The organism is Hydrogenophaga sp. (assembly GCF_048549895.1).
In the GTDB taxonomy this organism is placed as follows: domain Bacteria; phylum Pseudomonadota; class Gammaproteobacteria; order Burkholderiales; family Burkholderiaceae_C; genus Hydrogenophaga.
Window position 1 is genome coordinate 1 of sequence record NZ_JBLYYB010000202.1, and the last position, 55982, is coordinate 55982.

Consider the following 55982-nt stretch of genomic DNA (forward strand, 5'->3'; position numbering starts at 1 on the left):
GGGTTGCTGCTTCAGTTTCTTGATTCCTGTGGTCTCCAGATTGACGGTCGGCGACGCATCAACCGGACCAGCCACAGAGCCGGTGACGGACACAGAAAGAGCGAGATGAGTTTGATCCCGAAAAAAGGCACTGTTTATGTCGTTGATGACGACGAGGCGGTGCGCGACTCACTTCAATGGCTGCTCGAAGGCAAAGACTTCCGGGTCCGCTGCTTCGAATCGGCCGAGGCCTTCCTCAGCCGCTACGACGCCCGCGAGGTGGCTTGTCTGATCGCCGACATCCGCATGGGCGGCATGACTGGCATGGAGCTGCAAGAGCGGCTGATCGAGCGCCAGTCTCCCCTGCCCATCGTCTTCATCACCGGCCACGGCGACGTGCCGATGGCAGTGGAATCGATGAAAAAAGGCGCGCTCGACTTCATCCAGAAGCCGTTCAAGGAAGATCAGCTCGTCACGCTCGTCGAGCGCATGCTCGAACATGCCCGCGGAGCCTTCACCACCCACCAGCAAGCGGTGAGCCGCGACGCCCTGCTCTCCAAGCTCACCAGCCGCGAAGCCCAGGTGCTGGAGCGCATCGTGGCAGGCCGGCTGAACAAACAGATCGCCGACGACCTGGGCATCAGCATCAAGACGGTGGAAGCGCACCGCGCCAACATCATGGAAAAACTCGGCGCCAACACCGTGGCCGACCTGCTCAAGATCGCGCTGGGACAGACCCCGGCCAAGGCCTGACACACCGACTCCACACACCCGATCAACGCCCGCCCTTACCGGCGGGCGTTTCCGTTTCAACCGCAGCCCGCTCACCCCATGACCGCACAACTCATCGACGGCAACGCCCTCTCCCGCCAACTTCGCGCCGACGTGACCGCGCGCGTCACCGCCCTCAAAGCCAAGAGCGTCACGCCGGGCTTGGCGGTGATTCTGGTGGGTGAGAACGCGGCGTCGCAGGTGTATGTGCGTAACAAGGTCAAGGCCTGCGAAGACACCGGCATGCACTCGGTGCTGGAGCGCTGGCCCGCCACCATGACCGAAGCCGAGCTGCTGGCGCGCGTGGACGCGCTCAATGCCGATGCCACCATCCACGGCATCCTGGTTCAGTTGCCGCTGCCCGCACACATTGACGCGCAAAAGGTGATCGAGGCGATCTCACCCGCCAAGGACGTGGATGGGTTCCACATCGCCAGCGCAGGCGCCCTCATGACTGGAATGCCCGGCTTCTGGCCTTGCACGCCCTACGGCTGCATGAAGATGCTGGAGAGCATCGGCTACGACCTCAAGGGCAAACACGCGGTGGTGATCGGGCGCAGCAACATCGTGGGCAAACCCATGGCGCTCATGCTGCTGCAGCAAAACGCCACCGTCACCATCTGCCACAGCGCGACGAAAGATCTGAAGGCGATGACGCTGCAGGCCGACGTGATCGTGGCCGCGGTGGGCAAGCGCAATGTGCTCACCGCCGACATGGTCAAACCCGGCGCGGTGGTGCTCGACGTGGGCATGAACCGCAACATTGAGGGCAAGTTGTGCGGGGATGTGGACTTTGCCGGCGTGAAAGAAGTGGCCAGCTACATCACCCCCGTGCCGGGCGGTGTCGGCCCCATGACCATCACCATGCTGATGGTCAACACCCTCGAATCGGCCGAGCGGCTCGCGGACTGACCGCCGCTACTGCGGCTTGATCTGCACGAAGGGCGTGGCCCCACCCGTGACCTGGGGCAGCTTGCCGTCCCATTTCCGGATAGCCTCGGATTCGTTCTCAAGCTGCTTGAGGCGCAGCAGGTCGGGCGTGATCTCCAGGCGCTTGGCCTTCAGGGCCTCGGCCTCGCCACGCGCCTTGGCGAAGGCCTGCTCGGCCTCGACCTTGATGCGCTCGAGATCGCGCTCGGCGGTCAGCTTCTTCTGCTCCGCTTCCACCTTGGCCTCGATGGCCTTGTCGAACACGCTGGAGAAGTCGTAGTTCACCGCGGCGAGGGTGTCGACAACCACGCCGTGGCGCTTGAGCCGTTGGTCGAGGGCGTCGCGGATCTTGAAACTCACGTCGATGCGCTTGGTGACCAGCTCTTCGGCGGTGTATTGGGCGGCCACCGCTTTGGTAGCCTCCTGTGCGGCGGGCTCGATGACCCGGGCCGCCACGGCCTGCTCATTGCCGATCTTCTGAAACGTGTCCGCCACCAGGGCTGGATCCAGGCGCCAGTTCAGGGCTGCGGAGATCTGCACCTGCTGCAGGTCGCGTGAGGCCGCCACGCCCTTGCCTTCGTTCTTCTGCAGGCGCACGTCGATTACGTGCACCCGGCTCACAAAGGGCATCACGAAGTGAATGCCTTCACCCAGCGGCGTGGGATCGACCTTGCCAAAGATGGTCAACACACCCCGGGTACCCGCCTGCACGATGCGAATGGGATTGACCGCGATCAGGAAAACCACCAGCGCCACAAGGCCCAGACCCACCTTGACCAGCCACGAAGCCACGCCATTGCCCGTACCGTCCTCCCTCCTCGTTTGAGCCCGGATTATCGGGCCTGATTCTTGACCCCCGAGGCGCCCGACACTCGCCAAAGCACCGCCCCCGCGCACAGCCACTGCCCCAGCACCATCGCGCTGCCCACGCCATGCCACAGCCGGAGATTGCCGCCGCTGGCGCGTGCGGTCACGATGTTCTGGGCCACACCGAACTCCTGCACGAGGGCGAGCAACATGGCGAACAACACGATGCCCACTGTGGTGAGTGCGGCGGGCGCGATGCTGGCGCCTTCAACGCGCCAGCGGCGCAGGATCAGCAGCAGCGCCATACCCAGCACCAGGCCGGCCCAGCACTGCAGCGAGAAGATTTTTGCAGCCACCGGTCCGGCAATTGCCGGGCTGCCCAGCGTGGCAAAGAGCAGCGGTACCGCCAGAAAGCTCAGTGCCGAGAGACCGCCCCACCACAAGGCGGCCACAAAAACAGCGACCCGTTGCAGCGGCATCAGGCGTAGCGCACAGCCACGATCTCGAAGCGTTTGGTGCCACCTGGCGCCTGCACTTCGGCCACATCGCCTTCTTCCTTGCCGATGAGCGCGCGTGCAATCGGGCTGCCGATATTGACCAGCCCCTGCTTGAGATCGGCTTCGTCTTCGCCCACGATCTGGTAGGTCACGGCCGCGCCGCTGGCTTCGTCTTCCAGTTCAACCGTCGCGCCAAACACCACCTTGCCACCCGCGTCCACCGCAGTCGGATCAATGATCTGTGCGGCCGAGAGCTTGCCTTCGATCTCGGCGATGCGGCCTTCGATGAAACCCTGGCGGTCCTTGGCGGCGTCGTACTCGGCGTTCTCGCTCAGGTCGCCCTGCGCACGCGCTTCGGCAATCGCGTTGATCACCCAGGGGCGGTCCACGGTCTTGAGGCGGTGCAGCTCTTCCTTGAGTTTTTCAGCGCCGCGCTTGGTGATGGGCAGGGTGGCCATGGGGTCCTCCGGAAATCGGGATGCAGCCGTCTTTGCGACTGCGTCGGTGCAAAAGGAAACCGCCGAGCGTTGCCGGTCGGCGGTGTATAGGAGTCGATTATGCCCCCGTCGAGCCTGTGCTCAACCGGGATGAACCCGGATCAAGCTGTGAGCTGCGCGTGCATCTCCTGCACCGAAATCACGCCCAGGCTGTCCATGTACTTCATGCCTTCCACCGCCGCTTCTGCGCCGGCGATGGTGGTGAAGGTGGTCACCCGGGCCAGCAGGGCCGAGGTGCGGATGGCACGCGAGTCGGTGATGGCGTTGCGGCGCTCTTCCACCGTGTTGATCACCAGCACGATGTCGCCGTTCTTGATCGCATCGACGATGTGCGGGCGGCCTTCGGTGACCTTGTTCACCATCTGCACCGCCACACCAGCCGCGCTGATGGCCGCAGCCGTGCCACGCGTGGCCACCAGCTCGAAGCCCATGTCCACCAGTTGGCGTGCAATCTCCACCGCGCGCGGTTTGTCGCTGTTCTTCACGGTCAGGAACACCTTGCCGGTTGAACCGTTGGCGGCCTTGCCGGGTCGGGGCAGCTTGGTGCCGGCGCCCAGCTGGCTCTTGACGAACGCCTCACCAAAGGTCTTGCCCACGCCCATCACCTCGCCGGTGGACTTCATCTCGGGGCCGAGGATGGTGTCCACACCGGGGAACTTGACGAACGGGAACACGGCCTCCTTGACGCTGAAGTACGGCGGCGTGACCTCAGTGCCGATACCCTGCGCGTCCAGCGACTGGCCGGCCATGCAGCGCGCCGCCACCTTGGCCAGCTGGATGCCGGTGGCCTTGGAGACGAAGGGCACGGTGCGCGAGGCGCGCGGGTTGACTTCCAGCACGTAGATCACGTCCTGGCCGTCCACCTCTTGAATGGCGAACTGCACGTTCATCAGGCCGATCACGTTCAGGCCCTCGGCCATGGCGGCGGTCTGGCGCTTGAGCTCGTCCACCGTGGCCTTGGCCAAGTAGTACGGTGGCAGCGAGCAGGCGGAGTCGCCGCTGTGCACGCCGGCCTGCTCGATGTGCTCCATCACGCCGCCGATGAAAACACGACCGGTGTGGTCGCGGATCGCATCCACGTCGCACTCGATCGCGTCGTTCAGGAAACGGTCGAGCAGCACCGGCGAGTCGTGGCTCACCTTGACCGCTTCGCGCATGTAGCGCTCGAGGTCGCGCTGCTCGTGCACGATCTCCATCGCACGGCCGCCCAACACATAGCTCGGACGCACCACCAACGGGTAACCCAGTGCAGCCGCCTTCTCCAGCGCCTCGGGCTCGGCACGCGCGGTGGCGTTGGGTGGCTGACGCAGACCCAGGGTGTGCAGCAGTTGCTGGAAACGCTCGCGGTCTTCAGCAGCGTCAATCATGTCGGGGCTCGTGCCGATGATGGGCACGCCAGCGGCCTCCAGACCGAGCGCGAGCTTCAACGGCGTCTGGCCGCCGTACTGAACGATCACGCCCAGCGGCTTTTCCTTGTCCACGATCTCCAGCACGTCTTCGAGCGTGAGCGGCTCGAAATACAGGCGGTCGCTGGTGTCGTAGTCGGTCGACACGGTCTCGGGATTGCAGTTGACCATGATGGTCTCGTAACCGTCTTCGCGCATGGCGAGTGCCGCGTGCACGCAGCAGTAGTCGAACTCGATACCTTGGCCGATGCGGTTGGGCCCGCCGCCGAGCACCATGATCTTCTTGTTGGTGGTCGGCTCGGCTTCGCACTCACCGTCTCCGTGGCCTTCGTACGTGGAGTACAGGTAAGCGGTGTCGGTGGCGAACTCGGCCGCGCAGGTGTCCACGCGTTTGTAGACCGGGCGGATGTTCTCGGCGATGCGGCGTTCGCGCACGGCCTGCTCGTTGGTCTTGAGCAGCTTGGCCAGGCGGCGGTCGGAGAAACCCTTTTTCTTCAGGCCGCGCAGCGTTTCGGCGTCGATCGCTTCCAGGCTGGTTTTCTCCAGCGCGAGTTCGATCTTCACGATCTCTTCGATCTGCACCAGGAACCACGGGTCGATCTTGGTGAACTGGTGCACCTCGTCCATGGTCCAGCCGGCGGCAAACGCGTCGCCCACGTACCAGATGCGGTCCGGGCCGGGTTCGCCGAGTTCGCGTTCCAGCGTCTCGCGGTCCTGCGTCTTCTCATTCATGCCGTCCACACCGACCTCCAGGCCACGCAGGGCTTTCTGGAACGACTCCTGGAAGGTGCGGCCCATGGCCATGACCTCGCCCACGCTCTTCATCTGCGTGGTCAGGCGGCTGTCGGCGGTGGGGAATTTCTCGAACGCAAAGCGCGGGATCTTGGTGACCACGTAATCGATCGACGGCTCGAACGACGCCGGCGTGGCGCCGCCGGTGATCTCGTTGCGCAGCTCGTCCAGCGTGTAGCCAATGGCCAGCTTGGCCGCGACTTTGGCGATGGGGAAGCCCGTGGCCTTGGAGGCGAGTGCTGACGAGCGCGACACGCGCGGATTCATCTCGATCACCACCATGCGACCGTCGGCCGGGTTGATGGAGAACTGCACGTTGGAGCCACCGGTGTCCACGCCGATCTCGCGCAACACGGCCAGGCTGGCGTTGCGCAGGATCTGGTATTCCTTGTCGGTCAGCGTCTGGGCCGGGGCCACGGTGATCGAGTCACCGGTGTGCACGCCCATCGGGTCCAGGTTTTCGATCGAGCACACGATGATGCAGTTGTCCGCCTTGTCGCGCACCACTTCCATCTCGTACTCTTTCCAGCCGAGCAGCGACTCTTCGATCAGCAGTTCGCTGGTGGGCGAAGCTTCCAGACCGCGCTTGCAGATGGTCTCGAACTCTTCCGGGTTGTAGGCAATGCCGCCGCCGGTGCCGCCGAGCGTGAAGCTGGGGCGGATCACCACGGGGAAGCCCACCGTCTTCTGCACGCCCCAGGCCTCTTCCAGGCTGTGGGCAATGCCCGAGCGCGCCGAACCCAGACCGATCTTGGTCATGGCGTCCTTGAATTTCAGACGGTCCTCGGCCTTGTCGATGGCCTCGGGCGTGGCGCCGATGAGCTCCACGTCGTACTTTGCCAGCACACCGTGACGCCAGAGGTCGAGCGCGCAGTTGAGCGCCGTCTGCCCACCCATGGTCGGCAGGATGGCGAAGCCTCCCGCGGCGAGCGGACGCTCCTTGGCGATGATCTTCTCCACCGTCTGCCAGGTGATGGGCTCGATGTAGGTGACGTCGGCCGTGGCCGGGTCGGTCATGATGGTCGCGGGGTTGCTGTTGATCAGCACGACCTTGTAGCCCTCTTCGCGCAAGGCCTTGCAGGCCTGCACGCCGGAGTAGTCGAACTCACAGGCCTGGCCAATGATGATCGGGCCGGCGCCGATGATGAGGACGGTTTGGATGTCGGTTCTTTTGGGCATGGGGTTCGCGGTGGGTTGCGCAGGCTCAGGCCTGACGCTGGGTGTCCAGTGTGTTCAGCAAGGCCTGCAGTCGCTCGGCCGGCACGTTTTTCTGCATCAACTGCAGCAGGCCGTCGCCTTCGATCAGGGGGCGCAGCACCTCGACTTCAGCGTCGTAAAAACGCGCCTCCCAGGCCGCCAGTTCGGTGTTGAAGGTCTCGTCGTCCCAGGTCTTGCCTTTGGCCAGCAGCGTCACCAGCGGCATGGCCTTGTTTTCCAGGAACGCCTTGCGGTAGGGCTTCTGCGCCCAGCGTTGGGCGAACCAGTCCTTGTGCGGCGCCTCCAGCGTCAACATGCGCTTGCCGATGGCTTTCTCGATGGCGAACACAGGAAAACTGAAGAGCTTCATGGCGGCGGCCTCAGGCGGTTGCGCTCACGCGGGCTTGCATGAGGTCGATGAACCGGTCGAACAAATAACCGATGTCGTGCGGGCCGGGCGAGGCTTCCGGGTGGCCCTGGAAACAGAACGCCGGCTTATCGGTGCGGGCCAGGCCCTGCAGCGTGCCGTCGAACAGGCTCACGTGGGTGGCACGCAGCGTGGCGGGCAACGTCTTCTCGTCCACCGCGAAGCCGTGGTTCTGGCTGGTGATGGAGACGCGGCCGCCGTATTTGTCGTCGTTGGTGAGGTCTTTCACCGGGTGGTTGGCCCCGTGGTGGCCAAACTTCATCTTGAAGGTCTTGGCGCCGCTGGCCAGCGCCAGAATCTGGTGGCCCAGGCAGATGCCGAAGGTGGGCACGCCGGCTTCAACAATCTCGCGCGTGGCGGCGATCGCGTAGTCGCAAGGCTCCGGGTCGCCCGGGCCGTTGGAGAGAAACACGCCGTTGGGCTTGAGCTTGAACACGTCGGAGGCGGGCGTTTGTGCCGGCACCACGGTGATCTTGCAACCGCGCTGCGCCAACATGCGCAAGATGTTGTTCTTCACGCCGAAGTCGTACGCCACCACGTGGAAACGCGGCACGATCTGCTCGCCGTAGCCAAAGCCGAGTTGCCACTCGGTCTGTGTCCAGGCGTAAGGCTCGGTGGCCGAGACCACCTTGGCCAGGTCTTGGCCAGCCATGTTGGGCGCGGCTTTGGCGGCAGCCACGGCAGCCGCGCGATGCGCGTCGGTGATGGCCTCGCCCGCGGGCAGTGCAACGATGCAGCCGTTCTGCGCGCCGTGGGTGCGCAGGCGGCGGGTGAGCGCGCGGGTGTCGAGGTCGGCAATGGCCACGGTGCCTTCGCGCTGCAGGTAGTGCGAGAGCGTTTCGGTGCTGCGGAAGTTGGAGGCCAGCAGGGGCAGGTCTTTGATGATCAGGCCAGCGGCGTGGATGCGGCTGGCTTCGACGTCTTCGGCGTTGATGCCGGTGTTGCCGATGTGCGGATACGTGAGGGTCACGATCTGCTGGCAGTAACTCGGATCGGTGAGGATTTCCTGGTAGCCGGTGAGTGAGGTGTTGAACACCACCTCACCCGTGGTCTGACCGGTGGCGCCGATGGAGACGCCTGTAAAGACCGTGCCGTCGGCGAGCGCGAGAAGGGCTTTCGGGTGGACGGGAAGCACGGATGGGACTCCAGAAGTGGGGCGAAACGCAGGCCACCGGCGGTTGGTGCCGCGCAGGCTTCGCACCCGCCCTGCCCCTGACTTTCGGGGGACTCGAACGGAAAGAAACCTGGGGTGAGGAACCGGGGTGAGCGCGCGTTGCGCTGATTGCGGGTAAACCCCGGAATTATATGCTGCCCCCACGCTCCACCGCTGCGCGGGTCGCTGCCCCCCGAGGGGGCTGGGCCTGCCTTGGGGGCGGCCCGGCGGCTGGCCCGCTGTCCCCGGGCTTCCCCGTTGATTAACTGGACGTCGCCGCGCTCGCGTGCAGGCAGATCGCTGCTGCAGCTGCGACGTTGAGCGACTCTTCACCACCGGGCTGCGCAATGCGCACCGACTGCGCAGCCATGGCTTCCAGCACAGAACTCACGCCCTGCCCTTCGTGCCCCAGCACCCAGGCGCACGGCCAGGGCAACGACGCCTGGTGCAGCAGATCGCCCTGGTGCGAACTGGTCACCAGCAAGGGCACTTCCAACGCGGCCAGATCGGCGCCCGACAGGCCTTCAACGAGTCGCAGGGCGAAGTGCGCACCCATGCCGGCGCGCAGCACCTTGGGCGACCAGAGGGCGGCCGTTCCTTTGAGCGCGAGCACCTGGCCAAAACCGAAGGCCGCCGCGCTGCGCAGGATCGAACCCACGTTGCCGGCGTCTTGCAGACAGTCCAGCACCACGGCGGCCTGGCCTGCGTCCAGCGCGGTGACTTTGGGCAGGTCCCACACAAAGCCCACGCCGGCAGGCGATTCGAGCCCGCTGATGGACGCCATGAGCGCGCGCGGCACGGTCACGGTGTGGTCGGACGCATCGCGCAGGTCGTGCGGCGCCTGCACCCAGAAATCGTCGGTGAACACGGCCATGGCGGGCCGGTGGCCGCGGGCCAGCAAGGCGCGGCAAAGGTGATCACCTTCCAGCCAGACCTGTCCCTGCTTGCGGTAGGCGGTGTTGTCCTGCGCCAGCACGCGCAGGCGCTTGAGCAGCGGGTTGTCGCGCGAGGTGATGACGGTGGGTTCGCTCATGCGGGTGCGTTCTGTTGTTGGCCGACGAGGGCCAGCGCCCGCGCCACCGGTGCAAACGAGCGCCGGTGCACGGGCAAGGCCCCATGCGCCTGCAGCGCTCGCAAATGTTCGGCCGTGCCGTAGCCCTTGTGCCGGTCAAAGCCGTACTCGGGGTGCTGCAGGTGCAGTTCGCACAACATGCGGTCGCGCGTGACCTTGGCCAGGATGGACGCTGCCGAGATGCAGGGCACCAGCGCGTCGCCCGAGACGATGGCCTCGGCCAGCACGTCCAGCGCAGGCAGGCGGTTGCCGTCCACCAGCACCTTGGTTGGCTTCAGCCGCAGGCCCAGCACCGCGCGGCGCATGGCGAGCATCGTGGCCTGCAGGATGTTGAGCTGGTCGATCTCTTCCACCGAAGCCTGCGCGATGCTGCAGCACAGCGCCTTGGCGCGGATTTCGTCGTACAGGCGCTCGCGGCGCAGCGCGGTGAGTTGTTTTGAATCGGCCAGGCCCTTGATGGGCTTGAGATCGTCCAGGATCACGGCCGCGGCCACCACGGGGCCGGCCAGCGGTCCGCGTCCGGCCTCGTCCACGCCGGCCACCAGCCCCGGAACGTCCCAGACCAGATTGGCCTGCTCAGCCTTCAAGAACTTTTTCGATCGCATCGGTGGCCAGTTGGGCGGTGTCGCGCCGCAGGGTGTCGTGCAGCGCAGAGAAGCGCTGCTGCAAGGCCCCGATTCTCTCAGGCGCGTCGAGCCAGCCGAGCACGCTCTGAGCCAGGGCTTGCGGCGTGGCGGCGTCCTGCAAAAACTCCGGCACCACAAAGTCATTGCACAGGATGTTGGGCAAGCCCACCCAGGGCTGCAATTGCTTGCGCCGCATGATCTGCCACGACAACCAGTTCATGTTGTAGGCAATCACCATGGGCCGCTTGAACAGCGCCGCCTCCAGCGTGGCCGTGCCGCTGGCAATCAAAGTCACATCGCAGGCGGCCAGCGCGGTGTGGGACTGGCCTGCGATCACCTGCAACTCGGCGCCCAGCCCAGCGCTTCGGACCGCAGCCTCGATGCGCTCGCGCAGCGCGGGCACGGCCGGCACGACGAAGCGAATGCCGGGGCGTGCACTGCGCAAACGCACAGCGGCTTCAAAAAACACCTGGGCAAGGTACTGCACCTCGGAGGCCCGGCTGCCCGGCAGGATGGCGACCACGGTGTCTTCTTCGCGCAGACCCAGGGCAGCTCTGGCGGCAGCACGGTCGGGCTCCAGCGGAATCACATTGGCCAGTGGATGGCCCACGTAAGTGGCGGCGATGTCGTGTCGGGCGAGCAGCTCGGGCTCGAAAGGAAAGATGCACAACACATGGTCAACACTGCGCCGAATCTTCTCGACACGTTCGGCGCGCCAGGCCCAAACAGACGGGCAAACAAAATGCACGGTGCGCACGCCGCCCGCCTTCAGGTTGGCTTCCAGGTCGAGGTTGAAATCGGGTGCATCGACGCCGATGAACACATCGGGCCGGTCGGCGGACAGCAGGCGCTGCTGCAGTTGCGCGCGGATGCCGACGATCTCGCGGTAGTGGCGCAGCACCTCCACATAGCCGCGCACCGCCAGCTTCTCGCTGGGCCACCAGGCCTCGAAGCCTCGCGCCGCCATTTGCGGGCCGCCGATGCCGAAAGACTGCAGATCGGGCCATCGCTGCCGCACCCCTCCGAGCAACAGGCCAGCGAGCAGATCACCCGACGTTTCGCCCGCCACCAGGGCAAAACGTTTTGAAGAATTCATGTCGGGATCAGCGCACGATGCCGCGCTGGGGCGACACCTGCCCGAGGAAGTCCAGCATCATGGCCACGTCGGGAGCGGCTTCAGGCGTCTTCTCGGTCAGCGCACGAATGCGCTCCACCGACTGATCGAGCTTCAGGTCTTCGCGGTAAAGCGCCTTGTGCATGGCCTTCACGGCCGCGATGCGCTCGGGCGAAAAGCCGCGGCGGCGCAGGCCTTCGAAGTTCATCGAACGCGCCTGGGCCGGCTGGCCCTGGCACATCACAAACGGTGGCAGATCGGCAAACAGCAGCGAGCACATGGCCGTCATGGCGTGAGCGCCGACGCGCACGAACTGGTGCACCACGGTGAAGCCGCCCAGGATCACCCAGTCGTCCACCACCACGTGGCCGGCGAGCTGCGAGTTGTTGGCAAAGATGGTGTGGTTGCCCACCACGCAGTCGTGCGCCAGGTGCACGTAGGCCATGATCCAGTTGTCGTTGCCGATCTGGGTCACCGCGCGATCACCAGGCGAGCCGATGTTGAAGGTACAGAACTCGCGCACCGTGTTGCGGTCGCCGATGACCAGCTCACACGGCTCGCCCGCGTACTTCTTGTCCTGCGGCACGGCACCCAGCGAGTTGAACTGGAAGATGCGGTTGTCGCGACCGATGGTGGTGTGACCCTCGATCACGCAATGCGCGCCGATGGTGGTGCCCGCGCCGACCTTCACATTCGGGCCGATCACGGTGTAGGGGCCGACCGCCACCGAGCTGTCGAGCTCGGCGGCTGGGTCCACCAGCGCGGTGGGATGGATCAGAGACACAGAGCGCCCTCCCCCACCGTCAGGCGATGGTGCGCATGGTGCACATCAGCTCGGCTTCACACGCCACCTGCTCGCCGACGCGGGTGATGCCCTTGAACTTGAAGATGCCCGCTTTCATGCGGTCCAGCGTCACGTCCATCACGAGTTGGTCACCCGGCTCCACGGGGCGCTTGAAACGCGCACCGTCGATACCGGCGAAGTAGTACACCGTCTTGTCGTCGGGCGTCACACCCAGCGTGTCAAACGCCAGCAGGGCCGCAACTTGCGCCATGGCCTCCAACATGAGCACACCCGGCATCACCGGGCGGTGGGGAAAGTGGCCCACGAAAAACGGCTCGTTGATGGTCACGTTTTTCAGCGCCTTGATGCGCTTGCCCTTGTCGAGCTCAAGCACCCTGTCCACCAGCAGGAACGGATAACGGTGGGGCAGCTGCTTGAGAATCTGGTGAATGTCCATCATGGCTTTGTGTTGTTCTGGAGGGCTTGTTCGATCGCATGCTCTGCGGCCTTGAGACGTTCGCGAATGCGGTTGAGCTGCTTGAGGGATGCAGCATTTTTTTCCCAGTTCGCATTGTCGTCGATGGGGAACATGCCGGTGTAGTGGCCAGGCTTGAGCAGCGACCGGGTGACCACCGAGGCCGCCGACACGTGAACGCCATCGGCCAGCTTCAGGTGCCCCAGCACCACGGCACCGCCCCCGATGGTGCAGCCCGCGCCGATGGTGGCACTGCCCGCCACGCCGACGCAGCCGGCCATGGCCGTGTTCGTACCCACGCGCACGTTGTGGCCGATCTGGATCAGGTTGTCGAGCTTCACGCCGTCCTCAATCACGGTGTCGTCCAGCGCGCCGCGGTCGATGCAGGTGTTGGCACCAATCTCCACGTCGTTGCCGATGCGCACGGCGCCGAGCTGCTCGATCTTGATCCATTGCCCCTGGTGCGGCGCAAAGCCAAATCCGTCCGCGCCGATGACCACGCCCGAATGGAGCACGCAGCGGTCGCCCAGACTGCAGCGCTCGCCCACCGTCACGCGGGGGTGCAGCAGGGTCAGTGCGCCCACCTGCACATGGTCGCCGAGCACGCAGTGCGCGCCCACGCGAGCACCAGCACCCACGCGCACGTGGGCACCAATGACGGCAAACGCACCCACGTCCGCGTCCGAGGCCAGTTCCGCTGTCGGGTGCACCGACGCGGTCGGATGAACGGCGGCTGGAGCGGCGACAGCGTGCTCGCGCCGCCACCACTGGGTGAGGCGGGCGAAGTACAGGTAAGGGTCGTCGGTGACGATGCACGCACCGCGCGCGCTGGCCGCACCACGCAGCGAGAGCGGAACGATCAGGCAGGCTGCGCGGGTGGTGGCGATCTGGGACGCGTAGCGGGCGTTGGCAATGAAGGCCAGCGCATCGGGCCCGGCAGTGGCCAGCGGGGCCAGCCGGTGGATGGGGGTGTCGGGTGCGCCGACAAGCTCGCCACCAAGGGCTTCGACAATGGAGCCCAGTGGCCGCGACACACCCGGACCCTGCGGCTTACTTGCTGCCGTTCAAGCCGCTGAGCACCTTGTCGGTGATGTCGTGCTTGGGATTGATGTAGACGGCTTCCTGGATGACCAGGTCGAACTTCTCGGCCTCGGCCACTTGGCGGATCACGCGGTTGGCGCGCTCCAGCACGCTTTGCAGTTCTTCGTTCTTGCGCATGTTCAGGTCTTCCTGGAACTCACGCTGCTTGCGCTGGAAATCGCGGTCCTGCTCGACCAGTTGGCGCTGGCGCGTGGTGCGCTGGCCTTCGGGCAGGGTGGGCGCTTCGCGCTCGAACTTCTCCGACGCCGACTTCAGCTGGGCCGCGAGGCCCTGCACTTCTTTCTCGCGCCGGGAGAACTCCTGCTCAAGCTTGGTCTGGGCGGCTTTGGCCGAATTGGAGTCGCGCAGGATGCGCTCCAGATTCACAAAACCGATGCGCAGGTCTTGCGCTGCGACGCCAAGCGTTGCGAGCCCCAGGGCCACGGCAACGAGCGTCTTGCGGTTGAACAGGCTGGATAGTGTCTTCATCAAAAGGAGGTTCCGATCTGAAACTGGAATTTCTGGATTTTATCGCCGGTGAATTTCCGGATGGGATTGGCGATGGCGAATCTGAGTGGGCCGATGGGCGAGATCCAGCTTAGGCCCAAACCAACCGAGGCGCGCAGGTCGGTGGCATTCACACGGGTGTCGTTCTCACCAAACACGTTGCCAATGTCCACGAATCCGAACATGCGCAGGCTGCGGTCATTGCCAGCACCGGGGAAGGGTGTGATGAACTCGGCGTTCAGGGCAATGCTGCGGTTGCCGCCAATGTTGACGGTCTCCGGGGATCCCGTCACGGGGGACACCGGGCCAAGCGTGCCTTGTTCGAAACCACGCACGGAACCCAGGCCACCACCGAAGAAGTTCTTGAACACCGGATAGGGTCGACCACCCAGGCCTTTGCCGAAGCCCAGTTCGCTGTTCAGAGCCAGCGTGTACTGCTTGCTCAACGGGAAGTACTGCTGAAACTGGTAGTTCGCCTTGACATATCGGGCGTCACCTGCCACACCGAGTTCGGTGTTGAAACGCTGCAGACGGCCGCGGGTAGGGACCAGTGCACTGTCGCGGGTATCGCGCGACCAGCCCACCGTCAGAGGCACGGTGTTGCTGGTTTCGCCAAACTGGTTTCTGTAATCCTGGTAAGCCACTGGCAGGAAAATGCCCGGCTCGATCGTTGTCTGCTCAACGCCCACGCCGAAGAACACCGTGTCCGCTTCGGTGAAGGGCACACCAAAGCGAATTGAAGTGCCTTTGGTGATCAGACGGTAGTCGCCCGTCTCGGACTGGCTGTCATAAGGGCGCGTCGTGCGGTAGTAAGCGTCGATGCTGCGCGAAATGCCATCGGGCGTGAAGTAAGGGTCGACCGTGCTGAGCACCAGCTGCCGGTTGAACTTGCTGGTGTTGATGTCAATGCCGAGGTAATTGCCCGAGCCGAACACGTTTTCCTGCCGGATGCCGGCGATGATGGAGAGCTGTTCGGCCTGCGAATAGCCCGCGCCGAGCGATAGGTTGCCGGTGGGCTTTTCCGCCACCGAGATCGTCAGGTCGACCTGGTCTGGCGAACCGGGCACTTGCTGGGTGTCGACACCGACTTCGGTGAAGAAACCCAGCCGGTCAACCCGGTCGCGCGACAAACGGATGCGATCACTGTCGTACCACGCCGATTCAAGCTGGCGGAATTCGCGGCGCACGACTTCATCGCGCGTGCGGTTGTTGCCTTCCACGTTGATGCGGCGCACGTACACACGCCGTGCAGGCTGACCACGCACCACGAAGGCAACACGTTTGTTCACGCGGTCGATCTCGGGCGTGGCCTCGACCTGAGCGAAGGCGTAGCCGAAGGCACCGAAGTAATCGGTGAACGCCTTGACCGTGCTAGTCACGTCTTCGGAGTTGTAGGCCTCGCCAGCACGCAAGGTCACAAGCGACTTGAACTCTTCTTCCTTGCCCAGGTACTCGCCTTCTAGCGTCACCGACGACACCACGTAGCGGTTGCCTTCGGTGATGTTGAGCGTGATCGACATGTCCTGCTTGTCGGGCGAGATGGCGACCTGCGTGGAGTCGATGCGGAACTCGAGGTAGCCGCGCGTGAGGTAGTACGAGCGCAGGGTTTCGATATCGGCGTTGAGCTTGGCGCGTGAATACCGGTCGGATTTGGTGTACCAGCTGAGCCAGCCGCCTGTGTCCAGATCGAACAAGTTGCGCAAGGTGGATTCGGAGAAGGCCTGGTTGCCCACGATCCGGATGTCCTTGATCTTGGCGATGTCACCTTCGACCACGCTGAAGTTGAGATTGACCCGGTTGCGTTCGCCGGGTGTGACGGTGGTGACCACCTGCGCGGCGTACATGCTCCTGCTGATGTACTGACGCTTGAGCTCCTGCTCGGCCCGGTCGGCCAGCGCCTTGTCGAAGGGCCGACCTTCGGTCAGACCGATATCGCGCAGCGCTTTGGTCAGCACCTCGTTGTCGAATTCCTTGATGCCGGAAAAGCTCACATCGGCCACTGTGGGGCGTTCTTCCACGATCACGACCAGCACGTCGCCGTTGATCTGCAGCCGGATGTCGCTGAACAAGCCGAGGCCAAACAAGGAGCGGATCGCCGTGGATCCCTTGTCGTCGTTGTACTGGTCGCCGATGCGAAAGGGCAACGAGGCAAACACGGTGCCAGGCTCAACCCGCTGCAGGCCTTCCACGCGGATGTCGCGCAAAGTGAAAGGGTCAACGGCCCATGCAGGCAACGCGCTCAGCAAGGCGGTCGCGAGCACTGAAAGGGTCAGGCCACGCAGACCGTTTTTGTTTTTTGTCATGAGGAAAAGTGTTCAGCCAGCCAAGCGGGCCACATCATTGAACAAGGCAACGGACATGAGCGCCATGAGGACCACGACACCACCGCGCTGCAGGCGCTCCATCCAGACGTCAGATACGCTGCGACCGGTCACACCCTCCCAAAGATAATACATCAGGTGCCCCCCGTCCAAGACGGGCAGAGGCAGCAGGTTCAGCACGCCCAGACTCACGCTGATGAGGGCCAGAAACAGGATGTAAGAGGTGATGCCCAGGCTGGCGGATTTACCCGCGTAATCGGCGATCGTCAGCGGACCGCTGAGGTTTTTGACCGAGGCTTCCCCGATCAGCATGCGCCCCATCATCTTGAGCGTGAGCCAAGACACTTCCCATGTGCGTGCTACCCCCTTGAGCAGGCCGTCGACCGGGCCATGGCGCACCGTCATCATTTCGGGCGCCGCACCAATGTAGGCTCCCACGCGCCCCACCCACGCATCACCTTGTTTCTCGGGCACCGGCTTGACTGACAACTCAAGGCGTTGGCCGTTGCGATCGACCGACCATCGCTGCTCGCGCGCCTCGCCTGCCGGGCCGGTGGAGGCCCGTATGAGCGCACGCAGCCGCTGCCCGTCGGGTACGGCAGCGCCATCAACACTGCGCACCTTGTCACCGGCAAGCAGGCCCGCAGCCGCAGCCGCACCACCTGCCATCACCTCGCCCACCACGGGTTGGGTCCATGGACCGGTGATGCCGATCTTCTGGAACAGCGAGGCGTCGGCTTCGCGCACATCAAGCCCAGCCAACGGCAACACGACCACGCGTGGTGCGCCGCCCTCCTCGTTGCTCACCCGCAGCGTCATGTCTTCGTTGGACAGCGCCGCCTGGGTCAGGCGCCAGCGCAGGTCTTCGAAGGATCCGACATCGGCCAGGTTTTCTTCATCGGCTCCAGCCTGCGACACCCATTCCCCGCCGCGCAGGCCAGCTGCCTCGGCGAGTGAGCCGATGGCCGGGCTGGCCAGCACGGGCTTGGGCTCTTCGACGCCGCTCCAGTTCACCACGGCATACAGGGCCACCGCCAGCAGCAGGTTGGCCGCCGGACCGGCCGCCACGATGGCCGCGCGCGAACGCAGAGGCTGGGTGTTGAAGGCCAGATGGCGCTCGGTGGCATCCACCGGCGCCTCGCGTTCGTCGAGCATGCGCACATAACCGCCCAAGGGCAGCATGCAAAGCACGAACTCTGTGGGACTTCCCTTTTTCCGCCAGGTGAGCAACGGCTTGCCAAAGCCCACGGAGAAACGCAGCACCTTCACACCGCAGGCCACAGCCACGCGGTAGTGACCGTATTCGTGCACCGCAATCAACAGACCGAGGGCAACCACAAAGGCAACGAGTGTGAGCATGGCGGACGGGTCGTGAAGTTGAAGGCGCTTGCCTCAGCGTCTGCGAGGCAGCGGGTTCAGCGCAACAGGCGTTCGACCTGACGCTGGGCCAGATCGCGGGCCTCCTGGTCAATGGCCAGCAAGTCCGGCAGGTCGCAAGGTTTGGAGGGCACCAACGCCTGCAAAGTTGCATCGTTGATGACGTGGATCTGATCAAAGCGAAGCCGCTGATCGAGAAACGCCGCCACCGCGACCTCGTTGGCCGCGTTGAGCACGGCGGTGGTGCCCACCGGGCCGGCCAGGGCATCCCAGGCCAGTTGAAGTCCCGGGAAACGCTGGGCATCCGGTGTTTCAAAAGTCAGCGCTCCGAGGGCGCCGAAATCCAGCGGTGCAGCGCCCGAGGCCATGCGCTCGGGCCAGGCCAGGCCGTAGGCAATCGGCACACGCATGTCGGGCGTGCCCAGTTGCGCCACCACCGAACCATCGGTGTACTGGACCATGGAGTGAATCACGCTTTGCGGATGGATCACCACCTCGATCCGCCCCGGGGGAAGACCGAACAGGTAGCAGGCCTCGATCACTTCGAGCGCCTTGTTCATCATGGTGGCGGAGTCCACCGATATCTTGCGCCCCATCACCCAGTTGGGGTGGGCGCAAGCCTCGTTCGGCGTCACCTGGGCAAGCGTCTGCAGGTCGCGCGTGCGAAATGGCCCACCCGATGCGGTCAACACAATCTTCTCCACCCGGCGCGACCACGACGCCGGGTCTTCGGGCAACGACTGGAACACGGCCGAATGTTCGCTGTCGATGGGCAACAAGGTGGCACCCCCGTCGCGCACCGCCTGCATGAACAAGGCACCGCCGACCACCAGCGCTTCCTTGTTGGCCAGCAGAAGTTTTTTGCCGGCCTGCGCAGCGGCCAGGCTGGGCGCGAGGCCCGCCGCACCCACGATGGCGGCCATGACCGCGTCCACGTCCGGGTCGATACACACCTCGCACAAGGCCGCTGCACCCGAAAGCACCTGCACCTTCAGGCCGAGTTCACTCACCCGGTCGGCGAGCTGCCTGGCATGCGCCGGGCTCACCATCACTGCATACCGGGGAGAAAACTGCCGACATTGCTCCAGCATCAGGTCGACCTGTGTGGCGGCCGTGAGGGCGAACACCCGGTAGCGATCGGGATGGCGTGCCAGCACGTCCAGCGTGCTTTTGCCGATGGAGCCGGTGGAGCCGAGGATGGTGATGGACTGCGTGGCGTTCATGGAAATCAAAAAGTGGTGAGCATCATGGCCAGAGGCAAGACCGGCAGCAGGGCGTCAACACGGTCGAGCACGCCGCCGTGGCCAGGCAGCAGGCCGCTGGAATCCTTCACCCCGGCACTGCGCTTGACCAGCGACTCCACCAGGTCACCGACCACGCTCATGCAAACCATGAAGGCGAGTGACGCCACTGCGGGTAACGGTCCGAAAGTCCACAGGCGGGCGTACAGGCTGGTCGCGCTGCCAGCGCCTTGCCCATCGGCCCAGAGCCACGCTGCTGCCAGCAAGAACACGCCCACGAGCCCACTGAAGGCACCCTCCCACGATTTTCCCGGACTGATGGAGGGCGCCAGTTTGCGCCGCCCCAGTGTCCTGCCGCCTGCGTAAGCCGCAATGTCGGCGACCCACACCAGCAGCAGCACCGACAGCAAAAATTCCAACCCCACCAGGCGGGCCTGCACCATGGCCAGCCACGCGCAGCCGATCAGCACCAGTCCCATCCACAGGCGCAGACCGGCTGGCCATGCCCCCCAACCCGGGACACCGCGCACGAGCATGGCCACAGACAGCAACACCCACAACGTTCCAACCACCATCCACAAACCACGCCACGACTGCATCAGCCCGTCCAACATCCAGATGGCGGCCATCAACGCACCCAGGCCGCAGCCCAGCGCAAGCGACAGGCGTGAGCCCGCCCCATTGAGCCGCGCCCACTCCCAGCCGGCTGCCACGATCAGCAACAGCGTGAGGGCGGCAAAGGGGGCGATAGAGGGATAAAACAGCGCGGGCAACAACACCGCCAGCAGCAACACGGCGGTGATGACGCGCTGTCTAAGCATGTCGATCGCCACCCGCAGCCAGCATGGGCTCGGCCTGGCCGACTTGCTCCGATGTCTGGCCGAAGCGCCGCTCGCGGTTGGCGTATTCGAGCAGGGCGCGGTCCAGTTCAGCCGCATCAAAGTCAGGCCACAGGCATTCGGTGAACACCAGCTCTGTGTAGGCGGCCTGCCAGAGCAGGAAGTTGCTGATGCGCAGCTCACCCCCAGTGCGGATGAGGAGATCGGGATCGGGCACGTGCGCCAGGGCCAGCTCACCGTTGAGGCTTTCTTCCGTGATCTCAAGCCCCTGCGCCGCCAGCCGCTGCGCAGCCTGGGCCATGTCCCAGCGGCCTCCGTAGTTGAAACAGACGTTGAGCACCAGCTTGTGGTTGTGGGCGGTATCGCGCTCGGCCGCCGTGAGGCCTTGCACCACTCGGTTGGACAAACCGCGTCTGTCGCCGGGGAAGTGCAGGCGCACGCCGTTGCCACTCAGCGAGGGCACCTCTCTCGACAGAGCAAGCACCAGCAAATCCATCAGGCTGGACACCTCTTCCACCGGTCTGTTCCAGTTTTCGGAAGAAAACGCAAACACGGTCAACACGCCAACGCCGCGTTCCAGGCAAGCCTTGACGATACGGCGCAGCGCCTCGACGCCCTGCTTGTGCCCGGCCACACGCGGCAACCAGCGCTTCTGCGCCCAGCGACCATTGCCGTCCATCACGATGGCCACGTGCCGGGGCAATGAAGCGGGTGATGCGTTGGGCGTGGGACTGGGCGGGGCCATGTGTCGCGGTGCGAGGGGTTGCGCAAACAGACGGGCGGTCAAACCGCCATGATGTCCTGTTCCTTGCCGGCCACGAGGCGGTCCACCTCGTTGATGACCCGGTCGGTGAGTTTCTGGATGTCTTCCTGCGAACGGCGATCGTCGTCTTCAGACGCCAGCTTTTCCTTCACCAGCTTCTTCACCTGTTCGTTGGCATCACGGCGCAGGTTGCGGATGGCGATCTTGGCGGCTTCGCCATCACCCCTCACCACCTTGGTGAGTTCCTTGCGGCGCTCTTCGGTCATGGGGGGCATCGGCACACGAATCAGATCGCCCTGGCTTGACGGGTTCAGGCCCAGATCGGACTCGCGAATGGCTTTCTCGATCTTGGCGCCCATGCCCTTCTCCCAAGGTGCCACGCCGATCGTGCGCGAATCCAGCAAGGTGAGATTGGCCACCTGGGACAAGGGCAACATCGCGCCGTAGTAGTCCACGTGCACGGTGTCGAGCAGCGCCGGGTTCGGACGGCCGGTTCGGATCTTGGTCAGGCCGTTCTTGAAGGCCTCCACCGATTGCATCATTTTGTGCTCGGCGGTTTTTCGAATGTCGTCAACGCTCATGAAAACTCCTCAAATCAGCAAGTGGTGCGGGCCATCGGGCGTCACACGTGAACCAGCGTGCCTTCGTCTTTGCCCATCACCACATCGCGCAGCGCGCCGGGCTTGAAGATCGAAAACACCTTCACCGGCAGTTTCTGGTCACGACACAAGGCAAACGCTGTGGCATCCATGACCTGCAGGTTTTTGTGCATGGCCTCGTCAAAGGTGATCGATGCATACCGCGTGGCGTTGGGGTCTTTGTTGGGGTCGGCACTGTACACACCATCCACCTTGGTGGCCTTGAGCACGATTTCGGCGCCGATTTCGGCACCCCGCAAGGCAGCAGCCGTGTCGGTGGTGAAAAACGGGTTGCCCGTGCCGGCGGCAAACACCACGACCTTGCCCTCTTCGAGGTACTGCAGGGCCTTGGGGCGCACGTAAGGCTCGACCACCTGCTCGATGGCAATGGCCGACATCACACGGGCCACCAGGCCAGCCTTGTCCATCGTGTCGGCCAGCGCCAGCGAATTCATCACGGTGGCCAGCATGCCCATGTAGTCGGCGGTGGCTCGGTCCATGCCGACCGACCCACCCGCCACACCGCGGAAGATGTTGCCGCCACCGATGACGATGGCCACCTGGACACCCAGGCGGGTGACTTCTGCAATTTCTTCCACCATGCGCACGATGGTGGCCCGGTTGATGCCGAAGGCGTCGTCGCCCATCAGGGCTTCACCCGACAACTTCAACAGAATCCGTTTGTAGGCAGGCATGTGACAACTTTCAGGTAGCAAAAACACAAGATTCAGCCGGCAAGTGTACCGAGGAGCGGCGCTCCTTCGGTGTCGGTGGCACACAAGACAACGGGCCTTGCGGCCCGTTGTCTTGTTCAGAGCAGCAGCCTGGGCTGCTGCGGCAGGACGTTCAAGCGCCCTTGGCTGCGGCCACCTGAGCGGCCACCTCGGCAGCGAAGTCGTCCACCTTCTTCTCGATGCCCTCGCCCACCACGTACAAAGTGAAACCCTTGACGGTGGTGCCGGCAGCCTTGAGCATGGCCTCGACTGTCTGCTTGTCGTTCTTCACGAAGGGCTGGTTGAACAGCGACACTTCCTTGAGGTATTTCTGCACAGCGCCATCGATGCGCTTGGCCACGATCTCGGCGCTCTGCGCGGGCTTGCCGGCGGCTTCGAGTTCCTTGTTGGCTTCGTCGGCCTTGGCCGTGGCCACCGAGCGCTCGCGCTCGATGAATTCGGCGGGCACGTCGCCGCTGGTCAAGGCAACAGGCTTCATGGCGGCCACGTGCATGGCGACGTCCTTGGCTGCAGCTTCTTCGCCCTCAAACTCCACCACCACGCCGATGCGGGTGCCGTGCAGGTAGCCAGCCAGCTTGCTGGCGCCGCTGTAGGCCTTGAAGCGGCGGAACGACATGTTCTCGCCGATCTTGCCGATCAAACCCTTGCGCACGTCTTCCAGCGTGGGGCCAAAGCCGTCCTGGCTGTAAGAGAGCGCACCCAGGGCGGCCACGTCGGCCGGCTGGTGCTTGGCCACGAGTTCGGCTGCGGCCTTGGCGAGTGCCAGGAAGCTGTCGTTCTTGGTGACGAAGTCGGTTTCGCAGTTGACTTCGATCAGGCCACCGGTCGTGCCCTCGATGAAGCTGGCGACCACGCCTTCGGCGGTCACGCGGCTGGCGGCCTTGCCGGCCTTGGTGCCCAGCTTGACGCGCAGCAGCTCTTCGGCCTTGGCCATGTCGCCGTCGGCCTCGGTCAGGGCTTTTTTGCACTCCATCATGGGAGCGTCGGTCTTGGCGCGCAGTTCAGCGACCATGCTTGCGGTAATTGCCATCTGTCTTCTCCTTGGCGCCGCTTCGCCCCGTTGGGTGAAGTCGGCCATGTTCAATGATCGGTTTTCGGTGCGAAAAAGGGGCTCACGAGCCCCTCTTTCGTGGGAACAGCGCCTTCAAGCAGCGGTGTTTTCCTTGACTTCGACGAACTCGTCGGCGCCTTCGGCGGCAACGGCTTTCACGACGTCGTTGACGGCGTTGCTGCGGCCTTCAAGGATTGCGTCAGCGATGCCACGGGCGTACAGCGCCACGGCACGGGCCGAGTCGTCGTTACCGGGGATCACGTAGTCGATGCCCACGGGCGAATGGTTGGTATCAACCACGCCGACCAACGGGATGCCCAGCTTCTGCGCTTCGAGCACGGCGATCTTGTGGAAGCCCACGTCGATCACGAAGATGGCGTCGGGCAGCGAGGTCATGTCCTGAATGCCGCCGATGTCTTTTTCCAGCTTTTCCATTTCGCGGGAGAACGTCAGTTGCTCCTTCTTGGTCATGCTGTCCAGGCCAGCTTCTTTTTGGGCCTGCATGTCCTTCAAGCGCTTGATCGAGGTCTTGACCGTCTTGAAGTTGGTGAGCATGCCGCCGAGCCAGCGCTGGTCGACGAAAGGCACGCCTGCACGGCGGGCTTCCTGGGCCACGATGTCGCGCGACTGGCGCTTGGTACCCACCATCAGAATGGTGCCGCGGTTGGCGGAGAGTTGACGCACGAACTTGGCTGCGTCTTCAAACAGAGGCAGCGTCTTTTCGAGGTTGACGATGTGGATTTTGTTGCGGTGACCGAAGATGTACGGAGCCATCTTGGGGTTCCAGAAGCGGGTCTGGTGGCCAAAATGGACACCGGCTTCCAGCATTTCGCGCATGGAGATTGACATGAGTTAACTTTCCAGAGGTTGAGTCTAAAATCCAGCCCCGATCCCCTGTTGGCCACCCCGTCTGATGTGATTGGGTTGCCGCAGACGACACCCGGTTGGGCTGGTTTGCGATTGTCTTTGCGAGGTGGCTGAAGCTCCTGCCCAAGCCGTGATCTGCAAAGCCTGTCGATTATAGCAGCCCACCTCCCTTCAGTACCTTCCAGCGGTCGCGCCGCCTTCACCGCACACGCCCCTTTCGTGTGCCTCACCCATGCTCGACACCTTGCCCAGCCTCCTGTGTGCCGATGCGCGCGCGCCTCTCGCCTGCACAATGCAGCTTTCCGGGAGCCTGGTTTGAAAATTGCGATCGTGGGTGCGGGCGTCGTGGGCATCAGCTGCGCGCATGAGCTGACCGTGGAAGGTCATGAGGTGACGGTGTTCGAGCGGCGAAGCACGGTGGCCGAAGAAGCCAGTTTTGCCAATGGAGCGCTCATTGCGCCGGGCTGGACAGCGCCCTGGACGGTCGACCACCAGCGCCTCGCATGGCCCTGGTCTTCCCAGGGGGCCAGGCTGAAGCTGTCTCGCCTGCCCAGCGCCGGCGAATGGGGCTGGCTGCGGCAGTGGCGCAAGGCTGGCCAGGGCCCGCAATGTGTGTCGAACCACGCGCAGATTCACCGATGGCTGCGCTACAGCCAGGAGCGGCAACAGGCGATCACAGACCAGTACCAGTTCGAACACGACCGCAGCCACGGCATGCTGGTTCTGCTGCGCACCGAGCAGGAGGCCACCGCAGCCAACACACCACTTCAGCAACTGCGCGACCTCGGCCTCGCGGCCAGGATGCTCTCGGCCGAGGAGACGCGCACCCTGGAGCCCTCGCTCAACGCTGAAACGCCGCTGCACGGCGCTGTCGAGCTCGGCGGTGAGGCGGTGGCCAATTGCCGGAAATTCGCGGTGCTGCTGCGCGCCCAGACCCAGCGGCTGGGCTGTCAATTCGAGTTCAACACCATCGTCAGTCGCATCGAGCCACAACCCGGTTCGGGTGTGAACCTCACCCTCACACTCACCGCGTCCCATCCAGGAGGCGCGTCAAGCGACCGTGGCGCGCGCTTCGACGCGGTGGTGATCTGCGCGGGCCTGGCCGCTGTGGGCATGCTCGCTCCGTTGGGGCTGAGATTGCCCCTGCAAGCCGTGGTCGGGCACTCGCTGAGTGCAGCGGTTCGCGAACCGATGGACGCCCCGCAATCGGCGGTGCTGGATGCACGGCACGGCATTTCGATCGCCCGCCTGGGTCAACGCGTGCGCGTGGCCGGCGGTGCCGAATGGGGGCGCGAGTCTGGCGCGCCGTCCAAAGCCGCGCTACAACGTTTGTACAGCGCTCTCGCAGACTGGTTTCCGGGCGCTGTGCGCCTGGGCGGCCCGGCGGGCAGCGTGCAGGAATGGCGAGGTGTCCAGGCCACCGCGTCCGATGGCATGCCCTTGATTGGTGCGAGCCGGCTGCCGGGTATCTGGCTGAACCTGGGCCACGGGCAGGCCGGATGGTCTGTGGCGTGTGGTGCCGCCCGGGCACTGGCCGACCGCATGGGCGGCCGAGCGCCCGACATCGATCTGGCCGCCAGCTCACCCCAACGCTGCGGACTTTGAGCCAGACTCAGGCCCATGCGACTCATCACCAACGATCGGCCTGAGTCTCTGTTTGACACGGCAGCCACGCGCGCCATCGAGCAAACCGCACAGGCCGCCCTGCCCCGCCACGCCTTGATGGCGCGGGCGGGCGAGGCGGTGGCGCGGCTTGCGCAGGCGCTGGCGCCTCACGCGCGATGCATCTGGGTGGCTTGCGGCCCGGGCAACAACGGTGGTGATGGTCTGGTGGCGGCCACACACCTCCACACGTGGGCTCGGCGGTCGGGCAGCGCCTTGCGGGTGGTGGTGACGCACACGGCGAACGACGATGCGTCTGTTGCAAGGCTGCCGCCCGACGCACGCCAGGCACTTGTGGCAGCGCAGGCCGCAGGGGTCGCGTTTCAGACCACGCCACCCCGGGACGCCGACTTCGCCATCGACGCGCTGCTGGGCATCGGAACGCTTCGACCACCCACAGGCGTGCTGGCAACGTGGCTGGCGTGGCTGCGCACCACAGCAGCGCCGGTGTTGTGTGTGGACCTGCCCAGCGGACTGCACGCCGACACGGGCGTGCTGGCTTCGATCGCACTTGAGAGCCACAGCCTCTCGGCTGGCACGCGTCCAGGACCGCGCCACACCCTGTCATTGCTGACCCTCAAGCCAGGGCTGTTCACCGGGCAGGGGCGTGATGCGGCGGGCCAGATCTGGTTTGACGATCTGGGCACCTCGGCTGTCGATGTGCCTGTGACGGCCCGGTTGGCGGGCCAGGCTCCGCATGCGCAGCCTCGGCAAACCTTGGCGCACGCCAGCCACAAGGGCAGCTTTGGCGACGTGGTCGTGATCGGTGGACAGGGCGTGGGCTCCACAGGTGCGGGCATGACGGGCGCAGCCATCCTGGCTGGCCGGGCAGCGTTGCACGCTGGCGCAGGACGGGTGTTCATTGGCCTGCTGGAAGCGGGTTTGCCCTTTCAAACCACCTGGGATCCGGTGTGCCCCGAGCTCATGTTTCGCCGGCCAGACACCCTGCTCGATGCACCTCTGCTGCAGCAAGCCAGCGTCGTTGCGGGCTGCGGCGGCGGTGCAGCGGTGGCGGCGATCCTGCCACAGCTGCTGGCCGGCGCCCCCACGCTGGTGCTGGACGCCGATGCCCTCAACGCCATCGCTCGCGATGGCCAACTGCAAGCTTTGCTGAGCCACCGCCGCTCGCGCGGCTGGAGCACTGTGCTCACGCCGCACCCGCTGGAAGCAGCGCGGCTGCTCGGCACCGACACACCGCAGGTGATGTCCCATCGGCTGCAGACCGCCCAAACCATCGCCGAACGCTTCGACGCCATTTGTGTGCTCAAAGGCTCGGGCACAGTCGTCGCCGCGCCACACGAGATCCCGCGCATCAACCCCACGGGCAACGCCGCGCTGGCCACCGCAGGAACCGGGGATGTGCTGGCGGGCATGATCGGCAGCGCTCTGGCAAGACCACTCTCGTCAACTGCCGATGCCGTGGATCGGGTGGCCAGCGCCGTGTTTCAGCACGGCTGGCTGGCGGATCAATGGAGCCCGGGTGAGGCGCTGGTGGCCGGTCGTCTTGCACTGCGAGTCAGACCCGTCGCCTGACCGCGAGGCTCAGGCTCAGCCCAGGGCCATCAAGCCGACCTGCAGCAAGATGATGAGCACCAGCACCGACAGGTCGACACCGCCCACAAGCGGAATCACGCGGCGAATCGGGCGCAGCAACGGCGCCAACAGCCGATCGAGTGTGGCCATCACCGGCGACTGCGGCTGCACCCACGACAGGATGGCGTAACCGATCAACAGGACCATCAATCCCTGCAGCAACGTGCGCACCAGGATGCGCAGTGCCATGGTCAGGATGGTGAGCACCCAGGTGATGGGCGAGGCCGAAACCTCCGACACGCCGGACGCCAGCATCAGCCAGATGCCGCCATACGCCAACGCCAGCAAGATCGCCGACAGCAGGCTGCCCCAATCGATGCGGCTCTGCGCCAGCGCTCGCGGGAGCATGCGTCGCACAGGCTGGACCAGCCAGTCGGTCACCGCGATGGCAAACCGACCGGGCTGGGCCGACATGTGCACGCGCAGATGGTTCATCCAGGCCCGCAGCAAAGCCAAGGCCATCAGGAAAAAGAACAGGGTTTCAAGGAGAAAAAAAACGATGCTCATGCGTTGCAGTCTTGTTGTGGGGGTCGGCTGTTGATGGCCTGGGAATTGAAGGTCAGTCGCCCGACAGCCTCAGCGGCGGACGAGGCACGCGCGGATCGGGCTCGCGGCCCGAGCCCAGCCGCTCCATGGCCGCTGCCCTGGACGCCTCCAGGAAGTCCAGCATGATCGGCGAACTGTCGGCCAGCGCGTGCCGACCGTGGTGGAACTCCGGATGCCACTGCACGCCGCGTGCGTACGCATCGCCCGTCCAGCGAATCGCCTCCACCATGCCGTCCAGCGTCGACACCGCCTCCACCACCATGCCCTTGCCCAGCTGCGCCACCGCCTGGTGGTGGATGCTGGTCACGCGCAGTTGCGAAGCATGGGGATACAGCTTGGTCAACGCCGTGCCCTGCAGAAAAGTCACGTCATGTTCGAGCTGGTCGTACAGATCGGTGTCCACGTGGGCGTGGGCCGCCGGGCACTGCGTGGGAATGTCCTGGTACAGCGTGCCGCCGAACGCCACGTTGAGCAGCTGCGCACCACGGCACACGCCCAGCACCGGTTTCTTCTGCGCCAGAAAAGTCCTGAGCAAGGCAAGTTCGTATTTGTCGCGAACAACGTCGCCCTGCCAACGCGGGTCGATTGGCGCTTGCCCATACGTCTGCGGCGCCACATCGGCCCCGCCCTGCAGCACCAGCGCATCGAGCTCCTGCACCACGTGCTCCACCCTCAGGTGGCGCGCCGCGTGTTTGCTGTCGTGCGCGACGGCGGGCACCATGAAGGCGATGGCACCGTGCTCCATGATCCAGTGCGCCAGCGACTGTTCGATGTACTGCAGGTTCTTGTTGCGAAACCCGAGCTCCGAGGGCACCTGGTAGAGCAAGCGGGCCGACACGCCGATGCGCAACGGGCGGTCTGCTGACACCGTGGCCGCTTTGGCAACCCGCTTTTTTGCCGGGGCTGGTGCCGGTTTTTTCACCGCTGCGCTCACCACATTCGAGGCACTCAACGGCGGCTCTTGCGTGGCTGGTTGGCGGTGCTGCGGGCTGAACCACGGTCCGACTTCTTGCTCACCGCCTTTTTCCCAACCGGCTTTGCATCTCTCGACGGGACACGCGGTGACTGCTCCTGTCGGACGGCAGCGGCACCCTCAGCGCCGCGCCCCCGGTGCGCTTTGCCCCCACGCCCCGCGCCGACAGTGCTCTCGGCAACACCCGCCTGGCCGGTCTTGTCACGCATCGCGCGCAACACCAGATCGTCGTCTCCGCTGACCAGACGGAAGTCGATGCGCCGACCATCCAGATCCACACGGCTCACCTGCACCTGCACGCGGCTGCCCAACGCGTAGCGGATGCCGGTGCGCTCGCCGCGCAATTCCTGCCGCGCCTCGTCAAAGCGGAAGTACTCACCACCGAGTTCGGTGATGTGCACCAGACCTTCAACGTACATCGCATCAAGCGTGACGAACAGGCCAAAGCTGGTGACCGAACTCACGACACCGCTGAACTCCTCGCCCAGGTGCTCGCGCATGTATTTGCATTTGAGCCAGGCCTCCACATCGCGGCTGGCTTCGTCAGCCCGGCGCTCGTTGGCGCTGCAGTGCAGGCCGGCAGCCTGCCAGGCCATCGTGTCAACGGACGGCTTCTTGACGACCTCCCCCACCGCCAAGGGTTTGGCGCGACTGGCCAGTCGCTTGCTCAGCTTGGCGTGCGCTTCGCCCGGCGTGGGCAGGGCTGGCAACTCGTAACGCTGACGCGCCAGGATCGCCTTGATCACGCGGTGCACCAGCAGGTCGGGGTAACGGCGAATGGGGCTGGTGAAGTGGGTGTAAGCCTCGAAGGCCAGACCGAAGTGGCCGCTGTTGACCGGCGTGTAGATCGCCTGCTGCATGGAGCGCAGCAGCATGGTGTGGATCTGTTGCGACTCGGGCCGGTCCTTGGTGGCCGCCGCGATCTTCTGAAAGTCGGCCGGCTTGGGGTTGTCGCCGATGGTCTGCGACACGCCCATGGCCTTGAGGTAGTTGCGCAGGATTTCCTGCTTCTCGGGCGTGGGGCCTTCGTGCACGCGGAACAGGCCGGTGTGCTTGCCTTCGCTGATGAAATCGGCCGAACAGACGTTGGCCGCCAACATCGCTTCTTCAATCACCTTGTGCGCGTCGTTGCGGGTGCGCGGAATGATTTTTTCGATGCGGCCCGATTCGTCGCAGACGATCTGCGTTTCGGTGGTCTCGAAGTCCACCGCACCGCGCTCGCCGCGCGCCGCCAGCAAGGCGCGGTACACGTCGTGCAGGTTGAGCAAGTAAGGCACCAGTGCCTTGCGCTGGCTCGCCTCAGGGCCGCGCGTGTTCTGAAGAATGGCCGCCACTTCGGTGTAAGTGAAGCGCGCGTGGCTGAACATCACCGCAGGGTAGAACTGGTAGGCGTGCACCTCGCCTTTGGCGTTGACCAGCATGTCACACACCATGCACAGCCGCTCCACGCCGGGGTTCAGCGAGCAAAGCCCGTTGGAGAGTTTTTCCGGCAACATGGGAATCACGCGGCGCGGAAAGTACACCGAGGTGGCGCGGTCGTAGGCGTCGATGTCGATGGCCGAGCCGGTCTGCACATAGTTGCTCACGTCGGCAATCGCCACCAGCAAGCGCCAGCCCTTGCCTTTGCCGACCTTGGCCGGCTCGCAATACACGGCATCGTCGAAGTCGCGCGCGTCTTCACCATCGATGGTGACCAGGGGCACATCACGCAAGTCAACGCGACCCTTGTGATCGGCTGCGCGCACGTGGTCGGGCAGCGCGCGGGCCTGCGCCATGGCAGCGTCTGAGAACTCGTGCGGCACACCGTATTTGCGCACCGCGATTTCGATCTCCATGCCGGGATCGTCAATCTCGCCCAGCACCTCTTTCACGCGCCCCACCGGCTGCCCATACAGCGCGGGCGGCTCGGTGAGTTGCACCACCACCACCTGACCAGGCTTGGCCGACCCGGTGGCGCCTTTGGGAATCAACACATCTTGCCCATAGCGCTTGTCTTCGGGCGCCACCAGCCACACACCGCTCTCTTGCAGCAGGCGCCCGATGATGGGGGAGTCGGAGCGTTCGACGATTTCCGTGACGCGTCCTTCGGGTCGGCCCTTGCGGTCCAGACGCACGATGCGGGCCTTGACACGGTCCTTGTGCAACACCGCCCGCATCTCGTTGGAGGGCAGATAAATATCGGCCTGACCATCGTCGCGGATCACAAAACCATGGCCGTCCCGATGACCGGAGACGACACCTTCATATTCGGCCAACAGGCTGTTTTTTTCGTTCACTTTTTCTCTGCTATAATTGCGTTTTTCCTGAAATGCCCAGGTGGCGGAATTGGTAGACGCACTAGTTTCAGGTACTAGCGCTGAGAGGCGTGGAGGTTCGAGTCCTCTCCTGGGCACCAATCATAAGGGCTTGCAAACGTGATGTTTGCAAGCCCTTTTCTTTTGTCTCAACGCAAACAAGCGGATGACCGCTTGCTGTTGCGCTGATCACGTGCTGCGAAATTCGCAGCATGCGTGGCTGGACAGATGCCGCGCTGCCTGGGGTCACCAAGAAGCGGGTCTCCGTCATCAAATCGGGACCGCCAACAAATCGTGTCCCTGCGCTGCGACGATCTTTGCCTTGGTGAACTCACCCACCTTCAAGGTCTTGCTGATCTTCTCGGGCGGCAGCAAACGCACCACCCCATCGATCTCTGGCGCATCGGCGTAGCTGCGGCCAATGCCGCCCTTCTTGCCCATGCCGGGCGCAGAGTCCACCAGCACCTGCATGGTCGCGCCCACGCGCTGCTGCAGCTTGTCGGCAGACACCGATTCCGCCACCGCCATGAACCGCGCGCGGCGCTCTTCGCGCAGGGCATCGGGCACTGGATCGGACAATTCGTTGGCGACGGCACCCGTCACCGGTGAGTAGGCAAAGCACCCCGCGCGGTCGATGCGCGCTTCGCGCAGGAAATCGAGCAGGTGGTCAAACTCGGCCTCGGTCTCGCCCGGGAACCCGGCGATGAAGGTGCTGCGCACCACGATCTCCGGGCACAACTCACGCCAGCGCGCAATGCGCTCCAGATTCTTCTCACCACTGGCCGGGCGCTTCATGCGGCGCAACACATCGGGGTGGCTGTGCTGCAGAGGCACATCAAGGTAAGGCAGGCACAGACCTTCGGCCATGAGCGGGATGATCTCGTCCACGTGCGGATATGGGTACACATAGTGCAACCGCACCCAGGCGCCATAACCTTTGGCGAGTTCGCCCAGTGAGCGCACCAGGTCGAACATGCGCGTCTTCACCGGCTTGCCATCCCAGAAGCCGGTGCGGTACTTCACATCGACGCCATAGGCCGAGGTGTCCTGACTGACCACCAGCAATTCCTTCACGCCGGATTCGAACAGCTTGCGCGCCTCGGTGAGCACATCGCCAATGGGGCGGCTCACCAGATCGCCACGCATCGACGGGATGATGCAGAAGGTGCAGCGGTGGTTGCACCCTTCGCTGATCTTCAGGTATGCGTAGTGCCGCGGCGTGAGCTTGATGCCTTGCGGCGGCACGAGATCCACAAACGGGTCGTGCGGCTTGGGCAGGTGCTGGTGCACTGCGGTCATCACCTCGTGCGTGGCGTGCGGGCCGGTCACGGCGAGCACGCTGGGGTGCATCTGCCGCACCAGGTTGCCGCCGCCCTCCCCTTCGCGCGCGCCCAGACAGCCGGTGACGATGACCTTGCCGTTCTCGGCCAGGGCTTCACCGATGGTGTCCAGGCTTTCGCGCACGGCATCGTCGATGAAGCCGCAGGTGTTGACGATCACCAGGTCGGCGCCGGCGAAGGTCTTGGAAGTTTGATAGCCCTCAGCGCTGAGCTGCGTGAGGATGAGTTCGGAATCGGTGAGCGCCTTGGGACAACCCAGGCTGACAAAACCGACTTTGGGGGCCGCGTTGGCGACCGGGACAAGCGTTTCAGACATCGCCCGATTGTCTCAGACCCGGCCCGATGTCGCTGATCTCAAGCCTATCGCTTGAGTCCGAGCGCCGCCAGCATCTGTTCGCTGTTCTTCTGCATCTGCTCCTGCATCTGCGTGAACGCGCTGCGCGATTGCTCCAGATACGTGCCCATCATGCCCTGCATCATGGGGGACTGCACATTCATGAACTGCTTCCAGACCTCGGGATTCGCGCCGCTGGATTGCTCCGTCATCTTGTGCTGCAGGTCCATGAAGATCTGAACGTTCTTCTCGAGATACGCACCCATGAAGTCCTGCATGGCGTGGCCGTAAAACCGGATGATGTTGGCCAGCACCTGCTCGGTGAAGATGGGCACGCCTGCGGTTTCTTCTTCCAGAATGATCTGCAGCAGGATGCTGCGCGTGAGGTCGTCGTTGGTCTTGGCGTCACGAACCACAAAGGGCTCGTTGTCCATCACCAGCGTCTTGACCTCGGCCAGCGTGATGTACGACGAGGTGTCGGTGTCGTACAGACGCCGGTTCGGGTACTTCTTGATGACGCGCACAGCGGGCTGGTTACCACTCTCGGCCTTGTTTTTTTGCACTGATCGATCTTTCAGGGAAGAAGAAGATGCTCCCCCAAATACGGCTGGGGGTTCTCAAGTCATTCTAGAAACGCTTGAAGCACCTCGTAGCATGGGTTTTCCCTGTGCATGCTAACGATCTGAGTGCATTTCAGGAGACCCTCCAGAGCCGGCCACAAAAAAGCCCGACTCAGGGTCGGGCTTGTTTGCGAGATGCCTGGCATCCGGAAAAAGTTTGGTAGGCGCGATTGGACTCGAACCAACGACCCCCACCATGTCAAGGTGGTGCTCTAACCAGCTGAGCTACGCGCCTACAAACGATTCGAAGCTGCGAAGTATAGCAGCACTGCGAGGGCACTTTCAGCGGCGGCGCACCTCACGCACACCGGCCACGTCACCCACCACGGCCATGGCCCTGGCCACCTGCCTGGCATCGGCCACTTCGATGGTGAACGTCATCCATGCAACACCCTTCACCGACTGCGTCTGCACCCCGATGACGTTCATCTTTTCTCGCGCAAACACGTCGGAGATGTCGCGCAGCAACCCCTGCCGGTCCTGGGCTTCGATGCCCACGTCCACCGGGTACACGGCAGCCTGGCCGTCGCGCCCTGCCCCGCCTTGCCCACTCCACTGCACTTCGATCACGCGGTCCGGGCTCTTGCGCTGCAGATGGGCGAAATCGGTGCAATCGGCGCGGTGGATGCTGACGCCCTTGCCGCGGGTGATGAATCCACCGATCTCGTCGGGCGGCGCAGGTTTGCAGCATTTGGCGAGCTGTGTCATGAGCGAGTCCACGCCCACCACCAACACACCCCCCGCCGACGCGCCAGAGTTCTTGCGGGGCTTCTTGAGCCACACAGGCAAATCATCCGGTGCCGCCACTTCCGGTGGACGCAGATGCATTTCGATGGCGCGCAGCGACAACTCGTCCTTGCCCACCTGCTCAAACAGCTCCTGCGCCGACGCCATGCCCATGGCGACAGCGAGATCGTCCAGCTTCAGCGCGGTCCGGCCTTCGCGCTGCAGCAGCTTTTCAACCGCCTCACGGCCGCGCGCCATGGTCTCTTCCATGGCTTGTGCGTTGAACCACGCGCGCACCTTGCTCTTGGCCCGGTGGCTGACCAGGTAGCCCAACTCAGCGTTGAGCCAGTCACGCGACGGCCCGCCTTCTTTTGCCGCCGTGATCTCCACGGTCTGACCGTTCTGCAGCGGCGTGTTGAGCGTGACCATCGCGCCGTCAACGCGCGCGCCACGGCACCGATGACCCAGGCTGGTGTGCACCGTGTACGCGAAATCCACGGCTGTAGCGCCTTGTGGCAGTTCGACAATGGCTGCGTCTGGCGTGAGCACATAAATGCGGTCGTCAAACAGTCCCTGGGCGGCACCGCTGAGATCTCGCTCCCAGGCCAGCAGCTGGCGAAGCACGGCGATCTTGGCGTCGTAGTCGGAGCTGGCCGACACGCCGGCGTAGCCCTTGGCGCCTGCTTCCTTGTAGGCCCAGTGGGCGGCTACGCCGTGCTCGGCATGGTCGTGCATGGCCTGGGTGCGGATCTGGATTTCAAAGGCCCGGCCTTGATCGTCGCGCACCACGGTGTGCAGCGACTGATAGCCGTTGGGTTTGGGCTTGGCGATGTAGTCATCAAACTCATCGACCACCGGTATGAACTGCGCATGCACATGGGCCAACACGGCATAACAGTCGTTCACCTGTGGCACCACCACGCGCAATGCACGAATGTCGAACACCTGATTGAAGTCGAGCGACTTGCCGCGCATCTTCTTGACGATGCTGTAGATGTGCTTGGGCCGTCCTTGCACGGAGGCCGATACGCCTTGGCGCTGCAGCTCGGTCTCAAGTTGCCGGCGCACCAGCTCCACATGGGCTTCACGCTCGGCGCGCTTCTCGTCCAGCAGCGTGGCCACTTCCTTGTAGGTTTGCGGCTCAAGAAAGCGAAACGCCAGATCCTCCATCTCCCACTTGATCTGCCAGATGCCCAAGCGGTTGGCCAATGGCGCGAACACATGCAGAGACTCGCTGGCAAGTGCCTCTCCGGGATTGCCTTTGATGGCGGCGAAATGGCGCAGCGTCTGCAGACGCGAAGCCAGGCGCAGCATCACCACACGCAGGTCGCGCGAGAAGGCCAGCAGCATCTTGCGCACGTTCTCGGTCTGGCTGGCCGCGAGTTCAGACACCGGCCCCTTGTTGGTCGCCGGCGCCGCCGGGTCCAGCGACGCCAGCCGCTCTTCTTCTTTCTTGGCCTGCACCTCGGCGGTCTTGATGCGCGCCTGGCGCTGCAGCTGCACAAGCTTGGTGGTCTCCAGCGCCAGCGCAGCGAAGTTTTCACCGAACGCCTTGGTGATCACTTCCTGGGGTCGGTTCAGGTACTGGCAGGCATAGACCAGATAAGCCGCAGCCTGCATGGCCTCGGAGCCGCCGATGTCTGAGAGCACCTTCGCCACGGCATCCGCATGCACGAGGATGTTTTCGCCGGTGTCGAGTTCTTCATGCGCCAGCAGAGGCTCGGCAAAGGCGCGCGCGCGCACCAGTGCCTGCGCCTGGTGCGGCAGGCTGTCTGCCGTGGCCGCGACGATGGCCGACGGCACCTCGACCGTTTCGGCCTGGCCCGGAGACGACGCGCGCTTCATGTCGATGGTCCGCTCAAACCGACCACAGAAAGTCCCGCACCGCCGCCACCTGGTCATCGGCCACCAGCGTCGGCGCATGCCCCACGCCGCCAAACGAGACCAACCGGGCTTTGGGGCCGCGTTGTGTCATTTGCAAGGCCGTCTCGGGATTCAGCAGATCGGATTGCGCCCCGCGCACCAACAAGGTAGGTGTCTGGATGGCGTCGTAAAGCCCCCAGAGCGCGGCCTCCCCGGCCTGCACCATCTGGCGTGCAGCCTGCTCGTCGGCGGCGGCTGTCATGGCCTTGAAAGGCACCCCAATCGCCGGGTCGTAGTGCAACCACCAGCGGCCTTCGCGCTCGCGCAGCAAGGGCAACGAGAGCGCACGCCACTGCTCGGGCGTGTGCGGACCAAAACCCGCAGAAATGGAAGCCAGGTAGTCCACCGCCGCCTGCTCGCTGTCGAACGAGGGGTTCGAGCCGATGTAGGTGCCGATGCGCTGCAGCGCCTCCCACTGGATCACCGGCCCCACATCGTTGAGCACCAAGCGGCGAAGCGCCACCTGTGGCTGGGCCGCCAGCGCCATGCCGATGAGACCACCCATGCTGGTGCCCACCCAGTCGATCGGCACACCGGGCGACTGCGTGCGCAGGTGCGCCAACACCAGGGCCAGATCGGCAGCGTAAGTGGCCATCTGATACCCCATGGGATCGGCCAGCCAGTCGCTATGCCCGCGACCCGCCACGTCCACCGCAATCACGCGCGAGCGCTGGCTCAAACTCCGGGCGAGGGTCTCGAAGTCCAGGCCCTGGCGCGACAGGCCGTGCACACAGACCACCACGCTGTGCTGATCGGCGGCCTGGCAGGGCCACTCCCAACAAGCCAGGCGACGCGGCGCACCGGTCGTCGAGGACGCGCCGCCCACGGTGAGAAACTGAAGTTGTGGAGCTTGCATGGTGCACAGAGATGGAGGAGCGAAAGGTGTCCGTGATAATGATCCGCACACCGTTCAATCAATCGTAATGGAAGTGGAGATTTCACATGCTTGCCAACAAAACCGCCCTTGTCACCGGCTCCACCAGCGGCATCGGCCTGGGCATCGCCAAGGCCCTGGCGCGCCAGGGCGCGAACATCGTGCTCAACGGATTTGGCGATGCCGAAGGCCCCAAGGCCGAGATCGCCGCGCTGGGTGCGAAGGTGGCCTACCACGGTGCCGACATGAGCAAGCCCACCGAGATCGAAGCCATGATGGCGTTCGCTGCAGCGACCTTCGGGCAGGTCGACATCCTGGTGAACAACGCCGGCATCCAGCACGTGGCGCGCGTTGAAGACTTCCCGGTCGAGCGCTGGGACGCCATCATCGCCATCAACCTCACCAGCGCCTTCCACGCCAGCCGGCTCGCGCTGCCTGCGATGCAGAAAGCCAACTGGGGCCGCATCATCAACGTGGCTTCGGTGCACGGCCTGGTCGGCTCGGCAGAGAAGTCGGCCTACGTGGCGGCCAAACACGGCATCGTCGGCCTGACCAAGGTCACGGCCCTGGAAAACGCCACCAGCGGCGTGACCTGCAACGCGATCTGTCCGGGCTGGGTGCTCACCCCTCTGGTGCAGAAGCAGGTGGATGCCAAGGCTGCCGCGCTTGGCATCTCCAACGAAGACGCCAAGAAGCAACTGCTCGGTGAAAAAGAGCCGTCGATGCAGTTCACTACGCCAGATGAGTTGGGCGAACTGGCGGTGTTCTTCTGCTCACCAGCGGCCAACAACGTGCGCGGTGTGGCCTGGAACATGGACGGCGGCTGGGCCGCCCAGTAATCACCCCCGCCGCGCTGCGCGCGACCCCTTCCAGGGGGCGGCTCCTCGGCAGCGCTGGGTTGGGCTTCCTCAGGCGAGGCGGTTCTTCACTTCAGCTGGACCGAGCCCGACACCGAAACATTGACCGTCGACTTGCCCGGCTCCACCGGCACCGCCGCGTCCGACATCGCAGCCTTGGCCTCCATGGCCATGGCGCGCGGCTGGAATGGACGGCCTTCCTGGTCCGCCGAACTGACCGACACCTCGCGCAGGCTGTAGCCAGCAAAGCCGAAGCCTTTGGCCACTTCACCCGCCTTCGACTTGAAGCGCTCGATGGCCATGGCCTGAACGTCGGATTCCAGCTTCAGCCGTGCTTCGCGTGAGAGCGAAAAACCCATGTTGCTCATGGTGAGCGTCTGGATCTTGCCGGCGGTGGTGCTGATGCGGGCGAAGTCGCGTCCTTCAAGGACCAGTTCGGTGCTGCCCTGCCAGCCGCTGATCTTGCCCTTGTCGGAATAGCGCGGATACAGACTGAATTGCCCGGTGCGCACGTCGAGTTGCTGAGGCTGGGCACTGGCGCGGGCCACGACGAGTGCCGACTCCAGAGCCGCTTTGAGTTGGTTCTGCACCGTGACCGCGTCGGGCCCTTCACGCGTGGTGCTCAGGCTCATGCTCAACCAGTCTTGCGGCGCTTCCAGAGAGCCGCTGGCTGAGAGATTGACCACGTTGAGGAGGGGAGGCTGAACGCTCTGGGCTTGCGCCAGAGAGCCAATGGCAATGAGGGCAGAGAGAAAAAGGGTGCGAAAGCGGGAAAGTTGAACGGTGTGTTGGGCAGACAAGGTCATGGTTTGAATTTGTTTTCGTGATTCGACTGGCCGCGAAGCTGCTCGCGCAGTCGCTGTCGCTCTTCAACGGACAAGCGATAAGGCTTGGCGTTGTCCTCCATGTCGTCAAAGGGCTGCCTGAGCACGTCCCGCAGACGCATGCCGCCGCCGCGAGGCTCGCTCTCGTCCACCGAGATGGGCATGACCATCACCGATGCATTGGATGGCAGCGGCTGGCTTCGCTGATCACCCGGGCCGGCATGCACCGGCCCGAGCGTCAACATGATCAAGCCCACGGGCAAATACGTTTTCATGGTTGGTCGAGTATCAACAATTGGTTCATTGTGGGATGTGCGCGAAGTGAACGGGCAGAGCTCGCGGGCAACATCTGTAACATCATGTCAGGAAAATAAAAATCCAGTGTTGACAAGCACTTGGCGCTGCCACAATCGAGTTTGTTACATATTCCGGAAGTTGCCTACATGCCACAAAACAACGCACGCCCCAACAAGATCCTGGTGGTCGACGACGATGTCCGCATCCGCGACCTGCTGCGTCGCTACCTCATGCAGGAAGGGTTTGAAGTGATGTTGGCCGAAGACGGCAAGTCGCTCAACCGGGTTCTGCAGCGCGACTCGGTGGATCTGATCGTGCTCGATCTCATGATGCCCGGCGAGGACGGCCTGTCCATCTGCCGCCGCCTGCGTGCCAATGGCGACCGCACCCCGATCATCATGCTCACCGCCAAGAGCGAAGACGTGGACCGCATCGTGGGCCTGGAAGTGGGGGCCGATGACTACCTCGGCAAACCGTTCAACCCGCGCGAGCTGCTGGCCCGCATCCACGCGGTGCTGCGCCGCCGCCCGCCCACCGAAGTGCCCGGCGCGCCGTCGCAAGACCAGGAGGTGGTGAACTTTGGCCCCTTCGAGTTCGACCTGAGCTTGCGCACGCTGCGCAAGGAAGGCGCCGACCTGCCGCTGACCACGGGCGAGTTCGCCATGCTCAAGGCGCTCGTGCGCCACCCGCGCCAGCCGCTGTCTCGCGAGAAGCTGGCCCAACTGGCTCGCGGCCGTGAGTTCGAACCCTTCGACCGCAGCCTGGACGTGCAGGTCTCGCGCCTGCGCAAGCTGATCGAGGAAGACGCCGCATCGCCGCGCTACCTGCAGACGGTGTGGGGCGTGGGCTATGTGTTCGTGCCGGACGGCAACGCCTGATGTCGGAAGAGTCGCGGGTTCCATTCGAGACCCAGCCCACCTCGCTTGAGACCGCGCCCGCCCCGCTGGAGCTGCGGCCCAGCCGAGGCTTCAGCCTGTTCTGGCGCACCTTTTTCTTCCTGGCCTTGTTGCTGGTGGGCTGCATCGTGGCCTGGCTGCAAACCTTTCGCGCGCTTGAGTACGAGCCGCGCGCCCTGCAAAGCGCCAACCAGCTGGCCTCGCTGGTCAACCTGAGCCGCGCGGCGCTGGTGCATTCGGATTCGATCGCCCGCGTCTCGCTCATCAAGACCCTGGCAGACGAAGAGGGCCTGCGCATCGCCCCCCGCGAGCCCAACGACACCTACCGCCTCTACAACACCGACGTGCTCAGCCGCAACGTGGCCGAGCGCCTGAGCGGACGCCTGGGGCCCGACACCCTGGTCGCACGCGAGGTGAATGGCACGCCCGGTCTGTGGATCGGCTTCACCATCGACGGCGACCCCTACTGGCTGCTCACCGATCCTTCGCGCATCGGCCCGGTGGCGGGCACCACCTGGCTGATCTGGCTGGGCACAGCCGCCCTGCTCTCGCTCACCGGTGCCGCACTGATCGCCCGCCTGATCAACCGGCCGCTGAAGAAACTCTCGTTCGCCGCCAGCCGGGTGCGCGAGGGTGACTTCAACGCCAGCCAGCTCAACGAGACCGTGGCCACCAGCGAGATCCGCGAGGTCAACATTGGCTTCAACCGCATGGCCCAGCGCCTGTCCAAGATCGAGCAGGACCGCGCGCTCATGCTCGCCGGCATCTCGCACGATCTGCGCACGCCACTCTCGCGCCTGCGGTTGGAAACCGAGATGAGCGTGGCCGACCCGCAGGCGCGCGAACACATGGCTGCCGACATCGAGCAGGTGAATTCGATCATCGACAAGTTCCTCGACTACGCGCGCCCCGACCACATCAAACCCGAGCGGGTGAGCCTGAACCAGGTGGTGGATGCTGCTGTGTTTGCGCTGGGCGACGACGAGCGCAATGTGTTCACCACCAGCATCCCGCCCGACACGACGGTGATGGGTGATGCGGTGGAGCTGCAACGCGTGTTTGCCAACCTGCTGGAGAACGCCTGCCGCTATGGCCGCGACCCCGCCACGGGCGTGGCGCGGGTGGAAATCGCCGCCAAGCCCAAGGACGACTGGGTGCTGATCAAACTGCGCGACCACGGCCAGGGCGTGGACCCGGAGATCCTGGAGCAGTTGACCCAGCCGTTTTTCCGGGGGGATGTCTCGCGAACCTCGGCCACCGGCACAGGCCTGGGTCTGGCCATCGTCGACCGCGCCATCGCCCGCATGGGTGGGCGCTTTGCGCTGGCCAACAGCAGCACGGGCGGCCTCTCGGCTCACCTGAAACTGCAACGCGCGCCGGCCTGATCCCGTCGGCGCTCAGGCCCGCACGAAGAGCATGGTCACGGCCCGCGCTTCAATGGACAAGCCCTGCCCCACCGGACCGATCTTCTCGGCGGTCTTCGCTTTCACGTTCACCTGACCCACCGCCAGACCCAGCGTGCGCGCGATGGCGTCCACCATCGCCGGGATGTGTGGTGCCAGTTTGGGTGCCTGCGCAATCACGGTGCTGTCCACGTTGCCGATCTCGAAACCCGCCTCGCGCACGCGGCGTGCGGCCTCTTTCAACAGCGCGCTGGAATCCGCTCCCTTGAAGCGCTCGTCGGTGTCGGGGAAATGGCGACCGATGTCGCCGAGCGCGGCCGCGCCCAGCAAGGCGTCGGTGATGGCGTGCAGCAGCACGTCGGCATCGGAATGGCCGAGCAACCCTTGCGGGTGCGGGATGTGCACGCCGCCGATGATGAGCTTGCGACCGGGCACGAGCGCGTGCACGTCCCAGCCCTCACCGATGCGAAACATGGGGGCGGTGGTCATGCGCGGCTCCTGAAGATGGCTTCGGCCAGTGCGAAGTCGTCGGGGTAGGTGATCTTGAAATTGCGAACGCTCCCGGGCACCAACAGCGGGCGGTGACCGGCCATCTCCATGGCGCTGGCTTCGTCGGTGACACCGGCAAAGCCTTGCGCTGCGGTGGCGGCCAGCGCAGCGTGCAGCGCGCCCAGACGGAACATCTGCGGTGTCTGTGCAAGCCACTTGCCCGAGCGGTCCACCGTGGCGCCCACGCGGCCATCGGTCTCGGCTTTGAGGGTGTCGGGCAAGGGAATGGCGAGCAGGCCGCCGACCGGGTCGTGTTCGCAGGCTTCGATCAGCGCATCCACCATGGGCGCGGTGACCAGGCAGCGCGCCGCGTCGTGCACCAGCACCCAGTCCTGCGGGTTGGCGCCTTGATCCAGCAAGGCCTGCAAACCGTTGAACACGCTCTCGGCTCGTGTGCTGCCGCCGCAACGCAGCGCCTCGACGCCCAGGTAACCCGTGGTCCAGAAATCGTCACCAGCAGCGGCAACCACCACAAGGCGGTCCAGGCGCGACACAGCGCGCAAGGCCATCAAGGTGTGCAAGACCATCGGCAAACCGAGGATGGGCTGGTACTGCTTGGGGACCTCGGTGCCTGCGCGCGAGCCGGTGCCGGCGCAAGGCAGCAAGGCATGGCAGCGGACGCCGGCCTCTTGAGAGGGGTGGGGGGTCAATTCGTGGGCGGCATCGGGCATGGGTGGCTGCATTCTAAAATCACGGCTCACACACCCCCTGTTCGACTGGACCGGGGGTGTTCGTCATGGAAATACCGCCCGTCATGGACCTCCCCAAACTCACCCCCGGCAAACGCTTCACCCTGCCCCACCCCGGCGGCTCGGCCGACGCGTTGTTGCTGGCCAAGCTCGCCGCGCGCGACAAGGCTGCGGGCCGGCTCACGGCCATCATCACGTCGGACGCCAACGACGCGCAGCGCCTCATCGACGAGATGGCCTTTTTCGCACCCGAGCTGCGCTGCGCCCTGTTTCCCGACTGGGAAACCCTGCCCTACGACACCTTCTCGCCGCACCAGGACCTGATCAGCGAGCGGCTCGCCACGTTGTGGCGCATCTCGCAGCGCGACAAGGACACCGGCGCCGACGTGGTGCTCGTGCCCGCCACCACCGCGCTGTACCGCGTGGCGCCGCCCGCGTTCCTGGCCGGCTACACCTTCCAGTTCAAGCTCAAACAAAAGTTGGACGAAGCGCGCCTGAAGAGCCAGCTCACACTCGCAGGCTACCAGCACGTGACCCAGGTGGTGAGCCCGGGCGAGTACGCGGTGCGCGGCGGCTTGATCGACCTCTTCCCCATGGGCAGCCTCGTGCCCTACCGCGTGGATTTGTTCGACGACGAGATCGACAGCATCCGCACCTTCGACCCCGACAGCCAGCGCAGCCTGTACCCGGTGCCCGAGGTGCGGCTGCTGCCCGGGCGCGAGTTCCCCATGGACGATGGCGCGCGCGCGAAATTCCGCAGCCGCTGGCGTGAACTGCTCGATGGCGACCCGACCAAGAGCCGCATCTACAAGGACATGGGCAACGGCGTGGCCACCGCCGGCATCGAGTACTACCTGCCGCTCTTCTTCGACGACACGGCCACCGTGTTCGACTACCTCGGCACCGACGCCACTGTGGTGCTGCACGGTGATCTGGAACCGGCCTTCCAGCGCTTCTGGCAGGACACCAAAGACCGCTACCGCCTGGTGCACGGCGACCCGGAGCGCCCGGTGCTGCCGCCCGATTCGCTGTTCTTGAGCGTGGAGCAGTTTTATGCACGGGCCAACGAACACGCGCAGCTCGCTGTCAAATCCGTTCGCCCTGAGCTTGTCCTTCGACAGGCTCAGGACGATCGGGATGCTGAGGCTTCGACAGGCTCAGCCCGAACGGCGTATGCGCAGTTCAACGGACTCCCGGACCTCTCCGTGGTGCGCGGCGCCGAAGACCCGCTCTCGCGCCTGCAAGGCCACATCCGCAACACGGCGCAGCGCGTGCTGCTGCTGGCCGAGAGCGACGGCCGGCGCGAAAGCCTGCTCGACTTCTTGCGCGCCAGCGGCGTGAGCCCACCGGCCTTTGATTCACTGCTCGAATTCCAGACCAGCAGCGAAAAACTCGGCATCGCCACCGCTGCGCTGTCCACCGGGTTTTCATGGCTGGAAGACGGCATCGACTTCGTCACCGAAACCGAACTCTTCGCCGCCAGCCCCACCACACGTCGGCGCAAAAAACAGGAACAGGTCAGCGACGTTGACGCACTGATCAAGGACCTCTCGGAACTCAACCTGGGCGACCCGGTGGTACACATCGCCCACGGCATCGGGCGCTACCGCGGCCTGATCAACCTGGACATGGGCGAGAAGAACCCCGACGGCTCGCCCGCGCTGATGGAGTTCCTGCACCTCGAATACGCCGACAAAGCGGTGCTCTACGTGCCGGTGAGCCAGTTGCAGCTGATCGGCCGCTACACCGGCGTGGGCGCTGATGAGGCGCCGCTGCACCGCCTGGGCAGCGGCCAGTGGGAGAAGGCCAAACGCAAGGCGGCCGAGCAGGTGCGCGATGCCGCCGCCGAGTTGCTCAACATCTACGCCCGCCGCGCCGCGCGCCAGGGCCACGCCTTCCGCTACTCCGCACAGGACTACGAGGTGTTCGCCAACGACTTCGGCTTCGAAGAAACCGCGGACCAGCGCGCGGCGATTCACGCGGTCATACAAGACATGATCAGCCCGCGCCCGATGGACCGGTTGGTGTGTGGCGACGTGGGCTTCGGCAAGACCGAGGTGGCGTTGCGCGCGGCCTTCGTGGCCGTGACCGGCGGGCGCCAGGTGGCGCTGCTGGCGCCCACCACGCTGCTCGCCGAACAGCACCACCAGACGCTGGTGGACCGCTTCGCCAAGTGGCCGGTGAAGATCGCCGAGATGAGCCGCTTCCGCTCGGCCAAGGAAATCACCGCCGCCGCCAAGGGCCTGGCCGATGGTTCGGTGGACATCGTGGTCGGCACGCACAAGCTGCTCAGCGAGAGCGTGAAGTTCAAGGACCTCGGCCTGCTCATCATTGACGAGGAGCACCGTTTCGGCGTGCGCCACAAGGAGCAGATGAAGGCTCTGCGCGCCGAGGTCGATGTGCTCACACTCACCGCCACACCGATCCCGCGCACCCTGGGCATGGCGCTCGAAGGCCTGCGCGATCTGAGCGTGATCGCCACCGCGCCGCAGCGCCGCCTGGCGATCAAGACCTTTGTGCGCAACGAAGGCAACGGCGTGATCCGCGAAGCCGTGCTGCGCGAGCTCAAGCGCGGCGGGCAGGTTTACTTTCTGCACAACGAGGTCGACACCATCGAAAACCGCCGGCAGAAGCTCGAAGAAATCCTGCCCGAGGCCCGCATTGCGATTGCCCACGGCCAGATGCCCGAGCGCGAGCTGGAACGTGTGATGCGCGACTTTGTGGCGCAGCGCTTCAACGTGCTGCTGTGCTCCACCATCATCGAAACCGGCATTGACGTGCCCACCGCCAACACCATCGTGATGGCGCGCGCCGACAAGTTCGGCCTGGCGCAGCTGCACCAGCTGCGCGGGCGCGTGGGCCGCAGCCACCACCAAGCCTACGCCTACCTCATGGTCCCCGACATCGAGGGCCTCACCAAGCAGGCCGCGCAGCGGCTGGACGCGATTCAACAGATGGAAGAACTCGGCAGCGGCTTTTACCTGGCCATGCACGATCTGGAGATCCGCGGTGCGGGCGAGGTGCTGGGCGAGAACCAGAGCGGCAACATGCTGGAAGTGGGCTTTCAGCTCTACAACGAGATGCTGAGCGAAGCCGTGCGCTCGCTCAAAGCCGGGCGTGAACCCGACCTGCTGTCACCGCTGTCGGTCACGACCGACATCAACCTGCACGCACCCGCGCTGCTGCCCAGCGACTACTGCGGCGACGTGCACCTGCGCCTGTCCTTCTACAAAAAACTCGCCACCGCGCAGACCACCGACCAGGTGGACGGCTTGCTCGAAGAAATCGTGGACCGCTTCGGCAAACTACCCGCCCAGGCGCAGACGCTGGTGGACGTGCACCGCCTGCGGGTGCTCAGCGCCCCTTACGGCGTGGTGAAGGTGGATGCCGCGCCCGGTGTGATCCAGATCACCTTCCGCCCCAACCCGCCGTTCGATTCGATGCGCATCATCGAACTGATCCAGAAGAACCGCCACATCAAGCTCGCCGGCAACGAGAAGCTGCGCATCGAACGCGCGTTGCCCGAGGTGAAAGACCGCGTGCAGCTGGTGCGTGACATCCTGCGCTCGCTCGGTCAACCGACGAAACAACCCGCCACGGCCTGAATCCACCCACCCTTCCCGTTCGGGCTGAGCCTGTCGAAGCCCCTCCAAACATGACCTCCCCCACCGAATTTGCCCCCGGCCTCACCGTTCAAGGTTTTACCCCCCCACTCAAGCTCAGCGACTTCAAGCTGATCGCCTTCGACATGGACTCCACGCTCATCAGCATCGAGTGCGTGGACGAGATTGCCGACGCCGTGGGTAAGAAGGCCGAGGTGGCGGTCATCACCGAAGCCGCCATGCGCGGCGAAATCGCCGACTACAAGGACAGCCTGCGCCAGCGCGTGGCGCTCTTGCGCGGCGTCACCATCGCCGACATGGAGCAGGTCTACACCGAGCGCCTGCGCATCAACCCGGGTGCGGCCGAACTCATCACCGCCTGCAAGGCCGCGGGCCTGAAGGTACTGCTGGTGTCGGGTGGTTTCACCTTCTTCAGTGAGCGCGTGCGCCAGACCCTGGGCATCGACTTCACGCGCGCCAACGTGCTCGAAGTGGAGAGCGGCCCCAACTGCGGCCAGCTCACCGGGCGCATGGTCGACCAGCCCTGGGGCGACATCTGCGATGGTGCCGAGAAGCGCCGCACGCTGCTGGAGGTGGCCTCGCTGCTGGGCATCGAACCCTCGCAGTGCATCGCCATGGGCGATGGCGCCAACGACTTGCCCATGATGGGTGTGGCCGGTCTCTCGGTGGCCTACCACGCCAAGCCAGCGGTGCGCGCGCAGGCCATGGTGGCGATCAACGAAGGCGGTCTGGACCGCCTGCTCAGCGTCTTGCGCTGAAGCGCACCGCCCCTCTTGGCAAGGGTGCGTCACCGCACAGACGTCCCCGACAGCTCTTTTTAAAGTCAATACATTGGCGAGGGGCAAGCGTGCTCCGCGCCATGCGGTGACCTTGCGAGTTCATTGGGCAACGCGTCCCAACCGAATCAAGGCACGTCCAACGTCCTCCCGATTGAACCAAGGAAACCCATGCTCTATACCGTTGCCGTCGTTTTGCTCGTCCTCTGGCTGCTCGGCCTGGTCACCTCCACCACACTGGGCGGCTTCGTTCATGTGTTGCTGGTGATTGCCGTTGTCGTGGTGCTGCTGCGCCTGATCAGCGGCCGCAAGCCCTTCTGACCCGACCGCGGGTTCAACCGCCCGCGCGTTTGACGGTGTGACCCTGCGCCTTGAGCGCGCTCATCACTTTCTCCACGTGATCGCCCTGGATCTCGATCACGCCGTCTTTCACGGTGCCGCCCGATCCACAAGCCGCCTTGAGCTGCTTGCCCAATGCGGCCAGTTCTTGCGAACCCAAGGCAACACCCTTCACCAGGGTCACGGCCTTGCCACCGCGCCCCTTGGTTTCACGCGACACGCGCACCACGCCGTCGCCCGCCGGCACGGCCGTGGCCTGCTTGCACACACATTGCGCCACTGGCTGGCGGCAGACCGGGCACATGCGGCCGGCTTCGGTGGAATACACCAGACCGCCAGTGGAGAGCTTGTTTTTCATGGGGCTGGATCGTAGCGCGCTCCACCCGCCTGGGCATGCGCGACCGGTACACTGGTCCGAAACATTCCAACGCCATGCCATTCCACGCTCTGGGCCTCGCGCCCACCCTCGCTCAAGCCGCAGCCGAGCTCGGCTTCACCACCCCCACCCCCATTCAGGAGGCGGCCATTCCCGCCGTGCTCAGCGGTGCAGATGTGCTTGCCACGGCGCAGACCGGCTCGGGCAAAACCGCCGCCTACGTGCTGCCGCTGCTGCAGCGCCTGGCGGCTGGCCCCGGCCACACGCCTCGGCGCGTGCGCGCGCTGGTGCTGGTGCCCACGCGCGAACTGGCGGCGCAAGTGGGCGAAGTCGTGCGCAGCCTGGCGCAGCACCTGCCCACGAAGACAAAAACCGCCGTGGTGTTCGGCGGCGTTTCCATCAACCCGCAGATGCTGGCCCTGCGCGGCGGTGCCGACGTGGTGGTGGCCACACCGGGGCGTCTGCTCGATCTGGTCGAGCACAACGCATTGAAGCTTGCCAGCGTGGAACTGCTGGTCCTCGATGAAGCCGACCGCCTGCTCGACCTCGGCTTTGCAGACGAGCTGGCCCGCGTGCTGGCGCTGCTGCCCGCCGTGCGCCAGAACCTCTTTTTCTCGGCCACCTTCCCGCCTGCCGTGCAAGCCTTGGCCAACACCTTGCTGCGCGAGCCGCAGCGCCTTGACGTGCCCAGCATTGAGGTCGAGGAAGCGGTGGTGCTGCAGCAGGCCTACGTGGTCGACAGCACCCGCCGCACGCAGCTGCTGCGTCAGCTCATCAAGACACAAGGCTGGCAGCGGGTGCTGGTGTTCGTGGCCACGCAGTACTCGGCCGAGCGCGTGGCCTCCAAGCTCCATCAGGGCGACCTGTACGCCACCTCGTTTCATGGCGGCCTCAGCCAGGGCGCGCGCAAGCAGGCGCTCGACGAATTCAAGGAAAAGCGCTGGGACGTGGTGGTGACCACCGATCTCGCCGCGCGCGGCATCGACATCAGCCAGTTGCCGGTGGTGGTGAACTACGACCTGCCCCGCTCGGCCGTGGACTACGTGCACCGCATCGGCCGCACCGGTCGCGCGGGTGCCAGCGGCCTGGCCGTGAGTTTCGTGACGCCGGCCACCGAGGCCCATTGGCGCCTGATCGAAAAGCGCCAGGGCCTGAGCCTGCCGCTGGAAGTGGTGCCCGGTCTGGAGCCCACCGAGGTGGCGCCGGTGAGCGAGGCCGGCGGTGGCGTGAAGGGCAAGCGCCCGAGCAAAAAGGACAAGCTGCGCGCAGCCGCTCTGGTTGCCGGATCCGGCCCGACAAAATCCTAGACGGCGAATCGACACGCCCATTCAAATCCCGCCCGTGCGCAGCGCTGCCCGAGCGCGCGCCACCCGGTGCTTGACCGCGGCCACGCTCACATGCAAGGTGCTAGCGGCCTCGTCGTACGACAAGCCATCCACCCCGACGAGCCACAGCGCCTCGGACTGTTTCTCGGGGAGTCCGCTGAGACCAACTTGAAGGCGTTGGACCATCTCGCGCTGCACCAGGCGCTCGCAGGGGTCGGGCGCGCTGCACAAGGCCCTGTCCACCGCTTCGTCCAGCCCGAACTGCACCAGGCCAGACCCACGCGTCACGTGGTTGCGAGCCAGGTTGTGGGCAATGCCGAACACCCAGGTCGACACCTCGGCTTCGCCACGAAACGTGGGCCAGCCCACCACCGCCTGCAGCAGCGCTTGCTGCACCAGGTCGTCCACATCGCTGCTCAGTGCCACGCGCCGACGCAGCGTGTATCGCAACGCCCCGGCGTAACGCGCCACCAAGGCCCGCCAGTCCTGCTCTGACAAGGGAGGCCGCGCGCCGACTGCCCCGCCGGGCTTCACCGCCTCGGTCACAGGGACTTCATCGGACGCTTCTCGGACGTTGGGCATGTGCATGCGGGCAGTCTGGCCGGAGCCCACGTGCGGCGCCATCCCGCCCAGACCGGATGGCTCGGTTCTTCGCGCTGGGACTGTCAGCCCAGTGAATCGCGCAACCAAGACCAACAGCGCAGACACGCCACCCATGGACCGTGATGGGAATACGCCCACCGCACACACCCAACCTCCATGGAGAACCACCTGCGCGAACAATTTGAAAAACTGGCCAAGGACTTCTGCGCCCTGGTCAAGCTGCCCGATCCGGCCCAGGTGATCGCGGGACAAGCCTTCGACGCCAATGGCATCGACTGTTCGCTGAACTACGACGACGTGCTCACCGGTGACCGCTTGTTCCTGTTTGCCGACTGCGGCCCCACCAGCCCGACCACGCCGCCCGCGCTCTATCACGAGCTGCTGGTGCGCAACTTCGGCAACTTCAACGGCGCGGGCATCGGGTTCGGCATTTCACCCAAGAACGGCCACATCTTCTACGCTGAACCGATCGAGCTCGCCAGTGCCACCGCCGACCAACTGCTCAAAACTTGCCTGTTTGCCGCTCAGCAAGCCCAGGAGCTGCACCAGAAGTTTCCGGCCGCAGCGGTCAAGAAGTGAGGAGCGGGTCATGGAAACCAAGTTCACCGCCAGTCACGACAAGATCGACATGCCCCGCGCCCAGAAACTGGTGCGCCAAGGCTCCAAAGGTGATGTGCACTTTCACCACAAGAACTACGCCCAGCAAGGCTCCAACCCGCAGGAACTGCTGGCGGCCATGAATCAGATGCACATGGCCTACACCGTGCTGGCGCCCATTCCCACCAACCTGCTGGTGCAGTGCGGCAGTTGCGATGCCTTGGGCCACATGCCACCCCTGACCATCAATCAGCAATTGGCCATCGACAGGTTCTGGAACGGCGGCCGCTGGAGCAAGGAGTTGTGGGCCGAATTCAACCCGGTCAAGGGCTCAACGTCACTGGACATTCATGACGTGCCGAACTACTACATCACCGACATGAAGGTCCGCAAGGCCTTCATGGTGGACGAGGCCACGTACAAGGAGCTGATCAAGGCAGACGGCCCGCTTTACTACAACACCATGGTGGACGATCAGACGGCTGACGCCTACCTGGCACTCAAACCCGAAGACAGGCACCGGTTCGACCCCATGGTGACCGGTCTGCCCCTGGGGGACATGCGCTGCAGCGAGATGCTGATCGACAAACTGCGTCGTCGCAAAGGCGTGTTCACCGGGGTGGGCGAAATCACGGTCTACAAGGAATGGGTACAGGAGAAGGTGAGCGTTTCCCTTCAGGCCGACATGACGAATCGCGCCTGCGCTCTGATCAAGCTCATGAACACCTGTGGCGTGATCGGCATGCCCGTGGTGCTTCACTGCGATGTGGATGTGATGCCCTGGGACAGAAAGTTGCATGAAGTCGCTCACTTCAAAGGCATCTGCAACTTCCTCAAGCAACCGGAGTGCAGGGGAACAAACATCATCTGGGCCCATGCAGGCGGGCTGGGCAAGTTCTCACGCATACGCGATGGCCACATCGGCCGAGTCGAGCAATTGCTGCAAGACCCTGACATGAAGCACGTGTATTTCGATTTGTCGTGGAAAACGGTGGCCGCCCAACTGACGATGGACGAATCCGGCCCCCCCGACGACTGGGAAAAGAAGGTGGATCCCAAGAAGGTCGATGACTTGGTGAAGCTGCTATCCAGCCATCCGGACCGGTTTTTGTTCGGCTCGGACGCGCTGAGCCCCAACAATGTGGAAGGGTGGCAAGACACCGAGTTGGTCTATCGCGATGTGTTCGCGCGCCTGCCTGCCGACGCAGCAGAAGCCATCAAGGTGGGTAACTACGAAAAGCTGATCGTGGGCGCGCGCAACAAAGTCCGTCTGTATGAAAAGTACTGCGTGGACTATGCCGGTCTGGCGATCGACATCCGTCAGGACAACGAGCGTCCCGATCCGGTGAAATTCGCCACACAGGCCGCGATCAAGGACGCCGTCGACTACGGCCTCCAGATGCGCGCACACGACCTGGACCCCAAATCGCCGCCGCCTTCTGCGGAGCATCTCAAGCGCCTGGTTCCCTTGAACGATCTGCGCCAGATCGCCACCGAGGTACTGCCCACCGGGGCGACACCCTGGACCAAGGTACCCAACTTCATGGCCTACCTGCACCAGGCTTCCAAGCTCTGACTTCCCGCACGCTCCAGGAGCGAATCGTCTGCTCCGTCTCCGCAACCGCGCCCATGCGCGGTTGCGCCTTCTGAAAGCACCACCATGAACCCCAAAATCTTCGCGCAACTCTGCGCCGATGCCAGCAAGGCGCTGGCCCTCAAAGACACCACCGCGCTGGGCCTCGGCCAGCCGATCAGCATCCACGGCGTGGACGTTGAGCTGATGATGAAGACCTCCTTCCCCGCCGGCGTGCAAGTGATCTTCGAGGTGGGCGCACCCGAGCCCAAAGCACGCCAGGCCGTGTACGAAGCCTTGCTTGCCCAGCAGATGCTGTGGATGGGCGACCTCAATGGTCTCTTTTGCTACGACGCCAGCCACGACCGCGTGTTGTTCAGCGTGGGCATGCCCACCGACGACAACACCAAAGGCGAACAGCTCGCCAAATCCATGCAGGGTTTTGCAGATCTGGTGCTGAGCTGGCGAAACGGCTTGCTCAAGGGCTTGCTGGACCCCGAATGGTTCGCGCAGGACGAGGCGCTCAACAAGACCGTTCACAGCTGAGGAGAGCGACATGGAACAGTCAGATCACAGCGACAGCCACCACGAAAGCGAGGAACATCGCACTCTGCAGGAGTTCTTCCAGCTCTTCGGAGACGATCCCCATCAGGATCGCCCGCCAATACAGGCCTTGCCGTTGTCGCCCATGGGCCAAAGCATGGCATTGCTCAGCAACCGAAACCGCCTGAGCCTCTCGAATGCCGTGGGCAACACCCCGCCCCACTCGCCGCCCAACTCACCCAGGCCCGGCAGCCCTCGCATCAACATCGAGATGGTGGCCACACCTCGCGACGCCCAAGGGATCGCCAACGAAGGCGTGGCCTGGATCACCAAGCTGCTGGTGCAGATGGAAGCCCTGTCCAAACTCTCGGCCGAAACGCAGGCCGAGTTGATGGACCAGGTACCCTCCCTGCAGAGCGCCACGGCCGTGGCCAAGCAGGAAACACTGGCGCAAAAGAAAGAGCTGGGTGCGCGCCGACTGCGCACCAGCATCTACTCGGCACTGGTGATGTACTGGCTCACCTTCGGGCTGGGCAAAGTGGTCGGCAACACCTATGGCGCGATCATGGTCGGCGCCGGATTGCCGGGGGCTGCCCTCTATGCACCGCTGGTGACGACGCTGGGTGTGCCGTTCATGCAGGTGATTTTTGGCGAGCCCATCGGGGGCGCATTGCGCGGCGCTGGCGTGAGCTACGGATCACCCGATCAAGCCGCCTACATCAACTACCAGACGGCACAAGCGCTGCAGATGCGGGCCTGGATCGAGGGCAACCCGACCGAGGTCGAGAAATACCGAAAGATCATGAACGGGATCGTTGATGGCCTGATCCAGCGGGAGAAAGCCAAAAAGCCCGATGGCGGCTCACGCATCCCCAAACGGCTGCGCTCCAACGCCAGCGTGCCCGAGCGCCACGCCGACGGCACGGTCAAACCCGGCCAGACCGATCCATCACGTGCCGTGGTGGGCGCTGCCCGCACGCGATCCTTCATCACCGATGAAGTGCCTGTGCACACCTTCACCGTGCTCAATGCCATGTCCGGAACCGCCAACCTGTTCTGGAAACTCTGGATGGGCAGCGCCGTCACGCGGGTGCCCGACATGGTGGCCCATACGCTGATGGGATCCATCGCCATGGTCTCCATGTTTGAGTGGCAGAACGTCTGGCGAGCCCGTTACCAAGGCGTCGACCTGAGCGATGGTGGGCATCCCGCTGTGCTGGGAGCAAAAAAGGAGGCTGCTCGCATCACCCTCGAACTGTGGCGCTCACGTTGCTGGGACGCTCTTGCGTTGATCAAGAAGATCGAGGACATGCGCGCCCGGATCGTCGAGTACCGCAATACCCACGACGACCAGGATCAGCACTGGCTGGCCATGCAAAGCTACGATGCCACGCTCGCAACAACGCATGCACAGCTCTACCAGTCGCTCAAGCGCATCGTTGCGGCGGCCAAGCGGGCCAAGAAACTGGCCGACGAACTGAGCACGCGCGGCGCTCGCGCGAACCAGGCGGCCAAGCTGGCCATCAAGTCCATGGTGGGTGAAAGCTCGGCACCCGAGCCCTGGCTGGACGGCGCGCCCATGACCATTCGCAGCATCGGGCGTGTGCTGGGTTACATGACGGTGCTGGGACCCACAGCCGCCCAGGCCATCTTGCTGGGCCTCTCACTGGTGGACTACGACCAGCAATTGCAGGATGCGCGCTCGCTGGCTGCGGCACAAAACATGACGCTGGACGAGAGTGGTCTCAACCAACTGGGGCTTTCTTCGATGCAATCGGCGGTCGTTTACGCCACAGCCGGCACGATCGCGGCGAACGCCATCGTGGGCTGGACAGCGAAAACCTTGTATGGCCTGCCGATGTGGGAGTTCGGCAACCATGGCATTGCAGGCATCGCCAAACGGGCCATCAAGGAAACCCGAAAATGCCTGGGCCTGGCCCCCGACACCACCTTGGCGCAAAGACCCGACGACGGTGAAGATCTGGAGAACCCTGTTCAACCAGTGAACGAGGAGACCTACAGCGATCCGGACGAGGGCTTGCTGAGGGACGAGACGTACAAGCTGCCTGTGATCAGGATCAGCGGTTCGGCCAGCAGCAGCAGTAGTAGCAGCGACCACGACTGACCTCGCCGCTTGGGCGCCACAAAACGAAAACCCCCGCTGGCCGAGGCCAGCGGGGGTTGATGTTTTGGTGGGCGGTGCAGGGTTCGAACCTGCGACCCCTGCCGTGTGAAGGCAGTGCTCTACCACTGAGCTAACCGCCCGATCGCTCAATCATGCAACAAGGCATCGATCGATCGGAAGCCTCAGATTATAGCCAGGTTTTCAGCGGTTTCAGGCAACGGCCAACGAACGCCACACGGTTTTTCCCTTGCTCGCCTTGTCCAGGTCGGCCAGCACACCATCGTGCGCCAGCGTTTCCTGCTCATTCGCGCACAGCACGGGCAGCTCGAAGCTGCTCAAGTCCAAGGTTTCGGTCTGGCCATTTTCATCGGGCGCGTCACCCAGGTCCATGAGCAGCGCGTCCTGGCCGCGCGTCATGTTGATGTAGACATCGGCCAGCAACTCGGCATCAAGCAGCGCGCCGTGCAGCGTGCGGCCCGAGTTGTCCACACCCAGGCGATCGCACAAGGCATCCAGGCCGTTGCGCTTGCCCGGAAACATTTCCTTGGCCATCACCAGGCTGTCGGTGACCTGGCCGATCACGGTCTTGATGGGTGGGCGGCCCAATCGGTCCAGTTCCTTGTTGAGGAAGCTGATGTCGAACGGCGCGTTGTGAATGATCAGCTCGGCGTCGCGCAGGTACTCCAGCAGCTCGTCGGCGATGGCCGCGAACTTGGGCTTGTCGCGCAGGAATTCGTTGCTGATGCCGTGCACCTTGAGCGCGTCCTCGTGGCTGTCGCGCTCGGGGTTCACGTAGAAGTGCAGGTTGTTGCCGGTGAGCTTGCGGTTGAGCAGCTCCACACAGCCGATCTCGATGATGCGGTCGCCGCTGTCGGCAGACAGGCCGGTGGTCTCCGTGTCAAGGACGATCTGGCGCATCAGTGCAGTTCCTTGGCGTGGTTGATCGAGTACTTGGGGATCTCGACAGTGACATCGGTTTGCGCAAGCAAAGCCTGGCACGACAGACGCGAGTTGGGCTCCAGTCCCCAGGCGCGGTCGAGCAAATCTTCTTCAGTCTCGTCGAGTTCGTTCAGGCTGTTGAAGCCTTCGCGCACGATCACGTGGCAGGTGGTACAAGCCGCGCTCATGTCGCAGGCGTGTTCGATGTTGATCTTGTTGTCCAGCAAGGCCTCGCAGATCGAGGTGCCGGCGGGCGCCGAGATGCTGGCGCCCTGGGGACAGTATTCGGGGTGGGGGAGGATCTTGATGATGGGCATGGGGTTCAGACTTCTTCGAGTTTTTTGCCGGCCAGGGCTTGCTGGATGCCGCGGTTCATGCGCAGCGCGGCAAAGGGTTCGGTGGCCTTGGCCAGCTCGGTGGTGGCGGCTTCGATCGCCTTCGCATCGTCGCCCGTGGCGGTGGTGGCCAGTGCGGCCATGAAGGCGTCGATCTGCTCGCGCTCGCCGGGCTCCAGCAGGTCGGCGTCGGCGGCGAGCGCGGTGCGCGTGGCGGCGATCATGCGGTCGGCGTCCACACGGGCCTCGACCAGCGCACGCGCCTGGATGTCTTGCTCCGCCGTGGCAAAGCTGTCTTGCAACATGGCGGCGATCTGTTCGTCGGAGAGGCCATAGGCGGGCTTCACGTCCACCCGCGCCTCCACGCCACTGCCCTGCTCTTTGGCGCTCACCGACAGCAGGCCGTCAGCGTCCACGGTGAAGGTCACGCGGATGCGCGCCGCGCCCGCCACCATGGGCGGGATGCCGCGCAGCTCGAAGCGC

General features: G+C 64.5%; 53 protein-coding genes and 3 tRNA genes (1 of these 56 running past the window's edge). 16 read left to right on the forward strand and 40 right to left on the reverse strand.

All coding sequences use genetic code 11. The features are described from left to right. Positions 1 to 105: 105 nt before the first annotated feature. Both ACN4F8_RS18825 and folD read left to right on the forward strand, forming a co-directional pair. The gene (locus ACN4F8_RS18825) at positions 106 to 732 is read left to right on the forward strand and encodes a response regulator transcription factor (RefSeq protein WP_419474969.1); all 627 of its coding nucleotides are present in this window, start codon (positions 106 to 108) and stop codon (positions 730 to 732) included. Between the two features lie 78 nt (positions 733 to 810). Further along, positions 811 to 1662, forward strand: coding sequence for a bifunctional methylenetetrahydrofolate dehydrogenase/methenyltetrahydrofolate cyclohydrolase FolD (gene folD, locus ACN4F8_RS18830; protein ID WP_419474970.1), 852 nt, complete (start codon positions 811 to 813; stop codon positions 1660 to 1662). A 6-nt stretch (positions 1663 to 1668) separates the two neighbouring features. Here the strand turns inward: folD and ACN4F8_RS18835 are convergent, their stop codons facing one another. The 22 genes from ACN4F8_RS18835 to rpsB all read right to left on the reverse strand — a co-directional run bounded on the left by ACN4F8_RS18835 (position 1669) and on the right by rpsB (position 23927). Beyond that, positions 1669 to 2472 (reverse strand): prohibitin family protein, encoded by an 804-nt coding sequence (locus ACN4F8_RS18835; protein WP_419474971.1) that lies wholly within the window; start codon positions 2470 to 2472, stop codon positions 1669 to 1671. Positions 2473 to 2513: 41 nt separating this feature from the next. Next, complete coding sequence (locus ACN4F8_RS18840; RefSeq protein WP_419474972.1) at positions 2514 to 2966, reverse strand: DUF4149 domain-containing protein; 453 nt, start codon at positions 2964 to 2966, stop codon at positions 2514 to 2516. After that, entirely contained in the window at positions 2966 to 3442 is a 477-nt protein-coding gene (greA, locus tag ACN4F8_RS18845) for a transcription elongation factor GreA (RefSeq protein WP_419474973.1), read from the reverse strand. Before greA ends, ACN4F8_RS18840 begins: the two co-directional genes overlap by 1 nt. Before the next feature lie 140 nt (positions 3443 to 3582). Then, positions 3583 to 6858: a carbamoyl-phosphate synthase large subunit gene (gene carB / locus ACN4F8_RS18850; protein WP_419474974.1), complete on the reverse strand. Its 3276-nt coding sequence runs from the start codon at positions 6856 to 6858 to the stop codon at positions 3583 to 3585. A 25-nt stretch (positions 6859 to 6883) separates the two neighbouring features. Continuing rightward, positions 6884 to 7246, reverse strand: coding sequence for a hypothetical protein (locus ACN4F8_RS18855; RefSeq protein WP_419474975.1), 363 nt, complete (start codon positions 7244 to 7246; stop codon positions 6884 to 6886). 10 nt (positions 7247 to 7256) lie between these two features. Then, entirely contained in the window at positions 7257 to 8438 is a 1182-nt protein-coding gene (gene carA / locus ACN4F8_RS18860; RefSeq protein WP_419474976.1) for a glutamine-hydrolyzing carbamoyl-phosphate synthase small subunit, read from the reverse strand. Positions 8439 to 8718: 280 nt separating this feature from the next. Then, complete coding sequence (locus ACN4F8_RS18865; RefSeq protein ID WP_419474977.1) at positions 8719 to 9489, reverse strand: TrmH family RNA methyltransferase; 771 nt, start codon at positions 9487 to 9489, stop codon at positions 8719 to 8721. Then, positions 9486 to 10133, reverse strand: a complete 648-nt coding sequence (rnhB, locus tag ACN4F8_RS18870; RefSeq protein WP_419474978.1) for a ribonuclease HII — start codon at positions 10131 to 10133, stop codon at positions 9486 to 9488. Before rnhB ends, ACN4F8_RS18865 begins: the two co-directional genes overlap by 4 nt. Further along, the gene (gene lpxB / locus ACN4F8_RS18875; protein WP_419474979.1) at positions 10105 to 11250 is read right to left on the reverse strand and encodes a lipid-A-disaccharide synthase; all 1146 of its coding nucleotides are present in this window, start codon (positions 11248 to 11250) and stop codon (positions 10105 to 10107) included. Before lpxB ends, rnhB begins: the two co-directional genes overlap by 29 nt. 7 nt (positions 11251 to 11257) lie before the next feature. Then, the gene (gene lpxA / locus ACN4F8_RS18880; protein ID WP_419474980.1) at positions 11258 to 12052 is read right to left on the reverse strand and encodes an acyl-ACP--UDP-N-acetylglucosamine O-acyltransferase; all 795 of its coding nucleotides are present in this window, start codon (positions 12050 to 12052) and stop codon (positions 11258 to 11260) included. 19 nt (positions 12053 to 12071) lie between these two features. Further along, on the reverse strand, positions 12072 to 12512 hold the full coding sequence (gene fabZ, locus ACN4F8_RS18885) for a 3-hydroxyacyl-ACP dehydratase FabZ (protein WP_300874368.1): 441 nt from the start codon (positions 12510 to 12512) through the stop codon (positions 12072 to 12074). Further along, positions 12509 to 13561 (reverse strand): UDP-3-O-(3-hydroxymyristoyl)glucosamine N-acyltransferase, encoded by a 1053-nt coding sequence (gene lpxD / locus ACN4F8_RS18890; protein WP_419474981.1) that lies wholly within the window; start codon positions 13559 to 13561, stop codon positions 12509 to 12511. Before lpxD ends, fabZ begins: the two co-directional genes overlap by 4 nt. Positions 13562 to 13577: 16 nt before the next feature. Next, positions 13578 to 14096: an OmpH family outer membrane protein gene (locus tag ACN4F8_RS18895; RefSeq protein ID WP_419474982.1), complete on the reverse strand. Its 519-nt coding sequence runs from the start codon at positions 14094 to 14096 to the stop codon at positions 13578 to 13580. Next, on the reverse strand, positions 14096 to 16417 hold the full coding sequence (gene bamA, locus ACN4F8_RS18900; RefSeq protein WP_419474983.1) for an outer membrane protein assembly factor BamA: 2322 nt from the start codon (positions 16415 to 16417) through the stop codon (positions 14096 to 14098). The genes ACN4F8_RS18895 and bamA overlap by 1 nt, the downstream gene beginning before the upstream one ends. A gap of 12 nt (positions 16418 to 16429) precedes the next feature. Beyond that, on the reverse strand, positions 16430 to 17794 hold the full coding sequence (gene rseP, locus ACN4F8_RS18905) for an RIP metalloprotease RseP (protein WP_419474984.1): 1365 nt from the start codon (positions 17792 to 17794) through the stop codon (positions 16430 to 16432). A 56-nt stretch (positions 17795 to 17850) separates the two neighbouring features. Beyond that, a complete protein-coding gene (gene ispC, locus ACN4F8_RS18910; protein ID WP_419474985.1) occupies positions 17851 to 19035 on the reverse strand; it encodes a 1-deoxy-D-xylulose-5-phosphate reductoisomerase in 1185 nt (394 codons plus the stop codon). Between the two features lie 5 nt (positions 19036 to 19040). Continuing rightward, positions 19041 to 19874, reverse strand: a complete 834-nt coding sequence (locus ACN4F8_RS18915; protein WP_419474986.1) for a phosphatidate cytidylyltransferase — start codon at positions 19872 to 19874, stop codon at positions 19041 to 19043. Further along, a complete protein-coding gene (gene uppS, locus ACN4F8_RS18920) occupies positions 19867 to 20637 on the reverse strand; it encodes a polyprenyl diphosphate synthase (RefSeq protein ID WP_419474987.1) in 771 nt (256 codons plus the stop codon). The genes ACN4F8_RS18915 and uppS overlap by 8 nt, the downstream gene beginning before the upstream one ends. 38 nt (positions 20638 to 20675) lie before the next feature. Continuing rightward, positions 20676 to 21236, reverse strand: coding sequence for a ribosome recycling factor (gene frr, locus ACN4F8_RS18925; RefSeq protein WP_069046663.1), 561 nt, complete (start codon positions 21234 to 21236; stop codon positions 20676 to 20678). Between the two features lie 41 nt (positions 21237 to 21277). Further along, a complete protein-coding gene (gene pyrH / locus ACN4F8_RS18930) occupies positions 21278 to 21988 on the reverse strand; it encodes a UMP kinase (RefSeq protein ID WP_419474988.1) in 711 nt (236 codons plus the stop codon). Positions 21989 to 22139: 151 nt separating this feature from the next. Beyond that, positions 22140 to 23057, reverse strand: coding sequence for a translation elongation factor Ts (gene tsf, locus ACN4F8_RS18935; RefSeq protein WP_419474989.1), 918 nt, complete (start codon positions 23055 to 23057; stop codon positions 22140 to 22142). Between the two features lie 114 nt (positions 23058 to 23171). Then, on the reverse strand, positions 23172 to 23927 hold the full coding sequence (gene rpsB, locus ACN4F8_RS18940; RefSeq protein ID WP_300655567.1) for a 30S ribosomal protein S2: 756 nt from the start codon (positions 23925 to 23927) through the stop codon (positions 23172 to 23174). Positions 23928 to 24260: 333 nt separating this feature from the next. On the opposite strand from rpsB, the gene ACN4F8_RS18945 reads away from it, so the two are divergent. Beyond that, positions 24261 to 25550 carry an FAD-dependent oxidoreductase gene (locus tag ACN4F8_RS18945; protein WP_419474990.1) on the forward strand — a complete coding sequence of 430 codons (1290 nt, stop codon included), beginning with the start codon at positions 24261 to 24263 and terminating at the stop codon, positions 25548 to 25550. Positions 25551 to 25565: 15 nt separating this feature from the next. Beyond that, positions 25566 to 27140: an NAD(P)H-hydrate dehydratase gene (locus ACN4F8_RS18950; RefSeq protein ID WP_419474991.1), complete on the forward strand. Its 1575-nt coding sequence runs from the start codon at positions 25566 to 25568 to the stop codon at positions 27138 to 27140. 15 nt (positions 27141 to 27155) lie between these two features. On the opposite strand, the gene ACN4F8_RS18955 is transcribed toward ACN4F8_RS18950, so the two are convergent. From ACN4F8_RS18955 to rnr, 3 genes are read right to left on the reverse strand one after another with little or no spacing between them, the layout of a single operon-like run. Continuing rightward, entirely contained in the window at positions 27156 to 27707 is a 552-nt protein-coding gene (locus tag ACN4F8_RS18955) for a YggT family protein (RefSeq protein ID WP_419474992.1), read from the reverse strand. Between the two features lie 52 nt (positions 27708 to 27759). After that, a complete protein-coding gene (locus ACN4F8_RS18960) occupies positions 27760 to 28698 on the reverse strand; it encodes a gamma-glutamyl-gamma-aminobutyrate hydrolase family protein (RefSeq protein WP_419474993.1) in 939 nt (312 codons plus the stop codon). Continuing rightward, positions 28695 to 30995, reverse strand: coding sequence for a ribonuclease R (gene rnr / locus ACN4F8_RS18965; RefSeq protein WP_419474994.1), 2301 nt, complete (start codon positions 30993 to 30995; stop codon positions 28695 to 28697). The genes ACN4F8_RS18960 and rnr overlap by 4 nt, the downstream gene beginning before the upstream one ends. 34 nt (positions 30996 to 31029) lie before the next feature. On the opposite strand from rnr, the gene ACN4F8_RS18970 reads away from it, so the two are divergent. Further along, positions 31030 to 31114 (forward strand) — tRNA-Leu (locus ACN4F8_RS18970). A gap of 169 nt (positions 31115 to 31283) precedes the next feature. Here the strand turns inward: ACN4F8_RS18970 and rimO are convergent. The 5 genes from rimO to ACN4F8_RS18995 all read right to left on the reverse strand — a co-directional run bounded on the left by rimO (position 31284) and on the right by ACN4F8_RS18995 (position 36812). Then, positions 31284 to 32669 carry a 30S ribosomal protein S12 methylthiotransferase RimO gene (gene rimO, locus ACN4F8_RS18975; RefSeq protein WP_419474995.1) on the reverse strand — a complete coding sequence of 462 codons (1386 nt, stop codon included), beginning with the start codon at positions 32667 to 32669 and terminating at the stop codon, positions 31284 to 31286. Positions 32670 to 32713: 44 nt separating this feature from the next. Continuing rightward, complete coding sequence (phaR, locus tag ACN4F8_RS18980; protein ID WP_419474996.1) at positions 32714 to 33250, reverse strand: polyhydroxyalkanoate synthesis repressor PhaR; 537 nt, start codon at positions 33248 to 33250, stop codon at positions 32714 to 32716. A 215-nt stretch (positions 33251 to 33465) separates the two neighbouring features. Further along, positions 33466 to 33542: transfer RNA gene (locus ACN4F8_RS18985), tRNA-Val, on the reverse strand. A 47-nt stretch (positions 33543 to 33589) separates the two neighbouring features. Beyond that, entirely contained in the window at positions 33590 to 35878 is a 2289-nt protein-coding gene (locus tag ACN4F8_RS18990) for a RelA/SpoT family protein (protein WP_419474997.1), read from the reverse strand. 13 nt (positions 35879 to 35891) lie between these two features. Beyond that, on the reverse strand, positions 35892 to 36812 hold the full coding sequence (locus ACN4F8_RS18995; protein ID WP_419474998.1) for an alpha/beta fold hydrolase: 921 nt from the start codon (positions 36810 to 36812) through the stop codon (positions 35892 to 35894). A gap of 86 nt (positions 36813 to 36898) precedes the next feature. On the opposite strand from ACN4F8_RS18995, the gene ACN4F8_RS19000 reads away from it, so the two are divergent. Beyond that, positions 36899 to 37669: a 3-hydroxybutyrate dehydrogenase gene (locus ACN4F8_RS19000; RefSeq protein WP_419474999.1), complete on the forward strand. Its 771-nt coding sequence runs from the start codon at positions 36899 to 36901 to the stop codon at positions 37667 to 37669. Between the two features lie 86 nt (positions 37670 to 37755). Here ACN4F8_RS19000 and ACN4F8_RS19005 read toward each other — a convergent pair whose 3' ends face one another. Both ACN4F8_RS19005 and ACN4F8_RS19010 read right to left on the reverse strand, forming a co-directional pair. Next, the gene (locus ACN4F8_RS19005) at positions 37756 to 38493 is read right to left on the reverse strand and encodes an SIMPL domain-containing protein (protein ID WP_419475000.1); all 738 of its coding nucleotides are present in this window, start codon (positions 38491 to 38493) and stop codon (positions 37756 to 37758) included. Beyond that, complete coding sequence (locus ACN4F8_RS19010; RefSeq protein WP_419475001.1) at positions 38490 to 38786, reverse strand: hypothetical protein; 297 nt, start codon at positions 38784 to 38786, stop codon at positions 38490 to 38492. Before ACN4F8_RS19010 ends, ACN4F8_RS19005 begins: the two co-directional genes overlap by 4 nt. A 168-nt stretch (positions 38787 to 38954) precedes the next feature. Here ACN4F8_RS19010 and ompR point away from each other — a divergent pair, with 168 nt between their 5' ends. Beyond that, positions 38955 to 39686, forward strand: coding sequence for a two-component system response regulator OmpR (gene ompR, locus ACN4F8_RS19015; protein WP_300655592.1), 732 nt, complete (start codon positions 38955 to 38957; stop codon positions 39684 to 39686). Beyond that, positions 39686 to 41089, forward strand: coding sequence for an ATP-binding protein (locus ACN4F8_RS19020; RefSeq protein ID WP_419475002.1), 1404 nt, complete (start codon positions 39686 to 39688; stop codon positions 41087 to 41089). Before ompR ends, ACN4F8_RS19020 begins: the two co-directional genes overlap by 1 nt. Positions 41090 to 41101: 12 nt before the next feature. Here the strand turns inward: ACN4F8_RS19020 and ispF are convergent, their stop codons facing one another. Further along, positions 41102 to 41596: a 2-C-methyl-D-erythritol 2,4-cyclodiphosphate synthase gene (gene ispF / locus ACN4F8_RS19025; RefSeq protein ID WP_419475003.1), complete on the reverse strand. Its 495-nt coding sequence runs from the start codon at positions 41594 to 41596 to the stop codon at positions 41102 to 41104. Next, complete coding sequence (gene ispD / locus ACN4F8_RS19030; RefSeq protein WP_419475004.1) at positions 41593 to 42327, reverse strand: 2-C-methyl-D-erythritol 4-phosphate cytidylyltransferase; 735 nt, start codon at positions 42325 to 42327, stop codon at positions 41593 to 41595. The genes ispF and ispD overlap by 4 nt, the downstream gene beginning before the upstream one ends. Positions 42328 to 42410: 83 nt before the next feature. Between ispD and mfd the strand changes: the two genes are divergently transcribed. The 3 genes from mfd (at position 42411) to ACN4F8_RS19045 (ending at position 47065) form a co-directional block, all read left to right on the forward strand. Further along, the gene (gene mfd, locus ACN4F8_RS19035; RefSeq protein WP_419475005.1) at positions 42411 to 45950 is read left to right on the forward strand and encodes a transcription-repair coupling factor; all 3540 of its coding nucleotides are present in this window, start codon (positions 42411 to 42413) and stop codon (positions 45948 to 45950) included. A gap of 50 nt (positions 45951 to 46000) precedes the next feature. Next, positions 46001 to 46726, forward strand: coding sequence for a phosphoserine phosphatase SerB (serB, locus tag ACN4F8_RS19040; RefSeq protein WP_419475006.1), 726 nt, complete (start codon positions 46001 to 46003; stop codon positions 46724 to 46726). A gap of 189 nt (positions 46727 to 46915) precedes the next feature. Continuing rightward, entirely contained in the window at positions 46916 to 47065 is a 150-nt protein-coding gene (locus tag ACN4F8_RS19045) for a lmo0937 family membrane protein (RefSeq protein ID WP_419475007.1), read from the forward strand. 13 nt (positions 47066 to 47078) lie between these two features. Here the strand turns inward: ACN4F8_RS19045 and ACN4F8_RS19050 are convergent, their stop codons facing one another. Next, the gene (locus ACN4F8_RS19050; protein ID WP_419475008.1) at positions 47079 to 47441 is read right to left on the reverse strand and encodes a translation initiation factor Sui1; all 363 of its coding nucleotides are present in this window, start codon (positions 47439 to 47441) and stop codon (positions 47079 to 47081) included. Between the two features lie 74 nt (positions 47442 to 47515). Between ACN4F8_RS19050 and ACN4F8_RS19055 the strand changes: the two genes are divergently transcribed. Beyond that, a complete protein-coding gene (locus ACN4F8_RS19055; protein ID WP_419475009.1) occupies positions 47516 to 48766 on the forward strand; it encodes a DEAD/DEAH box helicase in 1251 nt (416 codons plus the stop codon). A 21-nt stretch (positions 48767 to 48787) separates the two neighbouring features. Here the strand turns inward: ACN4F8_RS19055 and ACN4F8_RS19060 are convergent, their stop codons facing one another. After that, positions 48788 to 49366, reverse strand: a complete 579-nt coding sequence (locus tag ACN4F8_RS19060) for an RNA polymerase sigma factor (RefSeq protein ID WP_419475010.1) — start codon at positions 49364 to 49366, stop codon at positions 48788 to 48790. 177 nt (positions 49367 to 49543) lie between these two features. Between ACN4F8_RS19060 and ACN4F8_RS19065 the strand changes: the two genes are divergently transcribed. The 4 genes from ACN4F8_RS19065 to ACN4F8_RS19080 all read left to right on the forward strand — a co-directional run bounded on the left by ACN4F8_RS19065 (position 49544) and on the right by ACN4F8_RS19080 (position 54225). Continuing rightward, positions 49544 to 49966, forward strand: coding sequence for a CesT family type III secretion system chaperone (locus ACN4F8_RS19065; protein WP_419475011.1), 423 nt, complete (start codon positions 49544 to 49546; stop codon positions 49964 to 49966). 10 nt (positions 49967 to 49976) lie between these two features. Beyond that, a complete protein-coding gene (locus ACN4F8_RS19070) occupies positions 49977 to 51560 on the forward strand; it encodes a hypothetical protein (RefSeq protein WP_419475012.1) in 1584 nt (527 codons plus the stop codon). 84 nt (positions 51561 to 51644) lie between these two features. Next, positions 51645 to 52103 (forward strand): hypothetical protein, encoded by a 459-nt coding sequence (locus ACN4F8_RS19075; protein ID WP_419475013.1) that lies wholly within the window; start codon positions 51645 to 51647, stop codon positions 52101 to 52103. Positions 52104 to 52113: 10 nt separating this feature from the next. Beyond that, complete coding sequence (locus ACN4F8_RS19080) at positions 52114 to 54225, forward strand: hypothetical protein (protein ID WP_419475014.1); 2112 nt, start codon at positions 52114 to 52116, stop codon at positions 54223 to 54225. Positions 54226 to 54290: 65 nt separating this feature from the next. On the opposite strand, the gene ACN4F8_RS19085 is transcribed toward ACN4F8_RS19080, so the two are convergent. From ACN4F8_RS19085 to hscA, 4 genes are all read right to left on the reverse strand, one after another. Beyond that, positions 54291 to 54365, reverse strand: a tRNA-Val gene (locus ACN4F8_RS19085). 70 nt (positions 54366 to 54435) lie between these two features. Further along, the gene (dnaQ, locus tag ACN4F8_RS19090; protein WP_419475015.1) at positions 54436 to 55143 is read right to left on the reverse strand and encodes a DNA polymerase III subunit epsilon; all 708 of its coding nucleotides are present in this window, start codon (positions 55141 to 55143) and stop codon (positions 54436 to 54438) included. Beyond that, positions 55143 to 55481, reverse strand: a complete 339-nt coding sequence (fdx, locus tag ACN4F8_RS19095) for an ISC system 2Fe-2S type ferredoxin (protein WP_419475016.1) — start codon at positions 55479 to 55481, stop codon at positions 55143 to 55145. The genes dnaQ and fdx overlap by 1 nt, the downstream gene beginning before the upstream one ends. A 5-nt stretch (positions 55482 to 55486) precedes the next feature. Further along, positions 55487 to 55982, reverse strand: the end of a protein-coding gene (gene hscA / locus ACN4F8_RS19100; protein ID WP_419475017.1) for a Fe-S protein assembly chaperone HscA. It continues 1376 nt past the right edge of the window; the window shows 496 of its 1872 coding nt (coding positions 1377-1872); the start codon falls outside the window, past its right edge; its stop codon occupies positions 55487 to 55489.

What these genes read in the sequence shown, in the direction of transcription:
- ACN4F8_RS18990 (WP_419474997.1), bottom strand. Translation starts at nt 35,878, where the DNA reads ATGAAGCGCGCGTCGTCTCCGGGCCAGGCCGAAACGGTCGAGGTGCCG.
- ACN4F8_RS19050 (WP_419475008.1), bottom strand. Translation starts at nt 47,441, where the DNA reads ATGAAAAACAAGCTCTCCACTGGCGGTCTGGTGTATTCCACCGAAGCC.
- fdx (WP_419475016.1), bottom strand. Translation starts at nt 55,481, where the DNA reads ATGCCCATCATCAAGATCCTCCCCCACCCCGAATACTGTCCCCAGGGC.
- mfd (WP_419475005.1), top strand. Translation starts at nt 42,411, where the DNA reads ATGGACCTCCCCAAACTCACCCCCGGCAAACGCTTCACCCTGCCCCAC.
- rpsB (WP_300655567.1), bottom strand. Translation starts at nt 23,927, where the DNA reads ATGTCAATCTCCATGCGCGAAATGCTGGAAGCCGGTGTCCATTTTGGC.
- ACN4F8_RS18895 (WP_419474982.1), bottom strand. Translation starts at nt 14,096, where the DNA reads ATGAAGACACTATCCAGCCTGTTCAACCGCAAGACGCTCGTTGCCGTG.
- ACN4F8_RS19045 (WP_419475007.1), top strand. Translation starts at nt 46,916, where the DNA reads ATGCTCTATACCGTTGCCGTCGTTTTGCTCGTCCTCTGGCTGCTCGGC.
- ispF (WP_419475003.1), bottom strand. Translation starts at nt 41,596, where the DNA reads ATGACCACCGCCCCCATGTTTCGCATCGGTGAGGGCTGGGACGTGCAC.
- ACN4F8_RS18955 (WP_419474992.1), bottom strand. Translation starts at nt 27,707, where the DNA reads ATGAGCATCGTTTTTTTTCTCCTTGAAACCCTGTTCTTTTTCCTGATG.
- ACN4F8_RS18995 (WP_419474998.1), bottom strand. Translation starts at nt 36,812, where the DNA reads ATGCAAGCTCCACAACTTCAGTTTCTCACCGTGGGCGGCGCGTCCTCG.
- dnaQ (WP_419475015.1), bottom strand. Translation starts at nt 55,143, where the DNA reads ATGCGCCAGATCGTCCTTGACACGGAGACCACCGGCCTGTCTGCCGAC.
- ACN4F8_RS18855 (WP_419474975.1), bottom strand. Translation starts at nt 7,246, where the DNA reads ATGAAGCTCTTCAGTTTTCCTGTGTTCGCCATCGAGAAAGCCATCGGC.
- fabZ (WP_300874368.1), bottom strand. Translation starts at nt 12,512, where the DNA reads ATGATGGACATTCACCAGATTCTCAAGCAGCTGCCCCACCGTTATCCG.
- lpxB (WP_419474979.1), bottom strand. Translation starts at nt 11,250, where the DNA reads ATGAATTCTTCAAAACGTTTTGCCCTGGTGGCGGGCGAAACGTCGGGT.
- ACN4F8_RS19000 (WP_419474999.1), top strand. Translation starts at nt 36,899, where the DNA reads ATGCTTGCCAACAAAACCGCCCTTGTCACCGGCTCCACCAGCGGCATC.
- pyrH (WP_419474988.1), bottom strand. Translation starts at nt 21,988, where the DNA reads ATGCCTGCCTACAAACGGATTCTGTTGAAGTTGTCGGGTGAAGCCCTG.
- uppS (WP_419474987.1), bottom strand. Translation starts at nt 20,637, where the DNA reads ATGGCCCCGCCCAGTCCCACGCCCAACGCATCACCCGCTTCATTGCCC.
- greA (WP_419474973.1), bottom strand. Translation starts at nt 3,442, where the DNA reads ATGGCCACCCTGCCCATCACCAAGCGCGGCGCTGAAAAACTCAAGGAA.
- ACN4F8_RS19020 (WP_419475002.1), top strand. Translation starts at nt 39,686, where the DNA reads ATGTCGGAAGAGTCGCGGGTTCCATTCGAGACCCAGCCCACCTCGCTT.
- ACN4F8_RS19075 (WP_419475013.1), top strand. Translation starts at nt 51,645, where the DNA reads ATGAACCCCAAAATCTTCGCGCAACTCTGCGCCGATGCCAGCAAGGCG.
- ACN4F8_RS19055 (WP_419475009.1), top strand. Translation starts at nt 47,516, where the DNA reads ATGCCATTCCACGCTCTGGGCCTCGCGCCCACCCTCGCTCAAGCCGCA.
- folD (WP_419474970.1), top strand. Translation starts at nt 811, where the DNA reads ATGACCGCACAACTCATCGACGGCAACGCCCTCTCCCGCCAACTTCGC.
- ACN4F8_RS18915 (WP_419474986.1), bottom strand. Translation starts at nt 19,874, where the DNA reads ATGCTTAGACAGCGCGTCATCACCGCCGTGTTGCTGCTGGCGGTGTTG.
- rnhB (WP_419474978.1), bottom strand. Translation starts at nt 10,133, where the DNA reads ATGCGATCGAAAAAGTTCTTGAAGGCTGAGCAGGCCAATCTGGTCTGG.
- ACN4F8_RS19060 (WP_419475010.1), bottom strand. Translation starts at nt 49,366, where the DNA reads ATGCCCAACGTCCGAGAAGCGTCCGATGAAGTCCCTGTGACCGAGGCG.
- ACN4F8_RS18840 (WP_419474972.1), bottom strand. Translation starts at nt 2,966, where the DNA reads ATGCCGCTGCAACGGGTCGCTGTTTTTGTGGCCGCCTTGTGGTGGGGC.
- ACN4F8_RS19065 (WP_419475011.1), top strand. Translation starts at nt 49,544, where the DNA reads ATGGAGAACCACCTGCGCGAACAATTTGAAAAACTGGCCAAGGACTTC.
- serB (WP_419475006.1), top strand. Translation starts at nt 46,001, where the DNA reads ATGACCTCCCCCACCGAATTTGCCCCCGGCCTCACCGTTCAAGGTTTT.
- ACN4F8_RS19010 (WP_419475001.1), bottom strand. Translation starts at nt 38,786, where the DNA reads ATGAAAACGTATTTGCCCGTGGGCTTGATCATGTTGACGCTCGGGCCG.
- ACN4F8_RS18865 (WP_419474977.1), bottom strand. Translation starts at nt 9,489, where the DNA reads ATGAGCGAACCCACCGTCATCACCTCGCGCGACAACCCGCTGCTCAAG.
- carB (WP_419474974.1), bottom strand. Translation starts at nt 6,858, where the DNA reads ATGCCCAAAAGAACCGACATCCAAACCGTCCTCATCATCGGCGCCGGC.
- rseP (WP_419474984.1), bottom strand. Translation starts at nt 17,794, where the DNA reads ATGCTCACACTCGTTGCCTTTGTGGTTGCCCTCGGTCTGTTGATTGCG.
- ACN4F8_RS18950 (WP_419474991.1), top strand. Translation starts at nt 25,566, where the DNA reads ATGCGACTCATCACCAACGATCGGCCTGAGTCTCTGTTTGACACGGCA.
- ACN4F8_RS19080 (WP_419475014.1), top strand. Translation starts at nt 52,114, where the DNA reads ATGGAACAGTCAGATCACAGCGACAGCCACCACGAAAGCGAGGAACAT.
- ACN4F8_RS19005 (WP_419475000.1), bottom strand. Translation starts at nt 38,493, where the DNA reads ATGACCTTGTCTGCCCAACACACCGTTCAACTTTCCCGCTTTCGCACC.
- ACN4F8_RS19070 (WP_419475012.1), top strand. Translation starts at nt 49,977, where the DNA reads ATGGAAACCAAGTTCACCGCCAGTCACGACAAGATCGACATGCCCCGC.
- tsf (WP_419474989.1), bottom strand. Translation starts at nt 23,057, where the DNA reads ATGGCAATTACCGCAAGCATGGTCGCTGAACTGCGCGCCAAGACCGAC.
- rimO (WP_419474995.1), bottom strand. Translation starts at nt 32,669, where the DNA reads ATGTCTGAAACGCTTGTCCCGGTCGCCAACGCGGCCCCCAAAGTCGGT.
- bamA (WP_419474983.1), bottom strand. Translation starts at nt 16,417, where the DNA reads ATGACAAAAAACAAAAACGGTCTGCGTGGCCTGACCCTTTCAGTGCTC.
- ompR (WP_300655592.1), top strand. Translation starts at nt 38,955, where the DNA reads ATGCCACAAAACAACGCACGCCCCAACAAGATCCTGGTGGTCGACGAC.
- ispD (WP_419475004.1), bottom strand. Translation starts at nt 42,327, where the DNA reads ATGCCCGATGCCGCCCACGAATTGACCCCCCACCCCTCTCAAGAGGCC.
- ispC (WP_419474985.1), bottom strand. Translation starts at nt 19,035, where the DNA reads ATGAACGCCACGCAGTCCATCACCATCCTCGGCTCCACCGGCTCCATC.
- ACN4F8_RS18825 (WP_419474969.1), top strand. Translation starts at nt 106, where the DNA reads ATGAGTTTGATCCCGAAAAAAGGCACTGTTTATGTCGTTGATGACGAC.
- frr (WP_069046663.1), bottom strand. Translation starts at nt 21,236, where the DNA reads ATGAGCGTTGACGACATTCGAAAAACCGCCGAGCACAAAATGATGCAA.